The sequence below is a fragment of the Deltaproteobacteria bacterium genome, assembly GCA_016210005.1.
Taxonomy (GTDB): domain Bacteria; phylum Desulfobacterota; class Binatia; order HRBIN30; family JACQVA1; genus JACQVA1.
In genome coordinates, this window is sequence record JACQVA010000022.1 from 1 (window position 1) to 56585 (window position 56585).

53 protein-coding genes and 1 tRNA gene (1 of these 54 running past the window's edge) are annotated in these 56585 nt (G+C 65.8%); 14 read left to right on the forward strand and 40 right to left on the reverse strand.

Annotation, left to right across the window (positions count from 1 at the left end; all coding sequences use genetic code 11):
* Positions 1–233 precede the first annotated feature (233 nt).
* The 4 genes from HY699_03385 to HY699_03400 all read left to right on the forward strand — a co-directional run bounded on the left by HY699_03385 (position 234) and on the right by HY699_03400 (position 4998).
* The gene (locus HY699_03385) at positions 234–2342 is read left to right on the forward strand and encodes a glycosyltransferase family 39 protein (protein ID MBI4514844.1); all 2109 of its coding nucleotides are present in this window, start codon (positions 234–236) and stop codon (positions 2340–2342) included.
* A gap of 400 nt (positions 2343–2742) precedes the next feature.
* On the forward strand, positions 2743–3693 hold the full coding sequence (locus HY699_03390) for an ABC transporter ATP-binding protein (GenBank protein ID MBI4514845.1): 951 nt from the start codon (positions 2743–2745) through the stop codon (positions 3691–3693).
* Positions 3694–3710: 17 nt separating this feature from the next.
* Complete coding sequence (locus HY699_03395) at positions 3711–4472, forward strand: ABC transporter permease (protein MBI4514846.1); 762 nt, start codon at positions 3711–3713, stop codon at positions 4470–4472.
* Between the two features lie 148 nt (positions 4473–4620).
* Positions 4621–4998 (forward strand): prepilin-type N-terminal cleavage/methylation domain-containing protein, encoded by a 378-nt coding sequence (locus HY699_03400; protein ID MBI4514847.1) that lies wholly within the window; start codon positions 4621–4623, stop codon positions 4996–4998.
* Between the two features lie 26 nt (positions 4999–5024).
* On the opposite strand, the gene HY699_03405 is transcribed toward HY699_03400, so the two are convergent.
* The 14 genes from HY699_03405 to HY699_03470 form a co-directional block, all read right to left on the reverse strand.
* Positions 5025–5450, reverse strand: coding sequence for a DUF420 domain-containing protein (locus HY699_03405; protein ID MBI4514848.1), 426 nt, complete (start codon positions 5448–5450; stop codon positions 5025–5027).
* 28 nt (positions 5451–5478) lie between these two features.
* On the reverse strand, positions 5479–6093 hold the full coding sequence (locus HY699_03410) for an SCO family protein (protein MBI4514849.1): 615 nt from the start codon (positions 6091–6093) through the stop codon (positions 5479–5481).
* Between the two features lie 97 nt (positions 6094–6190).
* Entirely contained in the window at positions 6191–7090 is a 900-nt protein-coding gene (gene cyoE / locus HY699_03415; protein ID MBI4514850.1) for a protoheme IX farnesyltransferase, read from the reverse strand.
* 269 nt (positions 7091–7359) lie between these two features.
* Complete coding sequence (locus HY699_03420) at positions 7360–8073, reverse strand: hypothetical protein (GenBank protein ID MBI4514851.1); 714 nt, start codon at positions 8071–8073, stop codon at positions 7360–7362.
* 31 nt (positions 8074–8104) lie between these two features.
* The gene (locus HY699_03425) at positions 8105–10774 is read right to left on the reverse strand and encodes a c-type cytochrome (protein ID MBI4514852.1); all 2670 of its coding nucleotides are present in this window, start codon (positions 10772–10774) and stop codon (positions 8105–8107) included.
* Between the two features lie 11 nt (positions 10775–10785).
* Entirely contained in the window at positions 10786–10959 is a 174-nt protein-coding gene (locus HY699_03430) for a hypothetical protein (protein MBI4514853.1), read from the reverse strand.
* Between the two features lie 37 nt (positions 10960–10996).
* Positions 10997–11824 (reverse strand): cytochrome C, encoded by an 828-nt coding sequence (locus HY699_03435; GenBank protein MBI4514854.1) that lies wholly within the window; start codon positions 11822–11824, stop codon positions 10997–10999.
* 13 nt (positions 11825–11837) lie between these two features.
* A complete protein-coding gene (locus tag HY699_03440; protein ID MBI4514855.1) occupies positions 11838–11990 on the reverse strand; it encodes a hypothetical protein in 153 nt (50 codons plus the stop codon).
* 23 nt (positions 11991–12013) lie between these two features.
* Positions 12014–12778, reverse strand: a complete 765-nt coding sequence (locus HY699_03445) for a cytochrome b N-terminal domain-containing protein (protein ID MBI4514856.1) — start codon at positions 12776–12778, stop codon at positions 12014–12016.
* Positions 12779–12820: 42 nt separating this feature from the next.
* A complete protein-coding gene (locus HY699_03450) occupies positions 12821–13420 on the reverse strand; it encodes a Rieske (2Fe-2S) protein (protein ID MBI4514857.1) in 600 nt (199 codons plus the stop codon).
* A 5-nt stretch (positions 13421–13425) separates the two neighbouring features.
* Entirely contained in the window at positions 13426–13794 is a 369-nt protein-coding gene (locus HY699_03455) for a hypothetical protein (GenBank protein ID MBI4514858.1), read from the reverse strand.
* Between the two features lie 182 nt (positions 13795–13976).
* The gene (locus HY699_03460) at positions 13977–14771 is read right to left on the reverse strand and encodes a bifunctional nuclease family protein (GenBank protein MBI4514859.1); all 795 of its coding nucleotides are present in this window, start codon (positions 14769–14771) and stop codon (positions 13977–13979) included.
* A 43-nt stretch (positions 14772–14814) separates the two neighbouring features.
* On the reverse strand, positions 14815–17436 hold the full coding sequence (locus HY699_03465) for a 1-acyl-sn-glycerol-3-phosphate acyltransferase (GenBank protein MBI4514860.1): 2622 nt from the start codon (positions 17434–17436) through the stop codon (positions 14815–14817).
* Between the two features lie 43 nt (positions 17437–17479).
* Positions 17480–18550, reverse strand: coding sequence for a mannose-1-phosphate guanylyltransferase (locus HY699_03470; protein ID MBI4514861.1), 1071 nt, complete (start codon positions 18548–18550; stop codon positions 17480–17482).
* 47 nt (positions 18551–18597) lie between these two features.
* On the opposite strand from HY699_03470, the gene HY699_03475 reads away from it, so the two are divergent.
* From HY699_03475 to HY699_03485, 3 genes are read left to right on the forward strand one after another with little or no spacing between them, the layout of a single operon-like run.
* The gene (locus tag HY699_03475) at positions 18598–19539 is read left to right on the forward strand and encodes an alpha/beta fold hydrolase (protein ID MBI4514862.1); all 942 of its coding nucleotides are present in this window, start codon (positions 18598–18600) and stop codon (positions 19537–19539) included.
* The gene (locus HY699_03480) at positions 19496–20920 is read left to right on the forward strand and encodes an NAD(P)/FAD-dependent oxidoreductase (protein ID MBI4514863.1); all 1425 of its coding nucleotides are present in this window, start codon (positions 19496–19498) and stop codon (positions 20918–20920) included. Before HY699_03475 ends, HY699_03480 begins: the two co-directional genes overlap by 44 nt.
* A complete protein-coding gene (locus tag HY699_03485) occupies positions 20910–22331 on the forward strand; it encodes an MFS transporter (protein MBI4514864.1) in 1422 nt (473 codons plus the stop codon). The genes HY699_03480 and HY699_03485 overlap by 11 nt, the downstream gene beginning before the upstream one ends.
* Positions 22332–22380: 49 nt before the next feature.
* On the opposite strand, the gene HY699_03490 is transcribed toward HY699_03485, so the two are convergent.
* Together HY699_03490 and HY699_03495 are read right to left on the reverse strand one after the other, a co-directional pair.
* Complete coding sequence (locus HY699_03490; GenBank protein ID MBI4514865.1) at positions 22381–23538, reverse strand: D-alanyl-D-alanine carboxypeptidase; 1158 nt, start codon at positions 23536–23538, stop codon at positions 22381–22383.
* 176 nt (positions 23539–23714) lie between these two features.
* A complete protein-coding gene (locus HY699_03495; GenBank protein ID MBI4514866.1) occupies positions 23715–24701 on the reverse strand; it encodes a flippase-like domain-containing protein in 987 nt (328 codons plus the stop codon).
* A gap of 287 nt (positions 24702–24988) precedes the next feature.
* Here HY699_03495 and HY699_03500 point away from each other — a divergent pair, with 287 nt between their 5' ends.
* Positions 24989–25789, forward strand: coding sequence for a hypothetical protein (locus HY699_03500; protein ID MBI4514867.1), 801 nt, complete (start codon positions 24989–24991; stop codon positions 25787–25789).
* 37 nt (positions 25790–25826) lie between these two features.
* Here the strand turns inward: HY699_03500 and HY699_03505 are convergent, their stop codons facing one another.
* The 5 genes from HY699_03505 to tadA form a co-directional block, all read right to left on the reverse strand.
* Positions 25827–26381 carry a hypothetical protein gene (locus HY699_03505; GenBank protein MBI4514868.1) on the reverse strand — a complete coding sequence of 185 codons (555 nt, stop codon included), beginning with the start codon at positions 26379–26381 and terminating at the stop codon, positions 25827–25829.
* Between the two features lie 60 nt (positions 26382–26441).
* Entirely contained in the window at positions 26442–27665 is a 1224-nt protein-coding gene (locus HY699_03510; GenBank protein ID MBI4514869.1) for a CoA transferase, read from the reverse strand.
* A 120-nt stretch (positions 27666–27785) separates the two neighbouring features.
* Positions 27786–28964, reverse strand: a complete 1179-nt coding sequence (locus tag HY699_03515; GenBank protein ID MBI4514870.1) for an acetyl-CoA acetyltransferase — start codon at positions 28962–28964, stop codon at positions 27786–27788.
* Positions 28965–29293: 329 nt separating this feature from the next.
* Positions 29294–29381 (reverse strand) — tRNA-Ser (locus HY699_03520).
* 11 nt (positions 29382–29392) lie between these two features.
* A complete protein-coding gene (gene tadA, locus HY699_03525; protein MBI4514871.1) occupies positions 29393–29917 on the reverse strand; it encodes a tRNA adenosine(34) deaminase TadA in 525 nt (174 codons plus the stop codon).
* 103 nt (positions 29918–30020) lie between these two features.
* On the opposite strand from tadA, the gene HY699_03530 reads away from it, so the two are divergent.
* The gene (locus HY699_03530; protein MBI4514872.1) at positions 30021–30185 is read left to right on the forward strand and encodes a hypothetical protein; all 165 of its coding nucleotides are present in this window, start codon (positions 30021–30023) and stop codon (positions 30183–30185) included.
* 3 nt (positions 30186–30188) lie between these two features.
* Here the strand turns inward: HY699_03530 and yfcD are convergent, their stop codons facing one another.
* From yfcD to HY699_03550, 4 genes are all read right to left on the reverse strand, one after another.
* Complete coding sequence (yfcD, locus tag HY699_03535) at positions 30189–30716, reverse strand: NUDIX hydrolase YfcD (protein MBI4514873.1); 528 nt, start codon at positions 30714–30716, stop codon at positions 30189–30191.
* A gap of 12 nt (positions 30717–30728) precedes the next feature.
* Positions 30729–31343, reverse strand: a complete 615-nt coding sequence (locus tag HY699_03540) for a hypothetical protein (GenBank protein ID MBI4514874.1) — start codon at positions 31341–31343, stop codon at positions 30729–30731.
* Between the two features lie 210 nt (positions 31344–31553).
* Positions 31554–32204, reverse strand: a complete 651-nt coding sequence (locus HY699_03545) for a molybdenum cofactor guanylyltransferase (GenBank protein MBI4514875.1) — start codon at positions 32202–32204, stop codon at positions 31554–31556.
* 246 nt (positions 32205–32450) lie between these two features.
* Positions 32451–32759 (reverse strand): hypothetical protein, encoded by a 309-nt coding sequence (locus HY699_03550; GenBank protein MBI4514876.1) that lies wholly within the window; start codon positions 32757–32759, stop codon positions 32451–32453.
* 44 nt (positions 32760–32803) lie between these two features.
* Between HY699_03550 and HY699_03555 the strand changes: the two genes are divergently transcribed.
* On the forward strand, positions 32804–34018 hold the full coding sequence (locus HY699_03555; protein MBI4514877.1) for an MFS transporter: 1215 nt from the start codon (positions 32804–32806) through the stop codon (positions 34016–34018).
* Between the two features lie 6 nt (positions 34019–34024).
* On the opposite strand, the gene HY699_03560 is transcribed toward HY699_03555, so the two are convergent.
* The 4 genes from HY699_03560 to HY699_03575 form a co-directional block, all read right to left on the reverse strand.
* The gene (locus HY699_03560) at positions 34025–35782 is read right to left on the reverse strand and encodes a hypothetical protein (GenBank protein ID MBI4514878.1); all 1758 of its coding nucleotides are present in this window, start codon (positions 35780–35782) and stop codon (positions 34025–34027) included.
* Between the two features lie 23 nt (positions 35783–35805).
* A complete protein-coding gene (locus HY699_03565) occupies positions 35806–36570 on the reverse strand; it encodes an ABC transporter ATP-binding protein (protein ID MBI4514879.1) in 765 nt (254 codons plus the stop codon).
* Positions 36571–36718: 148 nt separating this feature from the next.
* Positions 36719–37108, reverse strand: a complete 390-nt coding sequence (locus HY699_03570) for an MGMT family protein (protein MBI4514880.1) — start codon at positions 37106–37108, stop codon at positions 36719–36721.
* On the reverse strand, positions 37105–37386 hold the full coding sequence (locus tag HY699_03575) for a hypothetical protein (GenBank protein ID MBI4514881.1): 282 nt from the start codon (positions 37384–37386) through the stop codon (positions 37105–37107). The genes HY699_03570 and HY699_03575 overlap by 4 nt, the downstream gene beginning before the upstream one ends.
* 66 nt (positions 37387–37452) lie before the next feature.
* Here HY699_03575 and HY699_03580 point away from each other — a divergent pair, with 66 nt between their 5' ends.
* Positions 37453–37818, forward strand: a complete 366-nt coding sequence (locus tag HY699_03580) for a hypothetical protein (protein MBI4514882.1) — start codon at positions 37453–37455, stop codon at positions 37816–37818.
* A 198-nt stretch (positions 37819–38016) separates the two neighbouring features.
* Here the strand turns inward: HY699_03580 and HY699_03585 are convergent, their stop codons facing one another.
* Genes HY699_03585 through HY699_03615 form a run of 7 tightly spaced genes read right to left on the reverse strand, consistent with a single transcriptional unit; the run spans position 38017 to position 45584 of the window.
* Complete coding sequence (locus HY699_03585; GenBank protein ID MBI4514883.1) at positions 38017–38514, reverse strand: hemerythrin domain-containing protein; 498 nt, start codon at positions 38512–38514, stop codon at positions 38017–38019.
* A gap of 45 nt (positions 38515–38559) precedes the next feature.
* The gene (locus HY699_03590; protein MBI4514884.1) at positions 38560–39729 is read right to left on the reverse strand and encodes a hypothetical protein; all 1170 of its coding nucleotides are present in this window, start codon (positions 39727–39729) and stop codon (positions 38560–38562) included.
* A complete protein-coding gene (locus HY699_03595) occupies positions 39726–40310 on the reverse strand; it encodes a cytochrome c (protein ID MBI4514885.1) in 585 nt (194 codons plus the stop codon). Before HY699_03595 ends, HY699_03590 begins: the two co-directional genes overlap by 4 nt.
* The gene (locus HY699_03600; protein MBI4514886.1) at positions 40310–40828 is read right to left on the reverse strand and encodes a DUF3341 domain-containing protein; all 519 of its coding nucleotides are present in this window, start codon (positions 40826–40828) and stop codon (positions 40310–40312) included. The genes HY699_03595 and HY699_03600 overlap by 1 nt, the downstream gene beginning before the upstream one ends.
* On the reverse strand, positions 40825–42219 hold the full coding sequence (gene nrfD / locus HY699_03605; GenBank protein ID MBI4514887.1) for a polysulfide reductase NrfD: 1395 nt from the start codon (positions 42217–42219) through the stop codon (positions 40825–40827). Before nrfD ends, HY699_03600 begins: the two co-directional genes overlap by 4 nt.
* Positions 42216–45014: a 4Fe-4S dicluster domain-containing protein gene (locus HY699_03610; GenBank protein MBI4514888.1), complete on the reverse strand. Its 2799-nt coding sequence runs from the start codon at positions 45012–45014 to the stop codon at positions 42216–42218. Before HY699_03610 ends, nrfD begins: the two co-directional genes overlap by 4 nt.
* A 12-nt stretch (positions 45015–45026) precedes the next feature.
* On the reverse strand, positions 45027–45584 hold the full coding sequence (locus tag HY699_03615) for a cytochrome c3 family protein (GenBank protein ID MBI4514889.1): 558 nt from the start codon (positions 45582–45584) through the stop codon (positions 45027–45029).
* 321 nt (positions 45585–45905) lie between these two features.
* On the opposite strand from HY699_03615, the gene HY699_03620 reads away from it, so the two are divergent.
* The gene (locus HY699_03620) at positions 45906–47915 is read left to right on the forward strand and encodes a hypothetical protein (protein ID MBI4514890.1); all 2010 of its coding nucleotides are present in this window, start codon (positions 45906–45908) and stop codon (positions 47913–47915) included.
* Positions 47912–49339 (forward strand): sigma-54-dependent Fis family transcriptional regulator, encoded by a 1428-nt coding sequence (locus tag HY699_03625; GenBank protein ID MBI4514891.1) that lies wholly within the window; start codon positions 47912–47914, stop codon positions 49337–49339. Before HY699_03620 ends, HY699_03625 begins: the two co-directional genes overlap by 4 nt.
* On the opposite strand, the gene HY699_03630 is transcribed toward HY699_03625, so the two are convergent.
* The 4 genes from HY699_03630 to HY699_03645 all read right to left on the reverse strand — a co-directional run bounded on the left by HY699_03630 (position 49340) and on the right by HY699_03645 (position 55842).
* Positions 49340–49534 (reverse strand): hypothetical protein, encoded by a 195-nt coding sequence (locus HY699_03630; protein ID MBI4514892.1) that lies wholly within the window; start codon positions 49532–49534, stop codon positions 49340–49342. It abuts the gene before it with no gap.
* Positions 49528–50613, reverse strand: coding sequence for a DUF2804 domain-containing protein (locus HY699_03635; protein MBI4514893.1), 1086 nt, complete (start codon positions 50611–50613; stop codon positions 49528–49530). Before HY699_03635 ends, HY699_03630 begins: the two co-directional genes overlap by 7 nt.
* Entirely contained in the window at positions 50610–55085 is a 4476-nt protein-coding gene (locus HY699_03640) for a CoA activase (GenBank protein MBI4514894.1), read from the reverse strand. The genes HY699_03635 and HY699_03640 overlap by 4 nt, the downstream gene beginning before the upstream one ends.
* Before the next feature lie 88 nt (positions 55086–55173).
* On the reverse strand, positions 55174–55842 hold the full coding sequence (locus HY699_03645; GenBank protein ID MBI4514895.1) for a TetR/AcrR family transcriptional regulator: 669 nt from the start codon (positions 55840–55842) through the stop codon (positions 55174–55176).
* A gap of 178 nt (positions 55843–56020) precedes the next feature.
* On the opposite strand from HY699_03645, the gene HY699_03650 reads away from it, so the two are divergent.
* A protein-coding gene (locus tag HY699_03650) for an LLM class F420-dependent oxidoreductase (GenBank protein MBI4514896.1) crosses the window boundary here: on the forward strand, positions 56021–56585 show its 5' portion. 317 nt of this gene lie beyond the right edge of the window; the window shows 565 of its 882 coding nt (coding positions 1–565); its start codon is at positions 56021–56023; the stop codon falls past the right edge of the window.

Sequence of the window (56585 nt, forward strand, 5' to 3'; positions counted from 1 at the left end):
AGGTCACCCCAATGTACAGCGTGCCGTTCCGTTTGCTGGCCAGGATGCAAACGCAGAACTGCTTGTCCATAGCGCCAAACGCCAAACTGGATTCCCGCTTTCGCGGGAATGACGGCCATAACACCGAACCACGTTACCCACGAATTTGTCGCGCACCCCTCTGCTCCAGCCTCCGCGATCGCGATTGGCGGTTGCTGGAACCGCTTCACTGTGGTTAGGTGCGCGGCCACGAAATGGAGCGCAAACGGGCACAGCAGGTCGCGCTTCTGGTGGTGGTGTTGGCCGCGGCCGCATTGCGGATCTACCAGCTCAGGGATGTTCCGGCCGGCTTGTTCTGCGACGAGGCCGGCAACGGCTACAACGCCCACGCGCTGGCAACGGCCGGCATGGACGAGAACGGCACGCGCTTCCCGCTCTTCATCTGGTCATTCGGTGTCAGTTACAAGAATCCGGTCTTCATCTATGCGGCAACACTGCCGGTGAAGCTGCTCGGGCTCGATGAGTTCAGTATCCGCCTGACCTCGGCGTTATTCGGGATCGGCACGGTCGTCGCCATCTTCTTCCTCGGGCGGGCACTGTTCAACGCCTGGGTGGGATTGTTCGCTGCGATCTTGCTCAGCCTCTGCCCATGGCACCTGCATTTCAGCCGGATCGCCTTCGAGCTGATCGCCTTCCCGTTCCTGTTCGTGATCGGCATGACGTTGCTGGTGCGCTTCACTCAGGGGCGCCGGACGCTGGCGGGGGCGATGTTCTTCTTCGGTCTGTGCGTTTACGCTTACGCGCCCGCGTATCTCTTCGTCCCGGTCTTCCTGCTCGGCTTTGGGCTGCTGTACCTGCGCGATCTCTGGCGCCGAGCGCGCGAGACGCTCCTGGCCGTCGTCGTGGCGGCGGCGACGGTGGCGCCGGCCGGGGTGTTTCTCTACCACCACCCGCAAACCGGGACGCAGTATTTCCGTGCCACCACCGGCTTCAGCGCCGGTTACGACTGGCGCCAGCAAGCCGAACGGTTTGTGTTCAACTACCAGCAGTTCTTCTCGCGCTCGTTTCTCTTCGAGCACGGTGATCCGCTGGTGCGGCATGCGGTGCGCGACTTCGGCGAGCTACTGCCGTTCTACGCGCCGTTTCTGCTCCTGGGCGTGGCGGTGATGCTGCTGCGGCGCGATCGGGTGAGCAAGTTGGTGCTGTGGTGGCTGGCGCTGTATCCGGTGGCGCCGAGCTTGATGACCGAGATTCCCAGCGCTTCGCGCGGATTCATCGGCGCGGCGGCCTTTTGCTTGCTGGCGGCGATCGGTCTGGCCGCGGGCTTACGCCTGCTCGGCTGGCTTGCCCGGCGGCGGCGGCTAGCTCTGGCGGTGCAAACCGCGGCACTGGCGGCCGCCGCGTACGTGCTCGGACCGCAAGTGCAGGCCTATCTGCGCGCCTATTTCATCGAGTATCCCAAGTACTCGGCACCGACCTACGGCGGCTTTCAGTACGGCTACCGCGAAGTCGTGCAGTACATGGAAAGCCAGCGGCCCAACTACGATCTGTTGATGCTCACCGCGGTTGAGGTCAACCAGCCGCAGATCTTTCCGCTCTTCTACAACCGCGTCGATCCGCGCGAGTGGCGCGCCCGTCAGAACCTCGGCTACATGGTGCTCGACCCCTCGGAGTACTCGCGTTACAGCATGGCCCAACGCATTCTCTACGCGCTGCGCCCGTCGGACCTCGACTTGTTCACCGACTACACCGAGCACCGCAAGGTGATCGCCCCCGGCGGCCAGGTGGAATTCGTGATTGCCGAGGTGCGCGCGCGCAAGCGCTTCTTGACCGATTGGGCTGGACTCGGCGTGTTCGACAACCAAGACAACCAAGGCGTCGGGCGCGACTTTATCGATCCGACGCACTTGCCGCGCGCGGCGATCGCCGGGGCGTTCGGTGAGATCACTTGGACGCGGATTCCGCAGCAGTTCATTCGCGTCGATTTGAATCAGTTCTTCTCGCGCAGTCACCCGCGCTATCAGGGCAACCCGGAGTGGTCGTGCGGTTATGCCGCCACCACCGTGCAGTCAGCGGCTGCAACGGCGGCGTTTCTGGAGCTCACCGGCTCGGACGATACGGTTCAGATCTGGCTCAACGGGGCGGCGCTGACGCCCAGCCCGATCGCACTCGGCGCTGCCGCTCAGCGCCGGCCGCTGGAGCTGCGCGCGGGCAGCAACGCGCTGTTGCTGAAGAGCTGCGAGAGCGTCGGCGGCTGGTCATTCACCGCACGGATTACCGATGCGCGGGGGCGTGATCTGCCGGAGATAAGCGCGGCCGCCACCCTCGCCGATGGAGCGCCCGCCGCGCCGCCGAGCAGTTAGCAGCCGGTTTACGGACCGGGCGCGATCTTGAAGACGCCGCAGTTGAGGTCACAAACATAGAGCTCGCCGCGCGCATCTTCGCCGAAAGATGAAATCGCGCCGATGGTGGCGCCGCCGGCCGGTGTCGCCGCTGGTGTCGGTGTAATTAACGAAGAACCTGCCGTTGGCGCCGCGCGCTCGCCGAGTCACCAGCGAAGCAGGATGCGGCATGGACTCAGGTTAGCACCGCCTCTTGCTGCACCCAAGAAGCTTTCTTTCATGCCCTCACGCACCGGGCGCGCAGCTTGTTGGGCAAGCGGGCTACCGCCGGCGCTGCCCTTGTGGCAGGATTGCGCCCCGTGAGCATCTTCGGAATCGAGGGGGCGGAACCCCGGCCCAGCCGCCGGCGCGAACACCGGCGATGACGGCGGAGGCTATTCGGGTCGAACGGCTCCGCCATGTCTACGGCAGCCGCGTTGCCCTCGACGATGTGACGTTCAGCGTAAGCCGCGGGGAGATTTTCGGGCTGTTGGGGCCGAACGGCGGCGGCAAGACCACCCTGTTCAGGATTCTGTCAACTCTCTTGGCGCCGAGTGGAGGCATGGCCACCGTGCTCGGCGATGAAGTTACGGCGGCAGCGGCGGCGGCGCGCCGGCATCTGGGGGTGGTGTTTCAGCATCCCAGCCTCGACGGCAAGCTCACTGTCAGTGAGAACTTGCAGCATCATGGCCATCTTTACGGTCTTTATGGCCGCGAGTTGCGCCGGCAGGTCACCGCCATGTTGCTACGTTTCGGCCTGGCTGAGCGTGCCGGCGATCGTGTCGAAACCCTCTCGGGCGGCCTGCAGCGGCGCACGGAGCTGGCCAAGGCGCTGCTCCACCGCCCGCCGGTGCTGCTGTTGGATGAGCCGAGCACTGGGCTGGACCCGGGGGCCCGCCGGGATTTCGTCCAGCATTTGCATCGGCTGCGGGATCAGGACGGCGTAACGGTGGTGCTGACGACGCACTTCATGGAGGAGGCGGAGCGCTGCGACCGCATCGCCATTTTGCATCAGGGGCAAGTGGTCGGCGCCGGGCCGCCGGCCGAGCTGAAGAGCCGAGTTGGCGGCGATGTCGTCGTCATGCACACCCGTGATGCTGCAGCTCTGCGGCTCAAGCTGCGCCAACGCTTCGGCTGCGAGGCCGCGCTGGTCGACGGCACGCTGCGCCTCGAACGGCCGCGCGGGCATGAATTCGTCCGTGATGTTGTCGAGGCATTTCCCGACGACGTGAGCATGGTGACGTTCGGGAAGCCGACGCTGGAGGATGTGTTCATTCATTTGACCGGCCACCGCTTCTGGGCCGAAGCGGCCGAAAGCCAGGGGGCACCATGAGGCATTTGGCTTTGCCGGTGTACACACTCTGGCGCCGAGAAGTGGTGCGCTTTGTGCGCCAGCGTAGCCGCGTCACCGGCGCATTGGCACAGCCGCTGGTCTTCTGGTTGCTGCTCGGCGGCGGGCTCAACGCTTCATTTCAGCCTGCGGGCGCCGTAGCCGGGACCAGTTACGTCGCCTACTTCTACCCGGGCACGCTCGCGCTCGTCCTGCTGTTCACGGCGATCTTCGCCACCATCTCGACCGTCGAGGATCGGCGTGAAGGCTTCTTGCAAGGTGTGCTGGTGGCCCCGGTGTCACGCGCGGCGATCGTACTCGGCCAGGCGCTCGGCGGCACCACGCTCGCGGTGCTACAGGGCGCGTTGCTCTTGCTGCTCGCGCCATTGGTGGGGATTCCGCTCTCGGTCACCTCCGTGGTCGCCACCGTTGCCGTCATGACCCTAGTGGCCCTCAGCCTGACCAGTCTCGGCCTGGTGATCGCCTGGCGGATGGATTCGACGCAAGGCTTTCACGCCATCATGAACCTGGTGTTAATTCCGATTTGGCTACTGTCTGGGGCATTTTTTCCGGCCGCAGGCTCGCCCGCCCCGTTGCGTTGGCTGATGATGATCAACCCTCTGACTTACGGCATGGCCGCGTTGCGCCGCTGTCTATACTTCGGCAACTCCGACGCGGCTGGGCCGGTTCCGGCGCTGCTGCCCTCGCTGGCGATAACCGCCGCATTCTGTGGTGCGGCATTATGGGCAGCAACGCGCACGGCGCACCGCACCGCCGCCTGACAGGGCACGGCTACGCCGGCAACCGCCACCCATACGCGACGCAACGATAGCGCCAAGTGACGTGGAACGGCATCACCGAATGGTGCTGCCGGCGTTATCGCTAAAAGCCGCCGTGGCTTGGCCCGCGGGTTGCTGAAGGCCAAGGGCAATGGCCAACAACCCGAATGGGTTTACCCTGCTGGAACTAATGGTCACGCTAGCCGTGGTAGGTATTCTGGCGGCTATCGCCATACCGGCCTTCGGGCAGTATCGCGTGCGTGCATACGACGGCACGGCGATTTCGGACTTGCGAAACGCCATGGTCGCCGTCGAGGCGGCAATAGATAGCGGCGACCCCCTTCCGGCATCACCCACCCAACTTCAGAAGTACGGTTATCGCCCGAGTAAGAGCGTAGGCTTTTCAAAGTATCTGTTGCAGACGGTCAACGGCATTCCGAGCGTGCACATGCACACCAAGCATTCCGGGTCGTCGCACGCATGGCATACGCGTTACCCGGCAGATGGCGGTCAGATAGAGATCAGATAGCTTCACTGCGCCGCAAGGAATCCCCGTCAGCTAGCACCCGCGAGGTGGTAGAGCATCCAGTACACCACCACACCGGTCAGTGAGACGTACAGCCAGATCGGCAGAGTCCACCGGGCGATTCGCCGGTGCTCAGCAAAACGCCCACGCAGCGCCCGGCTGAGAGTGACCAGCGCCAGCGGTGGAACGCAGGCAGCTAAGATGCTGTGGGTCGCCAATACCGCCAGGTAGACGACGCGAATACCTCCCGTCAGCGGAAAGCGCACCGATCCGACCTGCGCGTGATAGCTGAGGTACGAGGCGAGAAACAGCGCCGACATCGCCAGCGCCCCGATCATACACCAACGGTGAGAGGTCACGCGCCGGCGGCGGATAAAGCCGTATCCCAGCAGCAACAGGGCGGCACTGGCTGCGTTGAGGATGGCATTGAGAGTCGGTAAATCACGGAGCGACATCGCCGGGGGTGCGGCTAGCTTCAGCGTCTCAGTGCTCTCGTTGCAGCGTCCGGAGGTCGCGCAGAAGTTGCGCGAAGCCCTCGTCGTCGGTGCCACGGTAGTACCCGCGAATTCGGGAGGCTCGATCCACAAGCACAAAGCGGTCGCTATGGGTAATCAATTCATTGGGATCGCTGCTAGCGTCGCCCGGCCGCTGTGCCACGGCAACGCCGAGGCCGTCCCCGATCAGAGCGTAAAGCGCGGCTCGTTCACCGGTCAAGAACCACCAGCGTTCACGATCGGCACTGAAGCGCTCGGCGTATTCGGAGAGCACCGACGGCGTGTCGGCTTCCGGATCCACACTCAACGACACCAACCGCACCTCGGCTTCTCCTTGCTCGCGCAAGTGTGATTGTAAACGGCTCATCTGCGCGCTGAGCATGGGGCATAGGCTACTACAGCGGGTGAAGATGAAGTTGACTACCCAGACTTGTCCGCGCAGGTCTGCGTCAGTTACGCGGCGCCCACTGCGCTCGATCAGGCTGAATGCCGGCACGCTCGTCAGCACCGGCAGCGTCTCGGCCGCCTCGCGCGGCGCCCGCAGCGCGCGGATGCCGGCGGCGCCGACTACGGCCAGAGCGACCAGCAGGCCGGCCCAGATCAAGCGCTTAACCGTGGGCGGCGAGGGCGAAGGGTTTTGGCCAGCTATCGACACAGTTTGTTCCAGCAGCTGCGGCGGGCGCTTCACCGGGCACCAGGCCTCAGAGCGCCAGCTTATCCAAGGCCATCGTGATCAAGAGCAACGGCAAGTACACCAGCGTAGCGAACATCATCCGCCGGGCGGCTGTCGCCGAACGCACGCGAGCCAGGTACACGCCACAGGCGAGCAACCCGCTGCCGAGCACGAAGGCGACGGCGAAGTAGGCCGAGCCGGCGATACCCGCCAGCGTGGGCAGCAAGCCGACCACCAGCAGCGCAAAACTGTTGATCACCACTTGCCGCGCCGTGCTCTCCCCGTCCGGCTCGATCACCGGCAGCAGCTTCATGCCGGCTCGTGCGTAGTCCTCGCGGTACAGCCAAGCGATGGCGAGGGAGTGGGGCAGCTGCCACAGGAACATGATCGCGAATAGTATCCAGCCCTCGACGCTCAGATCGCCGCGCGCGGCGGCCCAGCCCGTGAGCGGCGGCAACGCTCCGGGCACTGCGCCCACAACCGTGCACAGCGACGATCTGCGCTTCATCGGCGTGTACACGAACAGGTAGGTAATCACAGTCGTTGCCGTAACCAGGCCGCTCAGCGCATTGACGCTGAGGGTCAGATAAAGGAGGCCGGCGGCCACCAGCAGTGCCCCGAACACGAGTGCCTCGAGCGGCTGCAAACGCCCGTCGGGCAACGGCCGGCGCCGCGTGCGCTTCATGCGAGCATCGAGGTCTCGTTCCAGGTACTGATTGAGCGCGAGTGTCCCCGCCGCGGCCAAACCCGTACCCAGAATCGTCGCCGCCATGCGGAAGTACTGAACCTCCCCCTTTGATCCCAAATAGAAGCCGATCAAGGTTGTCAGCAACACCATCACCACCACGCGCGGCTTGGTGAGGGCGAGAAAATCGGCCGTGCGGTGGTCACCGCCCGGCATGGCGAGCACACCGCTCTGCGGGCTCATGCACCCGCTCAGGAAGCAACCAACTCGGCAACGGCGGCCGCGAGGTGGTGAACCCACGGGGTAGGTCTGGAATCACGCGCCCTGCTCCCATGCCGTGCATGCTAGCATCGGGCGCACGCAGACCAAAGACCAGGGACGCGATCTCCGATGCGAAGTGACGAGAAGCCGCAATTCGGCGGCGGGCGGGGCGATACGCGCCCCGCCCGCACTCTCTGACGATGACGTGGAAACGGCCAGAGTTCCAAGACCTGGCCGCGGCGGGCTCGCGTCTACTTACCGGCCAACTCGAAACTGGCCTTGGCCTCGCCCTTGGCGGCCACGGTAACCTTCTGCGTCTTCTCGCCCAGCTTCTCGTGCCACACTTTGAGTTCGTACTCGCCCGCCGGCACGTCGGTGAGCTTGAAGGCGCCGCTGTCATCGGTAACCGCGTAGTAGGGATGGTCCTGAATGACGAACCAGCCGTTCATCCAGCCGTGCGCGTCGCAACGCACCTCGAAGATCTCGGGCTGATCGAACTTCTGCTGCATCACCTTCTTGAACTTCGGCTGCGCCAGATTCAGCGGTGGATTCTTCTTGCTGTAGGTGTGGATATTGTGGAGGATGCCGTCGTTGTTGGTGATGTCAACGCTGACACCGGCTGGGACGAGCAGAACATGGGGGGAGTACTGGCACCCCTTCTGATCCAGTACCGGCTTGGTCGCATCGAGCGCCTTGCCCTTGCTGATGCTGGCGATCGACACTACGGCGTTCTTCAGCCCGCCTCCTTTGCCGACCACCAGGGCCTCTTCCGTCTTCGGCGTGACGCCGCAGACGTCCTTGTCCTTGGTGATATCCAGGGGTTTGGCTGCCGGCGGCGCGCCTTGAAACTTGACCTCGCCGCTGATCGTGCCCCCGTCGGCCACTGGACCGGCGTCATACGCCCACGCCGGCGCGCCGCCCAGCACCACGACCAGCGCGCCAATTCCCAACGCTCTCGCTTTCATAATCCTACTCCTCCTTTTTCTTCTCCGACGCCTAGTTGACCGGCTGCGGGCTGACGCCATCAGCGGCCAGCAGCGTGTTCTGCTTTCCGAGCACCATCAGATAATCGCGCAGGGCGCGGATTTGTTGCTCCTCGTTGCCGCCGAAAATGTCCTCCGGGCCACCGGGATAGAATGACGGCATCTTAGTTCCGGGCTGCACCTTTTGCGGGTCTTGCAGCCAACGAATAATCCACTCGGGGTGGAGGCGTTCCCGCGCCATGCCCAGGTCCGGCGCCCATCCTTCCGGCGGGCCCTCGGGTTTCTTGTCCCCCTGCTGGTGACAGGAGAAGCAGTTGAAGTAGTCGACACTGGCGAGTTGCTGCCCGGCCTCGAGGTCTAGCGGCGCGATCGCCGTTTGATCGACGTAGACGAAGGGATTGTCCTGCGCCTCCTGCGCCAGGAAGTACTGCACCAACGTCTGCGCCTCTTCATCGGACAAGCCGAACGTAGGCATCCGCACCTTCAGCCACGGGCGGATCGGCACCGGCCGCTTGAGGAAGCCGAACAGCCACTCCGATTGCACCTTGGCGCCCTCGCCGTTGAGGACCGGCGGCGCCAGGGTGGGGCTGGCCTCATAGTGGGCGCGAATCGCGCCGCCGCGCTCTTCGATGACGTGGCAGCCAACGCAGTTGTACTTCTCGACGACGCGCCGGCCCTGGACCAAGGCGGTGGCACGGTTGAGGTTGGGGGCGCGGTACTTCACCGGCACCTTGTCTTCGGTCCGGCTGGCGAGGAAGACGCGCAGGGCCTTGATATCCTTGTCCGTCAGATCGAACTGCGGCATCACCTGCTCGATGCGATCAGTCTGGTAGGTACGCGGGTCCTTCAGCTTGTGATACGTCCAATCATCCCAGGTGTTCGGGATATCGGTGTGATTGCCGAAGAACAGCTCCTCCTTGGGTTTCGAGCCGAAAGTGGAGAGCTCGACCCCGATGCGCGATTCGTTCTCCATGCCGGGGATATCGTGACAGCCGAAGCAACCGTACTTGCGCACCAGCGCCTTGCCCTCGGCGATGACTTCGGGCCGTTGCAGCTTGGCTTCCAACTCAGCCTCGGCTTGCTGGCGGCCGAGCGTCAGCAGGAACGAAACCAGCGCGCTCACCTCTTCGTCACTCAGCCGCAGATTGGGCATCCGTGAGGTGGGCGAATAGGCGCGCGGGTTCTTCAGCCAATGGTAGAGCCAGCGCGCATCGGTCTTCTCGGCGATCCGGCTGAGGTTCGGAGCAATGTCTTTGTTATCGCCGACCAACGCCGGTGATTCCCCGTCGGCGAGGCCGTGACAGCCGCGGCAGCCCAGGCTGTCGGCGAGTTCTTTGCCGGCGGCCACCCGCTGCGGGTCGTTCGGATCGACACCGGGTGGTAGCGGGCGACTGCTCAGCCACTGCTCACTGTCCGCCTTCGAGGCGTCGAGCACATAGGCCGCCACGGCGGTAGCTTGATCGCGGCTGAAGAGGAAGTTGGGCATCTTGGTCTTAGCGCGGAACAGGTGCGGGTTCTCGACCCAGCGCACCAGCCAGCTGGGCTGGGCCTTGGCGGCGATCCGGCGCAGGAACGGGCCGACTTTATCGAGGCCGTCGTAGCCCTCCACCAAGTGGCAGCCGTGACAGCCGAGCTGCACGAAGAGATCCTCCGCGTGAGCGATAATCTCGGCGCCGGCCACCTGCACATCGATATGGCACTTGATGCAACTGGCCTGCACCTTGTCGCCGTGACGCAGCTCCGGCTCCCAGAATTTCACCTCTCCGTGTGCCTTCTCGACCGAATTGACTGCCGCACCCTGGCCCCCGTGACAGGGCGTGCAACCGAAGCGCTCGACCGGATGCTTCGCCAACAGGATATTGCGGTGCGGATGGGTCTTGAACGGGTTGGGATCACCATCGAACCCGGCTTTTTCGATGCCGGCGTGGCACGAGGTGCAGCGGTCGACGCGGGCGAGCGGGTTGTTGAAGTTGCTGCGGTCGAATTCCTCTAAGACGACTTGCTGGATCTTCGGGATCTTCGGCAATTCCAGCGGCCCCACCCGCAGGGCCACGCCTTCGAGCTTGCGCTCCAGGCGTTGCTTCTCGGCCTCCATCTCACTGAGCTTTTCCTCAAGCGCCTGCGGAGCGGAGTTGAGCTCAGCAATCTCCTTGTCGGCTTGGTCGAGCTGCTGCTGCCGCTTGGCTAGGCGCTCCTCGATGCCGGCCTTTTCCCGGTTCAACTCTTCGATGTGGGCACGGTAGGCCTCGGTTGGCCGCTGGGTTAGGATGGCGTGTTCGAGCTCGTACCAAGCCTCCTCGAGCTTGCTCTTGACCAAGCGCAGCTCGAATTCGGTTTCATCGTATGGCACTTGGACGCCGGCCCGCTCTTGTTGCAGCGCCGCTAAGCGCCGGGCGCTCTCGCCGCGGTGTAAGCTTTCGCGCGCCGCCGCCAGCTGTTTGGTGATCTCTTGGTACGCGGGCTCCGCCGCCAGGCGCTCGCTTTCCTTCTGCAAGGCTTCGCGTGCGCGCCGGATTTCCAGCAGAGAGAACTCCGTCTGGTAGCGCTTCCACGGCCGGCGGGTGATGTTATCGTCCCACACGGCCCATACCGCTCCCGCCAGCAGCAACCCGACTGCCAGCAGGAAGATGGCGCTGTACGACTTCTTCTCGAGGTCGTCGTTGACTACTCTTGCTCCCGCCACGAACTCACCCCTTATGCGATTACTCGGCGCTCAATCAGGCGCCCAAGATAGAATATGCCCACGCCGATCAGCAGCAGCCGGAGTTCGCGCCCCATGGCGTGCTCCTCGGTGAGCCCCACGAACAGGGCGTAGCCCACATCGGCAAAACCGATGGCCTGTACGACCTTGGCCAGGTAAAACAACATGCCTCAGCTGTACCCGCGCCGTGACGCCGCTTCCCCGTCACACATTGAACCACGGCGTCACCCAGACGTATTTCAGATTGAGAGCGTGCCGCAGCAACATCTTGATCATGACCGCCATCATGTTCAGGAACAGGAAGGAGGTCGTATAGAAACGCGGCATACCCCAACGCTGCATGAACTCCCGCCCCTTCAAGCGTACGATCCACCAATACATCGCCAGCGTGCCGACCACGAAGTACCCGGCGGTGACGGCGGCGCCGAAGGCAAACGACCACCAATAGTCACGAAAACCGAGGAGGTAGGGCAGGTCGACGTTGGTCATGGCCTCGACCTTGTGCGAGTCCCACTTCTCCCACGGCCAGAACCAATTCCACCCCGGGCCGCGCAGGAACGTGCCGATGACAATCAGTGAGATCCACAGAACATGGAAGCCGAAGAAGAAGGTGATCAATTCATACTTGCGCGGCTCGAAGCAGTAGTAGCCGTTGCCGTGCGGGTTGATGTCGATGTACGGGATTACCATCAAGCCGACGATGATGAGGCTGGGCAGCACCACGCCGGCGTGCCAGGGGTCGAAGAACACCAGCATCTCCTGCAAGCCCAGGAAGTACCAGGGCGCCTTCGATGGGTTCGGCGTGCGCGTCGGGTTCGCCGGTTCCTCCAGCGGGGCGTCAACGGTGAGCGACCACACGATCAGCAGCACCATGATGAACAGGGCCACCAGGAACTCCGCCCGCACCAGATGCGGCCAGGTGTGCACTTTGTCGTCACCCGGTCCGGCGGCCTTGCGGATTGTCATCTCGACCCGCTTGCCGGCCGGCTCGGCCACCGGCTTGACGGCCAGTTGGGTTTGCGCCTCAGCCATACGTCGCGCTCCTCTACTCCTCGGCCCGCGGTTTGGCGGCCCAATACAGCAATACCAGCATCACGATGAAGATCGCCGGCAGCACCAGCACGCGGCCGCCGGGAATCAACAACGTGATCAGCAACAAGATGAGTGATCCAATCGTGTAGCGCGCTTCCACCGACACTGCTGCACCTCTCTCTGCTCGATTTACAAGGGTGGCCCGGAGAAGCCGTCACGGCGGATGCGCCAGAAGTGCACCGCCATGAACAGGCTCGCCACCAGCGGAATGAAAATACAGTGCAGGATGTAGAAGCGCAGCAGGGTGTGGGGGCCGATCTCTCCGCCACCGAACAGGAAGGCGCGCGCGTCGTAAATCGGATTGGCCCCGGTCAGTTCCGCGAACGGGCCTTCGTTGCCGAGCAAGGGCGTCGCCCGGCCCATGTTGGAGCCTACGGTCACCGCCCAGATCGACAGCTGATCCCAGGGCAACAGGTAGCCGGTGAAGCTCAGCAGTAAGGTCAGCACCAGCAGCAGCACGCCCACTACCCAATTGAACTCCCGCGGCGGCTTGTACGAGCCGGTCAGGAACACCCGGAACATGTGGAGCCAGACCGCGATCACCATTCCGTGCGCCGCCCAACGGTGCATGTTGCGCATGATCATGCCGAAGGGCATGTCGAACTCGAGATACTTCATGTCCGCGTATGCGTACTCGGCCGTCGGCCGGTAGTAGAACATCAGGTAGATTCCCGTCACTACCGTGACCAGGTACATCAAAAATGTGATTCCGCCCATGCACCAGGTGAATCGCATCTTGACCCCGTGCTTGCGCACCTTGGAGGGATGGAGGTGGAGCCAGATGTTGCCGGAAACCATCAGGATCCGGTTACGCGGGGTATCCTCGTACCCGTGGCGGAAGATGGACTGCCAGACCTGTGATTCCACGATCTGGCGCTTCACTTCGTCCCACATGCTCATGACTGCTCGCTTTCTGTTGCCGTGAGGGAAGTGCGGCTAGGCTTTCAGGAAGGCGCCGGGCTTGTTCCAGTCACCCTTCTCGTAGCGGTACGTGACGCCCATATCGACCACGAGTTGGCCGTCCTCTGCCAGGGTAATGCGGTAGCGTTCGAGCGGGCGCGGCGCCGGCCCCTCGAAGTTAACGCCGCTGCGGCGGAACCCGCTGCCGTGGCAGGGGCACTTGAATTTCTCTTCGACCGGCAGCCACCGCGGCGTACAGCCGAGGTGCGTGCATTTCGCAAACAAGGCGTAGAAACCATCCGGCACCCGGACAATCCACACCCGGTGCTCCTTCTTGAAGCGCTCGCTCACTTCGCCGATGGCATAATCGCTGGGAAGGCCGGCCTTGAACGTGCTCGGGGGCGTGAACAACACGCGCGGAAACGCCGATCGCACGAACGCCAGCAGCGTAATCCCACTGAAGATCCCGAACCCGCCCCATCCCAGGCGGCCAAAGAAATCGCGCCGCGACCACAGCCCACCGAGTTCGGCATTCTGCCGCACGCGCTTGGCCCGCTCCCGCGCCTGTTCCTGGCGCCGCTGCTCCTCCAGCGCCGCCAGCGCTTCCGCAGATTGTGCTTTTTCCACCTTTGCCATCGTGCTTACACCTTATGTGCCTTGCGCCAGCGCGACACCACCACCGCACCCAGACCACCAATAACCATTACCCCCCCGGTCGCGAAGAACAGCAGCCCGATGGGCGGAAACAGAAACACCAGGACCGAGCCAATGAGAAACAGCGGAATGCCGATGCCGAAGAGATTGAGCGACCCCAGCGCCGGGGCGGCCCGGCGGTCGTCAGCCGGTGCGATCTCTACCTCTTCTCGTATCACAGCCACCGCGATCTCTCGCAGTATCTCTCGTCCCTCCTGCGGCCCGGCGTTGATCTCCCGGGCCACCTCCCGAGCTAAACGCTCAACCTTCTCCTCGACCGCGTCCTGCGGCCGTTCTGCATGTTCTTCGTCGTTCACGCTCCAAAACAACCGGAGCCCACGCCCTTAATACGAGTCTCCAGCCATAGTCAACCGGCTGGCTCACTCCTGCCGTTCTTCTTGCACCTGGTCATCCACCGGTCAACTCCGGTCCGCTGCGGCGCAAGGTATTTTCCTTATGGGCCAGTTCGCGCCGCTAATGTAACGTGCGCCGATCGGCTCTACTCGGCGCCCCAATCCACATGGATTTGCTCGGTGCCGCGGCGGATTGCCAGATCCGCCCGCGCACCGTCTGCTAACGCTTCCACCTTTGCTTGGAGCCCGGCAACTCCGTCGACATCGACGCCGTCGATTTCCAAGATGATGTCGCCCCGCTTCAGCTCGGTCCGGGCCGCTTCGTTGACATCGGAGACCAGCACCCCGCGGCCGGCCGGCAACCCGAAGTACTCGGCCAATTCCGCCGTCAGGTCTTGCATGGTAATGCCCGCCCGAGTCCAGGCCCCCGCGCTGAGCCCGGCCTGGCGCAAGTCAATCGCTAGGTCACGTTGCAACAGAGTCCGGGTCACGAAGATCGGCTTGTGAAAGCGTAGCGCCAAGGCGATCGCGTCGCTCGGGCGGCTGTCGAGTTCCATCGCCTTGCGGCCGCTGTGCAAATAGATGCGTGCGTAGTAAGTGCTGTCCTTGAGATCTTGGATCACCACCCGCTCGAACTCGACGCCGGCCTGTTCGAGCGCCAGCTTCATCAGATCGTGGGTCAGCGGCCGGGGCGGATCAATGCCCTCCATCTGCATCGCGATCGACTGCGCCTCGGCCGGCCCGATCCAGATCGGCAACCCGACCCGCTTCTCCTTGTCCTGCAACACCACTACTGGTGAGCGCGAAGCCTGGTCCAGCCCGATGCTGCGGATTTCCACCTCCACTTCCGGGCTCTCGGCGGTGCGGCACGCAGCTAGCCCGACACCAGCCGCAATAGCGACGGCGCTCAGCAGCAACGCGCGAGATCTGGTGAGCTTCATGCCGGTTCGAGTCTAGGGCCGGCCGCCGTGTTAAGCAACCATCTTAACGCGCGGCCGCGGCTTCGCCCAAGGCAACACGCATGCGCTCGATCAGCTGGGGCACGCGGCTGAAGTTCGGCCCGCGTTGCACCGATTGCTCCTTGCCGCTACCGGTTGTGGTCACCAGACCGAGCTCGGCGTAGCGGCTCAGGGCATTGCCCAGGGTTACGATGGAGTTGCCTTCGATCTTGCGCACTTCCCCGAGCAGCGTGCCGGTTTCAAACCGCTTGCGCATCGCCTGCACCATGGCTTTGCGCGACACCGGCTTGTCCGCCATCTCGCTGATCGTCGTCGCCGCCATCCAGTAGGCTTCGCGGAAGTTCTCCAGGATTCCGAGCAGATTGCACACCAGCACGTGGTCGGTGCGGACGGCTTCAGCGTCCGCGCTGGCCAGCGCGCCTTGCGCGCGTAGGTATTCCAGTAGCCGGCCGAGCTCTTCCGTCATAGCCTCACGCTCCGGCAGCGGGAATTCCCAGCGAAACAGGTCGAGCCACCAGCTCACCTCGTCCTTAACCGCGGCCGCCCGCCGGCCGCTGGCCAGACTGTGCACTAGCAGCGCCGGCAGCAGGAAGAAGTGGATCGAGTTGTTCTTGTAGAAGTCAAGGTTCATGCGCTTTTCGGCCGGCACGTGAATCACGCCGCCGCGCTCGCCGGGCAGGCGCTGCACCAGGCCGCCCGATTCCATGAACGCAATGCTCTCCTTGAAATCGTTTTGCAGGTTGCGTTCGAGCGACGCCGTCAGGCGCACGCCCAGGTGGCGCAGCAGCCCGGTGAGCGCATGCGCCCCCGCGACGAACTCGGGCCGGCGCATCGCCGCCTGCGGCGCGCTCAACAGCACGGTGGCCGACACCGAGGTGGCGCCTGCCACCTCCACCCGATTGACCTCGCGCAGCAAGCGGAAGCCGAGTTTCTGAATAAAGCGTCGCTTTTCTTCTTCGACCGCGGCTTGCCCGGTGCCCGCGTGCCACTGCTCCTTGCGCGGCCCGAGCAGCTCGTTGAGCGAGATCGGCGGGGCGAAGGTGACGTTGACCGTGCCGTACTTCTGCCGCAACACGGCGCGGGCCTTGATCAACGCCGAGAGCGACTCCTGCTCTTTTTCCGCCCCCACCAGCTCGCGCTTGTACGCCTCCTCTTCGACGATGCGCCCGTAGTGAATCGACACCGGCACCAGATAGAGATCGCGCCTCACCCCGGCGACAAACGCATTAACGATTGCCGAGAGCATGCCCAACTTCGGCGTAAGGATTTTGCCGGTGCGGCTGCGCCCGCCCTCGATGAAGAACTCCTGCGTGTAGCCGTCGCGAATCAGGTAGGCGAGGTAGCTGCGGAAGACGGCCTTGTAGAGCGGATTACCCTCGAAGCTGCGGCGAATGAAATAGGCACCAGCACCGCGAAAGAGCGCACCGAAGGGCCAGAACGCCATATTGATGCCGGCGGCGATATGCGGCGGGCTGAGGTAGTTGGCGTGAAACAGGTAGGAGAGAATCAGGTAATCGAAGTGGCTACGGTGGCACGGCACCAACACCACCGGGTGCTCCTTGACGCACTCGACCACCTTGTCGAGCCCCTCGTACTCGAAGCCCTGAAACACCCGCGGCCAGATGCGGTTGAACAGAAAAGCCAGAATGCCGAAGTAGGAGCCGTGGAAGTTGGCGGCAATCTCGTCGAAGTAGCGCTCGGCGGTGCGCCAGACCTCGGATTCCGGCAAACGGCGCTCACGCGCCACCGCGCGCACGCTCGCCGTCAGCTCCGGCCCTTGCAGCACCAACTCACGCACCTGCCGCTTGGGCAGCAACGGCGGGCCCCATACCATGCGTTCCTCGCGATAGAGGAATATCTGCAGCGCGCGTGCCAGCCGGCGCACAATCCGCTCTTCGCTCTCGCCGTGATATTCCTTGCTGAACTCGCGCAGCGCCACTGCCTTTCCAAAACCGACCGAGGTGTCGCGCGCGTTCCACAGCAGCGAGATCAGCCGCTTCACGTCGCCCGGGGCATCCTGCACGCTGTATACCAGCGTCGCCAAGCGCGATTCCTTGCGGCGGTAGCCGCGCCCGCGCAGCACCGCCACCGGCACCAGGAACACCTCTCCTTCCCGCTCCGGCAACATGTGTAAGATCTCGCGCAAGTAATCCGAGCCCGAGCGCTGACCGCCGCTGACCGCCAAGCGCCGCCCGGCGAAGATGCGCATGCCCGAGGCGCGCCGGCGCATGAAGATCAACGCCGGCCGGCCTTGCCGCACCAGCCGCTGGCAGCGGTCGCGATCATCGAGGTCGCGCCCGGCGCGGCCAAAGGCGCGCAGCGCCTTCACCCGCCGCCAGAGCGTACCGACAATCTCGCGCAACGGCCGCAACAGCAGCGCGGGAATGTCGTTGACGAACTGCGGTACCGGTAAGCCCTCGCGCAGCAAGATGAAGACAAGCAGTAGATAGTCCACCAGCGAGCGATAGCGCATGACGTAGACCACCGTGCCGCGCTCCGCCAACTCGCGCACGTGTGCGGCCACCTCGTGATCCACCCGCACCTCGGAGAGAAAACTGCGGCAAAAGAAGGCCGGTAGCTCCCCCAGCCGCATCGGCGTTTCGGGCTGCGCCCGCCCGCTCACTTCTCGCACCGCCGCGTTAGTCATGGCACCGCTCCCACTTGGGCGCCGAGCCTAGCACACCCAGCCGTCAGAGTAAGCGGCGCTGGCCTTGACGCTCCAACTTCGCAACCACCGCGCGCACTTCCTGCGCCCGCGCCGCTGGGCAGATCAAGAGCGCATCGGGCGTATCAACCACCACCAGATCGTGCACCCCCAGCAACGCCACCAGCCGCTTGTCGCCGTACACCGTCGTAGCAGTGGTGTCCACCAGCACGGCGTTGCCGCGCACGGCGTTGCCGGCGCCATCGTGGCCCCACAACTCGGCCAGCGCCGCCCAACTGCCTACGTCACTCCAACCGAAATCAGCGGCCACCACCGCCACCCGCGTCCCGTGGGCCGGAGCTGCCGCCGCCGGTTCCATCACCCCGACATCGATCGAGACCGACGGGAGTTGGCGGTACGCGGCCAACCGGATGCTCCCGCCACTTCGCGGCCAGCGCGCTGTCAGCTTGGCCACCGCGGCCGCTAGCGCGGGCAAGTGGCGCTCGAGGGCGGCGCGGATCACCGCCGTGCGCCAAACGAAAATCCCCGCGTTCCACAGGTAGCGGCCGGAGGCGACCAAGCGGCGGGCCCGGCGCGCATCGGGCTTCTCCCGGAACTCAGCCACCCACGACAGCTGCGGCCGGCCGCGGTCCGCCGCCACTCCGGTCTTGATGTAGCCATAACCCGTCTCCGGTCGCGTTGGCAGCACCCCGAGAGTGACCAAAGCGTTCGCCTGCTCGGCCACGGCAAAGGCCCGCCGCACTGTGCGCCGAAACCCGGCCGGATTCCTGATGGCGTGATCGGCCGGCAACACCGCCATCGCCGAGTCCGGCTCCTGGCGGTGAATCCACTCCGCGGCCAGCGCGATGCAAGGCGCGGTGTTACGGCCGATCGGCTCCACCAGGATGTTGCGCGCGGGTAGCAGCGGCAACTGCTGCCTCACCGCCGCGGCGTGTTCGTGCCCGGTCACCACCACGATCCGCGCCGGCGGCACCAGCGGGGCGATGCGGGCGACCGTGTCTTGCAGCATCGTGCGTTCGCTGGCAATCGGCAGCAACTGCTTGGGGCGGGCGCGGCGGCTCAGCGGCCAGAAGCGGGTGCCCGCACCCCCAGCCATGATCACTGCGAATCGCTTCGGGCTGCTCGCTCCCGGCATGGCGCCGCATGATTCGGGAAGCCGCGGCTGAATGCAAGAGCTTTTTGAATCCGCCGCCGAAGCCCGCTACACACTGCGGGGTGAGCTTGTTGTGCCCGGTCATTGCCACCATCAGCGCCGCCGCTGTGCTCATCAACACGCTGGCCTACGCCCAGCGCTGGCGGGTGAAGTGCGCCGCCGGTAGCAACGGCGAAGAGCGGATCGGACTGATAAATGCCGTGCTGGCCTTCGCCGCTGAGTGCGCCGCGCTGGCGCTCTTGCTGGCGACGCTTCCGCTCGGGTGGTGGCGAAGCCGCCATCAAACACCGCCGCCGGCAGGCAACCGCAGCACTATCATTCTGATCCACGGCTGGGGGTTGAACGCGGCCTCGTGCTGGTGGCTGCGCCGGCGCCTCCAGCAGCATGGCGGGCACGCGGTCTATTGCTTCGCCTATTCATCTTGGCGGGTGGACGTGGAAGCGGCCGCGGCACAACTGCACCAGCTCCTGGCGCAAATGCGCGCGCAGCCCGGTGACTCGTGCACGCTGATCGGCCACAGCCTCGGTGGCCTGGTGGCGCGCTACTGCCTGCGCCGCTACCCCGCCCGCGGCGTGCGCCGGCTGATCACGCTCGGTACCCCCCACGGCGGCACGCTCGCCGCGCCGGCGTGGGCGCCGTTCGTCAGCCGCCTGCGGCCCGAAGCCGCGTTCATGCGGCGCCTGAACGCGGGTGACCGCGTCCCCGAGCAGTTCGAGGTCATCGCCATTCACTCACGCTTCGATGCCCACATCCTGCCGCCGGAGAACGCCGAGTATCCCGGCGCCTGCAACATCGAAGTGGCCGGTGTGGGACACAACGCGTTACTGTTCTCCCGCCGCGCCGCCACCCTGATAGCGGAAAACCTCGGCCCGCCTTGCCAGGGGGCATATGGACAGGATGCCCGCCAACGGGATACTGATCGGCCGGGGTAAACGGATGTCGATTGATGCCAAAGCGCCTGCGCTACCGTACGATGTGATCGTGGCCGGGGCCGGTCCGGCCGGCGCCACCGCTGCCTACTATCTGGCCACTGGCGGCAAGCGTGTTGCGCTGCTGGAAAAAGCCTCCTTCCCCCGTGACAAGTTCTGCGGCGACGCCTGGTGTGCGCCGGCCCTCGACATCCTCGAAGACATGGGCGTGCTGCAACGGCTGGAAGCGGACGGGTTGATTCGCGACACCACCTCCGGCGGCTTCATCTCACCTTCGGGCGAGAGCTACATCAGCACCGGCCAGAACGGCGGTGCGCCCGGGACGCGCTGCTACGCTATCAAGCGGATCATTTGCGACGAGCGGATCGCGCGGCGCGCGGCGGAGGTGGGCGCGGAGCTGATCGAGAACGCGAACGTGGCCAGCGCGCAACTCGACGCGGACGGTCTGTGGACCGTGCGCTGTCACGACGGCCGCCGCTTCCGCGCGAAGATGCTGGTCGCGGCCGACGGCGCGAATAGCCGATTGGCGCGCGCCCTCGGCGTGGTGGCGACGGCACCACAGGCTGTCGCCAGTCGCCAATACATCAAGGGCGGCACGCACAACTTCAAGTCCGGCGGCGTGCTCTTCTACCCCAAGTACATCCTGCCCGGATACGTCGCCCTGTTTCGCCACTACAACGATGACCTCGACGTGGGCGCGTATGTCATCCCGGGCGGCGCGGTCACCAACGATCGGCTCGCGGAGGTGTACGAGAACGAGATCAAACACGATCCGTTCGTGCAGCGCGCACTCGGGCCGCGGGCCGAGCCCTTGGAGCGGGTCCGGATCGCGCCCATCCGCCTGGGCGGCGAGGCGCGCAGCTCGGCGCTGCAGTTCATGGCCGTGGGCGACGCGGCGGGGCAGACTGATCCGCTCACCGGCGAAGGCATTCACACCGGCATGATCGGCGGCAAGCTGGCCGCGCAAACCATCCACGAGTTGTTCACGCGCGGCGATTTCTCGGAAGCCGCGTGTGCGGTCTATCACCAGCGCTGGATGGCGGCCTTTGGGCGCGACTTCCGAGCTTCGGCGACGGGTGCGCGGATGGTCTATCGCGTCCCCCTGTTTTTGGATGCCGCCAACGTCGTGGCGCAACGCAAGGGCGACGCCTTCATGGCCGAGTTCGGCGCGGCGATGACCGGTGTGAAACCAAAGACCACCTTCTTGAAACCCAGCGTCGCGCTTGCAATGGGAGCCGAGGTCCTGCGTCAGTTCGTACGGCAGAAGCTGCTGCGCCCTTTTGCCTCGCAAGAGCAAGCGTACGCTGCTCACGCCGCCGAAGCCTCCGGGCGTGCGACGGCGTTCCCGAACGGTTGTCTCATCAGCAGTAGGGGTGCGGTGTAATCCGGCTTGTCGTTTCCCGCAGATCGGCAACGATAGCCTGCGCCAGAGCGCTCAGGTTGACCACCTGCCTCATCTACACCGGGGCCGTGCGGGGGAAGCCGAGCAAGTCCGCGCTGAGCTGTTCGATGCGCCGCGCGCCCGCCTGCACCTGATCGACGCAGTTCTCATGCTTGGAATCTTCTACGGTTGGTGGATTGTAGCGGTGGCGTTTCTCACCCACTGTGTGACCACCGGCATCGTCTTCTACAGCTTCGGCGTGTTTCTCACGGTGCTCACCGAGGCCTTCGGCTGGAGCCGGGCGGAAGTGTCGTGGGGTTTTTCGCTGGTGGCGGTGTGTGGCGCGGTCTACGCACCGTTTGTCGGCCGCATCGTAGATCGGCGCGGCCCGCGGCTGTCGCAGATCATTGGGGCGCTGGCGCTGGCCGGCGGCTTCGCGTTGTTGCGCGGCATCGAGAGCCGGCTCGCGTTCTACCTGGTGATGGGCGGCTTGGTGTCGCTCGGGGCGACCGCGCTGGGGCCGCTGCCCAGCAACACTGCCGTCGCCAACTGGTTCGTGCGCCGGCGCGGCCGGGCGCTCGGCCTGGCCACCGCCGGCATCTCTATGGGCGGGGTGATCTTCGTGCCGCTCACCCAATACCTGGTCGAGCATATCGGCTGGCGCAACGCCTTCGGCGCGCTGGCGCTGATAATCGTTGCCGTAGTGATTCCGCCGGTGGCTTGGCTGATGGTGCGACGCCCGGAAGATCTCGGGCTGTGCCCCGACGGCGGCGAGCGCGGCGGAGCCACCGGCCTCGATCTCGAGCTCGAGATCGAGCGCTCCCTGGCAGCGCCGGAGGCGATGCGGCAACGCAACTTCTGGCTGATTACGGTCTCGTTCGCGCTCACCGTGCTGGGGCTGTCGGCAACGCTCATCCACCAGGTTTCGTTCCTGCGCGACCGTGGCATTCCGGCCGGCGCTGCCGCCTGGACGCTGGGTGCCACTGCCGGCGTCGGCGTGGTCGGTAAGCTCGGTTTTGGATACCTGCTCGACAACTTCGATCAGCGCCACGTGATCGTCTGGTGCTTCGGCTTGCAAGCCCTCGGGCTCGCCTTGCTCATGGCCACGTTCAATGTCTGGACCCTGGCGCTGTTCGTGGTCGTCTACGGCTTCGCGATGGGCGGCAACGCTACGCTGCAAGCGACCATTCTGGGCGACTGCTTCGGGCGCCTGTACTACGGCGCGATCGCCGGACGGATGCAGCCATTCATCGTCATCGGCCAAGCCATCGGTACGCCGCTGGTGGGTGCGATTCGGGATTCGGGCGGCAGCTACATACCGGCGTTCGCGATGATTCTGGTGCTCAATGTGGTGGCCATGGCGTGCATCGCACGCCTGCGACTGCCGGGCAAGACGAAGGGCCCGCCCGGTTGATCGAACGGCAGTGGCCGCGATCGATGAAAAGACGGACGAAGGCGCGGTTTCAGGTGCCGGTCTTCTGAACGATCGCCTTCACACCGTGTGATCGGGTGAGTTTGCGGGCGGCCAGTTTTGCCTGCGGCTCGCTGCTGAAATCGCCCACCCGCACCTGGTAGTGGGTTCGCTTGCCTTTGCCGAGGCGCACGACGCTTGCCCGGTAGCCGTCGTTCACTACGGCGTTGCGCAAGCGATTGGCATTGCCCGCGCTGCGAAACGAGGCCAAGCGCACCTGATAGCGTACGCCGCGGGGTGCTTCCTCGTCATCGTCCCCGGCCGCAGGCGCCGTCTCGTTGGCCGCCGCAGCCCAATCGACCTCGCTGGCCGCGATAGTCAGGGTGGCCGGATCACTCTGCACGCTGCCCTCGACCAGCCGCTTGAGATCGCCCCACAGATCACGCGAGCCGAGCACGGCAACTAACAACTCGCGGTCTCCCACGGTCGCCGAGCCGACGAAACATTTCTTGGCAGCAATGGTCCAGCCGGTCTTGCCGATGACCTGGATTGGGGAATCCGACATCAGGAAGCGGTTGTGGCTGCGCAGTGCGATCTTGCGCGTGCCGCCAGCGGTGGGGGCGATGACCAAACGTTTGGTTTTCAGTACTTCACGAAACAGCGGGTAGCGCAGCCCATCATTGAAGATCGTGGTGAGGTCGCGGGCGGTGGAATAGTGGTTGTCGGCCGGCAGGCCGTGAGGGTTGACGAAATGCGTATTCATTGCGCCCAGCGCGCGGGCCTCGGCGTTCATGCGGCCGGAGAAACCATCCACCGAGCCGGCCAACCCCTCGGCGGCGACCACCGAGGCATCGTTCGCCGAGTTGAGCAGTATGGCGTAAAGCAGATCGTGCAAGCGTAGTCGCCAGCCCGGGCGAACGCTGATCTTCGAGGGCGAGGCTTGGGCGGCTTCGGCGCTGACCGGGAACGACTCGTTCAGCCGCCCGCTCTTGATGGCCAGCAGCGCGGTGAGAACCTTAGTGGTGCTGGCGTTGGGCAGCCTCAGATCCGGGTTGCGCTGCCAGAGGACCTGTCCGCTCTGGCGGTCAATCAGGATACCGGCTGTGGCCGTGATCGAGCCGCCGCGAGCCGCTTGGGCCGCGAGGGGAGAAGAGGCCAGCACGCAGAGGGCCGCCACTACCCAAGACCGTATGCGTTGTCCGCCCCTCATGACCTCCCCATGTAATGCCCCTCCTCGAGGCAAGCTGCCGTACTTTCTAATAAAATCGCATTGTTGTCAATAAATAAAACGCCGGCCCAGGTGCTTGTTCGCGACCGGCGGCGCTTGCCGTCCCTGGGCGAATGCAGCGGCAGACTGGCCGTGGCCTGCCTGCCGTCTTGCCGCTGCTATTCCCCTAGCTCCACTTCACGCAGATCGGGGCGGATGTGGGCGCCTTGGAGGAACATCCCGTGGAAGAAGAAGAGACTGATAACCAGCGGCAGTAGATAGTAGGCCAGGCGAAAGATGAGCACGGCCACAACGGCGGTCTCGAGCGGAACGGCGAGGCTGACGAAGACTGCGGCCATCGAGCCCTCCATTACGCCGAGGCCCCCGGGGATAAACGAGACCAGTGCGAGGATGGTGCCGAGTGCAAAGCCGACCACCACAAAGGTGAATGGGATAGGGTAGTGCAAGGCGAGAAAGGCCCCGTAAAGTATGCCGAGGGTCACGATCCAGTCGAGGAAGATCCACAACGCCGGCAGGGCCATGTGGGCCTTGCGCGCGAGCATGAACTCGATGCCGCGGTTCAAATTGCGTTGAAAGCGCCAGATGTGCATGCGAGCGGGTTTGCGGTGCGGTACGAAGCGGTGCAGCAACCAGTGCGCGCTATTGGCGAGCACGAACAGCGTACGCCGACGCAGGGCGCGGTGAAACAACAGCAGCAAAGCGATCACCGCGGCGCCACTGAATCCGATCAGTAGCACCACCATGGTGGCAAGGGCCCAGCCGTGGAGGTTGTGCCCGAGCACGAGGTAGCCGAACCCGAACAGCACAAATAGCAAGAGCGTGACGTTGGTGAGAAATGTCTGCGCCAGCGAGATCACCACGGCGGTGCCCGAAGGGATCGCCCGGCGGGTGAAGAAGTAGAGCCGCAGCGCAAAGCCGCTCAGCCCGCCGCTGGAAACCAGATAGTTCGCAGTGTTGGCCACAAAGGTTATCTTCAGCATCTCGCCGAACGGCACCGCCGCGCCGGCAGCATGGGCGATCCCCTGATACGACAAAGCCATCACCAAGTAACTGAGCACGGTGCAGCCCAACGGCAGCAGCAACAGCCATGGGTCGGCCTGCTGCACCACCCGCGCCATTTCGCGCAGATCAGTAAGGGCGAGCATCACCGCTAGCGCAACGACCCCCAAGGTAACGGCGAGCGGCAGGTACCACCGCGATGAAGCTACGGTTGCCGTGGTTCGAGCTGAAGTCTCCGCGGATTGCATCTTTCGCGCCGGGCTACTCACGACAGCCCCGCATTAGTCACTACCCTTGCCAGGGTCAACCCCGACGAAGGCTCGATCGTCTTCGCCGCTCATCATGATGATGAGCGCGACGCAACGGAGGCCGCAAGCAACCTGGCCGAGATGCAACTTGCGCCGCCGCGGCTGGTGCGACACAGTGCCCAGCCATGACAGACGAGCTTTCCGACCTACCGTTGTTCAGCGGCCCGCACATTCCGCGCGTGCGTTTCGAGAACGCGCTCGCTCGGCTCGACGTGCGGGCGGCGGTGGCGGACACCCCAGCGCAGTGGCGCGAGGCGGTGACCGCGATGGCCATGGCGCTGGGCACTGGCGGGCCGGCGCGCGCCGATCTCGAGGGCTTACGGCGTGCTTGGCGGCCGGGCTGGCCGCTGGTGATCGAGCGCACCTGGCAGCGGCTGGTGGGCTTGCGGCTCGACGCGCACAAGATTCCGCGCAGCCTGGACGGTGAACCGGCCGCCGCCTTCTTGCTGCGCGGCGGGGACGTTGCGCGTGCCGAGCTGTCGCTTCGTCGCCACCTCGCGCATCAACCGCACGACGCGCGCGCCTGGGAGTTGTTCGCCGACTTCGAGCCCGTACGCGGCGCCGCCCGCTGTGCCTTCCATGGCGGCCCGGTGCTGGAGGCGGCGGTGGCGGCGCTGCTCGATGCGATTGCCGAGGACGAGTTGCCAACGCCACCGGGTCCATGGCTGCTCGCTTATGGCTGGTTCGCGCACAAACTCGATCTCGACGACATCGCTCGGGCCGTGAGCGCCGAGGGCGAAATCGCTGCCGTGCCACTGCCGGTGATCGGTGACGCCAAGGCGTTTGCCTGGTACCTACTCGACGCCGGCGGCCGCCCGCTCGGACACCAGTCGGTCGGTGTGATCGAGGCCCGCGCGCGCTTGCAACGCATCAGCCCCGCCGCCTTCCGCCGCTATTTGGCGAGAGTCGAGCGCAAGGGGCTGTAGTGATCCGGTCAGCGCGCGGCGACCGGCTGCGCTTATCTCAGGGACGAGAGAACGAACGGACAAAAAGCTGCTCGATCGCCGCCCTGCCGTTGTCGCGCAGGTAGCGCGTTCCGGTGCCGGCGAAGTGGGTCTGGCGAACCACCGGCGCCGGCGCCGCTTGCCACGCCGAACCGGTCCACTGCGACCAGGCATCTTGGTCTTGATCGAAAACCAGCAACGACTTGTTGCACAGCTTGGCGAACTCGGCGCCCCAACCGGTGCCGCCCATCACCGTGCCGTCGTCCATGATCCGGCCCACGACAAAGATCTCCTGGGCGTTATTGACCTGGTGCCAGATGGTGCGCAGCACCTGCTTGATGTAGTCGGTGTCGGGGTAGTGGCGGTGCAGCAGCTTCGAGACGTACGCCAGGCTGACGTCCCCCTGGCGTAGCTCGGCGTGACTCAACGTGCGCACTCCGCGGGTGCGCTCGATCTGGTGCCCATCGAAGGTGAAATTCACTTCCTCGATGCCATAACGTTCGGCAGCCAAGCCAAAGGCCGCTTCCGCGCCCTTGAGGCCACCGCTGTACAACACGCAGTCGTTCGGATTCATTGGTTTGACGTCCTTCCTTATCAGCGTCCGCTCTTGCCTGCTGGTGAACGGGCGCGGCTGCTAGCCGATCGCGCCTTTCTCTTTGAGGCGGGCGATATCGTCCCAATTGTAGCCGTGCTCAAGCAGCACGTCTTCGGTGTGTTCGCCCAGCTCCGGCGCGGTGCGGCGGATGGTTGGGGGAGTGGCGCTGAACTCGATCGGACTACGCACCAGCTCGATCTCGTCACCGCTGCGGTGCGGGAGTTTCTCGAACGCCCCGATGGCGCGCGCCTGCGGATCACGCACGACCTCGGCGATGGTTTGCACCGGCCCCCACACTAGCTCGTAGCGGTCGAAACGATCGGCCCACTGCGCCAGCGGGCGGGTGGCGAAAACCTCGTCGAGCAAGGCAATCAACTCCAGGCAGTGCTGCACCCGGCTCATGATGTCGGCAAAACGCGCGTCGGTGAGCAGATCGGTGCGCTCGATGGCTTGGCAAAAGCGCGGCCAGTAGCGATCGGGCTGCAGCATGACCAGGTGAAACCATTTACCGTCTTTGGCCTTGTAGTGATTCCAGAGCGGGTTCGGCACGGCCCGGCCCAGCGGCGGGTTTGGGCCGACGCCGGTCACCAGACAGGTCTCTATGTCGGTGGCCATCATCCACAAACCGGCATGAAACAGCGAGAGCTGGATCTCCTGCCCCTCGCCGGTACGCTCGCGGTGGTAAAGCGCGGCGCAGACGGCGCCCGCCAACGACAGCGCGGCCAAGTGATCACCCATGGCCGGCCGCTGCGACGGTGGCGGCCCTTCGGGCTCGCCGAGGCACGCCATCGCGCCCGCGCGCGCCCAGAAGGCGGCGTAGTCGAAGGCGGCGCGGTCCTTCTCCGGGCCGGTGGTGCCGTAACCCGTCAGCAATGCATAGATCAGGCGTGGGTTGTCGGCGCGCACCTCAGCGGCCCCCAGCCCCGCACGCTGCAGCGCCGCGGGCCGCATGTTGGTGACGAAAACATCGGCGCGGTGCAGCAGCCGGCGCGCAACGGCACAGCCTTCGGGGGTATGAAGGTCGACGCTCACGCTGCGTTTGTTGCGATTGTCCAACTCGAAGGCCGGGTGCACCGGCAGGGCGAGAGCGATGCCCATCGCCATCAAGCCGCGCACCGGATCGCCGCCCACGGGGTTCTCGAGCTTGATCACGTCCGCACCCCAATCGCCCAGCACGGCAGCCGTGGCCGGGCCGGCCACCCACATGCCGAGCTCGACGACCTTGATGCCCTTCAACATCCCTGGATTGTGGTTCGCCTGCATCGGCCGATCCTGACCCAAGACGCGAGCAATAGTCAACGGCTACTGCCTTGCTGCGTCTCCGAGCGCGTTCCGGTGAACTCGGCCGTGCCTTCCGCTGGTGCAGAAGGACACTGAGGCGCGCTACTTGACGCCGACAACCGAGACGAAGCTGACGCAGCGACCCGGGGCACCGCCGAGGTTGTGCGTCATGCCTAGCTGCGGGCTCTTGATCTGGCGCGCGCCGGCTTCACCGCGCAGCTGCAGCCACATTTCGTACATCATGCGCAGTCCGCTGGCGCCAATCGGGTGCCCGAAGCTCTTCAGACCGCCGTCGGGATTGACCGGCTGCGGCCCATCACCGTCGAAGCGTCCGTCGAGCACGTCGCGCCAAGCCTGACCACGCGGCGAGAACCCCATGTCCTCCATCAGCACCAGCTCGGTGGGGGTGAAGCAGTCATGGACCTCGGCCATGCTAATCTCCTCGCGCGGGTCGCTTACGCCGGCCTGTTTGTAAGCGTCTTGCGCGCTGGCGACCACCTCGGGGAAGGTGGTGAAATCGTAGTCCTGGCTGTAGTAGCCGTGGGCCGGGCCAGCGGCGAAGGAGAGCGCTTTGATGAAGATCGGGTTCTGCGAGTACTTGTGAGCATCCTCGGCGCGACAGAGAACGGCTGCGGCCGCGCCGTCGCTGACACCCGAGCAGTCGAAAATACCGAGCATGCCGGCAACCGCCGGCGACTTGCAGATGGTCTCGATCGGCACTTCCTTGCGGAACTGCGCCTTCGGGTTCTTCGCCCCGTTCTTGTGGTTCTTCCAGGCAATGCGGGCCAGCACCTGCTTCAACTGATCCTCATCGACACCGAACTTCTTGGCGTAAGCCGGGGCGAGCAGCGCGAACGTGGCCGGTGCCGTCATGTTCGAGCGCGTGCCGTCGTTCGGCGGACTGCTCGAAACCAGCCCGGAGTAGCCGGAGTCTTTCAGCTTCTCGACCCCGATGGCCATCACCAGATCGTACGCGCCGCTGGCAACGGCGTAGGCGGCGTTACGAATCGCTTCGCTGCCGGTCGCGCACATGTTCTCCAGCCGGGTTACCGGCTTGTACGGAATCTTGAGTGCTTCGGAGAGCATGAGGCCCGAGACGCCGCTGCCCATCGTGCCGAGCCAGTAAGCGTCCACCTGCGCGGCCTCGACGCCGGCAGAGCGGTAAGCCTCTTGGGCGGCGTCGATCAGCAAGTCCTCGGGACCCTTGTCCCAGTGCTCGCCGAACGCGGTGCACCCCATACCAACGATAGCGACGCGATCCTTAATACCGTTGCTAGCCATGGTGGTCTCCTACTTGCGCAGCAAGCCGGAGTCAATTCGCGTAGCGGTCGATTCCCGTGGCGCCGGCGCGATGCGGTGACAATAATGGCCCTGCGGGGCGCGCTCTCGGGCGTTTTGTCTTGGCCCCCCGGTGAGCTGAGTCCGACGTTGTCCGACATTGCCGAGGCGGCGATTGCGGTGGGTCTTGCCGATCGCACCGAGATCGACGGGCTGCGGCTCGCTGGACTCACCGCGGGCACGAGAGAGAGCGGCGCCAGCGGCTGGGATCTTGGGCGCTTTGGGGCAGCAGCAGGAAGATGCGGAAGTGGGCTATTTGCCTGAAAACAAAGCGGAGAGGGGGGGATTCGAACCCCCGGACCCACAAGGGGTCACACGATTTCGAGTCGTGCCGTTTCAACCGGGCTCACGCACCTCTCCAACTCAGGCTTTCAGCCGCCAAGCTCAGGCGCAGCGAAGGCGCTGCCCGCCCGAGCCGAGCTGGCTCGGCGGGCGCGAAAGAACTCTTGCAGCAAAGCTGCGCTCTCGTCGGCGAGCACGCCGCCACGGACCTCGAAGCGATGGTTCAACACGCCGGTGTTCAGATCAAACACCGAACCGAGCGCACCCGCCTTGGTGTCCGCAGCGCCAAACACCACACGCGCCACCCGAGCCTGCATCAACGCCCCGACGCACATCGCGCATGGCTCCAGGGTCACGTACAGGCTGGCACCCGCCAGCCGATAATTGCCGCTCGCAATGGCCGCCCGCCGCAGCGCGGCGATTTCCGCGTGCGCGGTCGGGTCGCAACTGCCGATCGGCGCGTTGCGGCCCCAACCGATGACGACATCGTCTCGCACCACGATCGCTCCCACCGGCACCTCGCCGCTGCCGCCCGCGCGCGCCGCTTCCGCCAGCGCTCGGCGCATCCAAGCAATATCAGCGGCAATCTCGTCGCGCGCCAGTCCCGCGTGCATGATCGGCGACGCTACCACACGAGCTCCGCAGCGGCAACGCGCTTGCCGCCTTTGCGCTGGGGCCGCGGGCACGCTATACACGGCGGCCACCGCCGGAGGTTTAATGTTGCGAATCGGTGACAGCGTTGTCGTCATGTCAGCACCGGGCATTTTCACGGTCGTCGCCCTGAACGGGAACGTTGCCACAATTGAAAACGCCGCGGGCATTCAGAAGGTGGTGCTGATCCAAGCCGTGCGGCGGATCGAGCGACCGGCCGCGGCCCCCTAGTTCCTAACCGGGTTGCTGGCGGCCGCGCAGCCGGTTGAGGCGGTCGAGGTAGAGGCGCAGCGCCTCGATGCCGTCCGGACAAAACGCTTCACGTTGTGTGAGTTCGATGACCGCGTCGAGATCCATCCATTCCCCGTGTTCGACCTCGCTCGCCTGCAGGCACAGTGGGCCATCGTACATTGCGGTGTAGACGGCGCCGTTAACGTGGTTGCCGCTGTCGTTGAACTGGAAGGTCAGCACGCGGCGCAGCGACACGCCACGTACTCCCGCCTCCTCGCTCAGCTCGCGCTGCGCCGCACCATCGTAGTCCTCGCCGGCGGCGACCACGCCCCCGAAGGCCACGTCGAAGCAGCCGGGATAAATGTCCTTGCCGGCCGTTCGCCGGTGTACGAACAGCTGGCTCTGCTGATTGAACAGGAGGATGTAACAGCTGCGATGGCGCAACTGCTGCGCCCGCATCTGCCTGCGGGTGGCTTGGCCGATGACCTGGTCGTGCTCGTCGACGACGTCGACAACCTCCTCCGCAGCCATCGCGACGCCGGCTCAACCCGCTTCGCCTTCGCGGCGCATCTCCGCCGTCAACTCCTGCAACCAGCCGCTGAGTGATTCCAGGAATTGCTTGCGCAGCTGCCGCTGCCGCGGCGTCAGCTTGGAGAGCATTTCCTCTTTGGCGCGACCGGGGTCGCCTTCGACAACGAATTCCTCGTCCACCACCACGCTCAGCAGCATCGGCCGGCGGCCGTCCCACTGCTCGGTGACCGGGAAGCCGAAGTCGCGCAAGCCGCGTTCCCAGGTGGCATCGATTTCCACCCACTGGCCATCCACCTGAATCTGAAGATAGTCGTGCAGATCAACGATCTCGTTCTTCAACAACAGCGCCTGCATTGGTTCCGGGAACGGCAGCGGCGACTCGTTGAAGCGATGGCGGCAGATCATGTTGCGCACCCGCAGGCCCAGCAGGCGCAGGAGCTCGCCGAGCAGGTAGTGCTTACCGGAGCAGGAGCCGGCGCGCCGGCGCAACACTTCGGCGGGGTCGCGGCTGGCGGGATAGACGTAGGGGATGTCGCGCACGGTCTCGAACAACGCGATGCGCGCCGCCAGCGGATCGCGCCCGGCGGTCCACTCAGCGAAGGCCGCGCGTATGATCTCCTGATTCATCAGTAATGTGCTCCACAGACCTGAGCTGTCTTGGCAAACTCTCAGCGAACTCTCGACACGATGCCGTTGCTTGGGAGGGGGTTAGATCAACCTGGTTTCCGGCGAGATCAATTTCTTACCTGGCTTTACCTGCGGAAGCCACTGCCGCCATCTCGGGCTGCGATCGAGCCGTACCTTACTGCCAGAGCCCGGCCGCCGTCAAATTGCATCTCATGCCCGCGCGCCATCCGCCCGCCGGCGAACGGCGAAGCGCGCGGCTTCCTCCGGCGTGTTGACGTTGCGGAACGACTCCGCCGCGCCCGCCACCGCGCGCATCTCGGCCTCGGCGATAAACTCGACTCGCAGCTGAGGCAAGAACTCGCGGATAGCCCTGGCGCCCCGTTCAATCGCCCGCGCAATCGCGGCTCGCAAGCGGGTCGCGTACAACGCATGCAAGGGCTCGATGTCACCCTCCCACTCGGGAATCACCGCATCTTGACCGTGCAGTCGCGAGACCAGATACACCATCGGCTCCACCCGCAGGAAGGGCATGTCACAGGCAACCACGAAGGCGTAGGGATAGCGGATGCGGCCCAACCCCGCATGCAGACCGCCTAAGGGACCGAGCCCCGGAAGCTCGTCGCTAGTCACTTCGACGGCGAACTCGCGATAGCGCTCGGGGTGATTGCTGACCACCACCACCTGAGGAAAGCAGCGTTGCAGCAACCCCAATGTCCGCTCGAATACGAACTGGCCGTCGACAGTGAGAAAGGCTTTGTCTTCGCCGCCCATGCGACTGTTCTTGCCGCCGGCGAGGATGATCGCCCCAACCTCCTCGCTCAGATAGCTGGGGCCGGCAACGCCACGCCGGCCGCTCGGCACTGCGGCTTCTGACTCGGATCTCTGGATAGACACGCCGGGTACCGCTAGTCGGGCGGAGGATAAGAGCCGCACGCGAGTCAGTCAACCCTCGACAACTGGCGCCAAGCGACCGGCGACCTTGACGTTCGCGGGCGAGATCTTGTACGGTCCGAAAGCGCGCGCCAACCGCAGCCTCAACCGATGAGCCAGACTCGACTGCGCCCTGCCCGCCCCGCGTGCGCCAAGGCCACGGCCATGATCGCCGGCCTAGTGCTCCGCCAGTTGACTCATTTGCCCCATCGCCGCCGCGTTCGGTGGCGGTGGGCAGCTCAGCAACAACTGCGGCGACAGCTGCTTGCGAATACGGCCGGCCGACCACCCGAAGTGCCGGCAGATCGACTCGAAACTGAACGGGTGATCGTCGCCTTCGGCCAGGAAGTAGCGCTGCGCCCGATCACGTTCCATCGGGTCGCGATGCTCGAGATCCCAGAAGGCGGATTGCATAACCGCCAGTAGCAAGCGTTCTTCCGGGGTGGTCACGTGATGCTTGGTTTCAACATCCGTTCCGAAGCGCATGGTCCGACGCCTTACCACCAAAAATTAGCCGGAGCAATAAAATAATGAAGCCATCTGCGCGGCCTTCCGCCCCGGCTTCCTCCCGCCCCTTGGGCCTCGAACCAACGGTCGTCGTTCTGGGGCTGGCGAGCCTGCTCAATGATACCAGCAGCGAGATCATCTACCCGTTGCTACCGGCCTTCCTCAGTTCGGTGCTGGGGGCGGGGCCGGCCTTTATCGGGCTCATCGAAGGCGTAGCCGAGTCCACCGCCAGCCTACTCAAGCTGTTCTCCGGTTGGCTGTCGGACCGCTGGCAGCGGCGCAAGCCTTTGGTGGTCAGCGGCTACGGGGTGGCGGCCGCGGTGCGGCCGCTGATCGCGTTGAGCACGCATCCCTGGCACGTACTGGTGATCCGCTTTCTCGATCGTACCGGCAAGGGTATTCGCACGGCCCCGCGCGATGCCCTGCTGGCCGACGCCAGCTCGCCGGCCGATCTCGGCCGCTCGTTCGGTTTCCATCGCGGCATGGACCACGCCGGGGCGGTTCTCGGCCCGCTGCTGGCATGGGCGCTGTTGTGGTTCTTGGGTGGCAATTACCGCGCGGTGTTCGCGCTGGCAGCCCTTCCGGCACTGGCTGCCGTAGTCGTCTTGGCGGTAGCGGTGAGCGAGCCGAGATCACACGCACCCCGTGCACCGGTGACGCTGCGGTTCACCGACCTGGGGCCGGAATTTCTGCGCTATCTGGGCGTCGTCCTCATCTTCACTTTGGGTAACTCCAGTGATGCTTTCCTACTCCTGCGCGCGCAGCAACTGGGCGTACCGCTAGGGCAGCTGCCGCTGCTGTGGGCCGCCTTGCACGCGGTTAAGACCGCCAGCAGTGTTCCGGGCGGTACGTTGTCGGACCGTATCGGTCGCCGCCGCGTGATCGGGCTGGGGTGGCTGCTGTATGCCGGCGTCTATGCCGGCTTCAGCGCCGCCGAGGGACCAGTGGCGGCATGGCTGCTGTTTTGCGTCTACGGGTTATTCTTCGGTCTGACGGAAGGAGCCGAGCGCGCCTTGGTAGCCGATTTCGTCGCCCCTGAGCATCGCGGCGCCGCCTACGGCCTCTACAACCTCGCCGTCGGCATCGCGGCTCTGCCCGCGAGTTTGCTCATGGGTGGGCTGTGGTCGTTGGCGGGCGCCCCGGCCGCCTTTGGCTTCGGTGCGCTGATGGCGTTGCTCGCCGCCGTCTTGCTGCGGGGCGCGCCGCTCCCGGTCGGCGAGCAGCGCCGCTCGCGTTAGCACCACCTATCCTTCGATCATCTGCAGACGCCGCAGGCCGTACCTGGTCGAGACCACGAACACCAGCACACTGATCGCCAGTGCCGCCGCCAACGAGGCAGCTATGCTCACCCAGGTTGCCGTGCTCACGGCGCTGGCGCGCAGCCAGCTCATGAATAGTACGTACACCGGCCAGGCTTCGAGCACCACAACCAAGCCGATGAACGACATGCACAGGATCATGTAGACCAAGCCACCGGTGCTGGCTGCGACTCGCGCGGCGTTATCCGCCTCGAAGTTCGGGTAGGTCACGCCTACCGCCAGGCCGAGGCTGACGATGCCGAAGCTGATCGCGAACAGGGTCACCGACGACAGCCACATCATGAACGGCATCACTCGCAGATAGGAGTTGGTCGCCAGCACCAACACCTCGCCCAACACCAGCAGCGGCAGCAGCCCGGACCAGAACTTCGCCCACCACACCCGGCGCAGCTCGAGCGGCGCGGTTCGCAGCACCCACAAGGCCTTGCCCTCCAGGCTGATGGACGGGTAGATGAAGCGCACCGCCACCGCGGCCACCACGAATCCGGCCAAGGCCAGATTTAGGAAGGCAATCACGTTCTTGAAGTAGAAGGTCACCAGCGGGCTGCCTTGCAGCGGCAGCACGCTGAAATTGTAAACGTACACCACCACCAGCGCGAGCAGGAGGATCAGCTGCGACCACTGGCTGGTATCGCGAAAGAACGCCTTCACGTCCTTGATCAAGATCAGCCGCGTTTGCATCGCGAACGGCGCACTCACCAGTCGCAGCGCGCTTTCCCACGCCGGCCGTCGTGTCAGCCGCGCTTGGCGCCCCTCCTGCGCCTTCGTCCAGCCGGGCAAGAACAGCCGCCGCAACGCCCACTCGCTGCCCATCGCCGTCACCGCTGCCGTGCTCAGCAGCAGCAGGTAATAGAAGCCGGGTGACCCGGGGCGCAGGCCGAGTAGCGGAAACACTGCTTCTGTGGCCCAGGTGCTGGGCAACAACGGCGAACTCGGTGCCTGCATCGCCCCGAGGAAGTCCATGAAGTCGGCGAAGGCCTCGGGGTTGACCAGTCGTTCCGGCTGCAACATGCGGATGAACAGGTACAGCACCGCCACCGCCACGATCGAGAGCAGCAACAAGATGTCCTTGGTGCGCCTGGCCGGAAACACGTTGACCAGCACCGCGGTCAAGGTGGTCCCGATGGCCGCGGGGATGACCAGGAACGGCGGCAAGGTCAGCGCCACCGCCAGGTAAAACATCGGGCCGGTGTGATGCACCACCCCGTACGCCAGGAAGGCGGGGACTGCGAACAGCAGCACCATCCACGACGAGTCGATGATCGTTTCCGCGAAGCGGTTGTAGAAGAAGCGCGCCGGCGGAATCGGCGCCGCCACCAGGCGGTCGAGCTCGCGCGACAGGAAGAACGTCGACAGCGAGGTGACGATGTTCGAGAACAGCAGCACGGAGAAGAAGGTCATGAACACCATGCCCAGCAGCTTGTAGGTGAGCACGGGGCCGAAATCGGGGATCGACAGGAAGTAGCGCAGCGCGCGCGCAAAGCCGATGAAGACCGCCACTCCGAAGCCGAGTGCGACCACGCTCAGCACGCCCGCCTGCAGGCGGCCCGCACGGGTCAGCCGCCGCCGCCGGTTGCGCGCTGCCAGCCACCGCGGCTGCAACAGGAAGGCAAGCGCCCGCAGTTCACTCGGCGCCGGCCACCGCAGCGGGCGCACGCCGCTCCCCGGCGCTGCTATCGCCAAGCCCTCGCCTTCAGGTACCATTGTCACTCTCGCACGCCGCCGATGCCGCCGTGATCGCCATCGAGTCCGCCGGTGAGGCTGAGGAAGACCGCTTCCAGCCGCAGCTGCTCGCCGCTGCCGACCTGGGCACGCAACTCGTCCACCGTCCCCAGCGCAATCATGCGGCCTTGGTTGATGATGCCGATGCGATCACAGGTCTCCTCAGCCACCTCCAGGCTGTGAGTCGACATGAAGACACTGACGCCGTCATCCGCTAGCTGGCGGAAGGTGCGTTTCAACAAGCGCGCCCCGCGGGGATCGAGCCCGACCATCGGCTCGTCGACGATGAGCAGGCGCGGGGCATGAATGAGCGCCGCCGCCATCGTCAGCCGCTGCTTCATCCCGTGCGAGTAAGACTCCACCAGCTCGTCAGCCCACGCCGCCAGATCGAACAGGTCGAGCCATTCTGCCCGCCGCCGCTCCATGGTCCCATCCGGCACACCGTACAGCCCGGCCACAAAAGCCAGGAACTCATTGGCAGTCAGCTTCTCATAGATGTACGGCCGGTCGGGCACGAAGCCACAGAGCCGCTTGGCTTCGAGCGGATGCGTGCGCAGGTCGAACCCATTGAGGAACACGCCACCAGCGGTCGGCTGGAGCAAGCCCATCATCATGCGAATCGTGGTGGTCTTGCCGGCCCCGTTGGGACCCAAGAACCCGAAGATCTCGCCCGGCGGCACCGACAGCGTTACGTGATCGACCGCCAGCACCTGGCCGTAGCGTTTAGTGAGGTCACGCAGTTCGATCATGGTCGGGTCATGCTGGCGTGCAATGGCGAGGATTGCAATATCGGTGCCCCGTCCTTCCGGCTTTGGCGGGATAGCCGCAGCCCTCTGCCGACGCCTCGCGGCCCGACAACGAGGCGTCACTTGCGACACCAGCAACTATAGCGAGCGCTCAGTTCTGGCTGCGCAGGCGCACGGGACGCTCGTGCCGCGGCCCGATCCAGCGGAACCGGCGCAGGTTCACGATCCCGTTGCGGTCGAATACCACCCCCTCGTCTTCCAGGAGCTGGCGCTGTAAGTCGGGGCGGTAGAGGTCGCCGCGGTAGCTGATGCGCCCAGCGGCGTTGATGACACGCTGCCATGGGACGCGGTCGAGTTCTGCGCGCGGCAACCAATGCAGCGCGCTGCCCACTGCCCGTGCCGCGCGCGGGTGTCCCAAGATCGCCGCCACCTGGCCGTAGGTCGCCACGCGTCCCGCAGGGATGAGCCGCACGGTACGATAAACGGCGCGAGCGAAGGGCGAGGCCGCACCGGCGCTTGGGTGCTTGATCGCAGCGCTCATGCTTCGGGCTTGGGAAACACTTGCATGAAGGGCTTCAGCTCGACGCGATTGAAGACGCCGTTCGCCAGGTAAGGATCGCGGCTGGCGATCTCCCAGGCTGCGGCGCGCGAGTCGGCCTCGATAACGATCAGGCTGCCGCTGCCATCGGTGAATGGGCCGGCGAGCAGCACACGCCCGGCCTGCGACAGCGGCTCGAGGTGCGCCAGGTGTGCCGGCCGCTGCTGCGGCCGCTTTTCTTTGGCGTCGGGCGCGTCGTGCCCAATGATTACAAACAGCATAACTGCCTCCAGCGTTGCGGTTGCGCTGGCGAGCACGTAAGCTCTCGCCGCGAAGCCGCTGCCACAATGTCCGAGGAACATCAACCCACCACGCCGACAGCGATCGAACAAGTGGTCGCCACTCTGGAGGAGCTGGCGGTCGTTTTCGGCGAACCTGCGCGCGCGGTGATTCCAGTCGTGCGCGCCCGGCTGATTGAGGCGATGGCAGCGCGCGACCGCGGCGATCGCGCCACCGCCATCGCCCGCATCAGCGAGGCGATGCACCAGTTGGCCGGACTGGCCGATCGCCTTGATCCCGCCGAGGCGGTGCTGATGCGCGCGCTGGCACAGAGCTTCCGTAGTGCAATGACCTGTGGTGATCAGGCGAGCGCGGAGCAAGCCGCCGCCGTCATGTTCGAGCAGTCAGGCGCACGCCCGCGCAAGCGCTCCTAGCCCCGGCCAGAGAAATGACTGCCAGCGCCCCGCGCTGAGCACCCGCCGCTCCCGGCGCGACGGCCGTAGTGCACTCGCTCACTCGGCGACGATGTCGGCCGTAGTCACTAGCCCGGCACCGGCGTGCCTCATTTCGTCCAGGGCGCGCGCGCTGTCGTTCGGGACGCCGCCGGCTCAAGCGGCTCAAGCCGTGTGCCTCTAAGCCTGCGCTTCGCAGGCGGCGAAGTAGCCGATCGCATCCATCGCCGCGCGCACCCGCGTGGCTTCGCGCGGAGACAACGTCCGCTCCACCAACGGGAACAGCAGCGTGTCTTCACGCCGGATGTGATCGCGCATCAGCGCCGTCAACCGCTGCACCCCAGCACGCAGCGGTCCGCCGACACTCTGCCCACCCACCGCGGCATCGACGGCATCCTGCACCAGTTCGATCAGCCGGCGTTCTTCCTCGTGCTCGGCGCGCAGCGAGCGGGTGGCACCGGCAGCCAACGCCGGGTCGCGCTCAAGCGCCGGAAACAGCACTTCCTCCTCTTTGCGCTGGTGTTGGCGGGCGTTGTGAGACAAGAAGCGTACGGCCTGCAGTATCCGCCTCAGATCACCCTGGTGCGCCGCTTGCTCACAGCGCTCGATCTCCTCCAGCAGGGCGCGATGCTCGCGTGCCAGACCGCCGGTGATCTCCCGCGGCAGTGTCAAAACCATGAGTGCAAACAGCTCGACGGTAACGCGAAACGAACTCGCGGCGCTTCACGCCCGCCCGTGGTGCAGCCCTTCGACGAGGTAGGGATCGTTCTTCGCCAACAGCGGGACCGCCACCAGGGCGCGATCCACCACCAGTACAAACAGCGCACCCAGAGCCAAGAACACCGCGACGTCCAGAATACCCGGACCACCGTAGCCTTGCCGCACCGCCGGCGCCACCATCAGAAAGATGTCGAGCCAACGCCCGGCGAGCACCAGCAGGCTGACGCGCAGCATCGCCCGCTCCGAACACTTGGTGGCGCGCGGCAGCAGCACGACAAACGGGATGACCCAGTTGATCACCACGTTGAGGTAGAACAGCACGGCCCAGCCGCCGCTGGTGCGGGCCAGATAGTAAGGTGTTTCCTCGGCCATGTTGGTGTACCAGATCAGCAGATACTGCGAGAACCACAGATACATCCACACGGTGCAGAAGCCGAACAGCAACTTACCGAGGTCGTGGAAATGACCGCCGTTGAGGTACGCCAGTTCACCGCGGCGGCGCAGCAAAACAATGGTGACCGCCGTCACCGCCACCGCTGCGCTGAGCAGGCCGGAGATGTTGTAGAAGCCGAAGAGCGTGCTGGCCCAATGCGGCTCGAGACTCATCAGCCAGTCGATGCTGGCGAGCGAGAACGAGAACGGGAACACCACCAGCAGCAGCGCCGACAGCACGACGCTGCGCTGCGTGCGCTGGGGCTTGCCGTCGCCATCCTGTTGCACCGAGTTGCGCCGCAGCGCGACCGCGAAGGCGATCCAAATCGCCAGTATCACGATCATGCGTAGGGCGAAGAACGGCACGTTGAGGTAGCCGGTCTTGGCCTGCAGTACGGCATCGTGCGCCACCGCCTCGGCCTGGGCCCAATGATAAAGCTGCGGTGCGCCGGCCAGCATCACCACGGTGGTGAGCGCACCCACCGGCAGGTAGGCTGCCAGGGCTTCGGGCACACGCTTGAGTGCGCTGTGCCATCCGGCGTTGGCCACCGACAAGATCGCCAGGAATACCAACGCTCCCAGGGCCAGAGTGAGGAAGAAGAAGCTCGAAGTCAGCATGGTTGACCACGCCACTACCGGTGACACGACAGTGCCGGCAAGGAAGGCCGGCAGGCCGCAGCCGGCTGCTGCCAGCAACCAGGGCCGCAGTTGCGGGGATAAGTACGAAGCCGGTTTCCTCACGGCTGCTCTCCTGGCGCACTCGGCGCTTGCGCCGTCTGCACCGCTGCGGCTTGCAGCGCGCGCAAGTAGTGAATCACCTGCCAGCGATCGTGGGGTTGCACCTGCGCGCCGTGCGACGGCATCAGATTCTGCCCGCGCGTGATGATGTGAAAAATGTGGCCGTCGGGAATCGTGCGGGCACGCTCGGCGAGCAGCGACGGGGGCTTGGAGAACTTCGGGATCATCGGACCGTCGCCCGCGCCAGCGGCGCCGTGACAGGGGAGGCAGAAGGTCTCGAAGACCTTCTGCCCACGGGCGAGCACTGCCGGCGATGGCGCCAGCGGATTGTGCAGCTGGCGGCCGGCATCGGCGGCCTCGCCCGGACCGACGCCGTAGCGAAACGGCACCGCGCCGCGCGCGATGGTGTTGGGGGCCGGAGCCAGCATGGTCTTGCCGTCGCGCGTGATCGGGTTGGGCGAGTACGCTTCGTAGGCCACCGCGCTGACCATATCGGGGAAATACTCCCACCGCGGCGTCGTCGGATCGGTGCTGCAGCCGGCAGCGCCGAGGACCACGACGACGAGCAGCCAGGCTGGCTTCATCAGCAGGCCTCCGCGAAGGCCGTCTCTACCGCGCCGGCGCGGCGGCACAGCCCGCGCGCTCCGGTCTCATCGAAGCGGCCATCGGCGGCCAGTGCCAGCGCAAAGCGATCGTTGGTGACGCGCTCGGGCACGAAACGCTGCGGCCGCCGCGGATACAACCCGGCCCGCACCAACAGCGCCGCCACCGTTCCCAACCCGGCCAACAACACCGTCAACTCGAAGGTCACCGGAATAAACGCCGGCAGGGAATTGAGCGGCTTGCCGCCGACGTTGAGCGGCCACGACACCACCGAGGCCCAATACTGAAAGCCGAGCGCAAAGCCGAGGCCGACCAGCGCAAAGCCCAGACACACCGCCGTCAGGCGCGATGGGCGCAAGCCCATCGCCTCGTCCAGCCCGTGCACCGCGTAGGGCGTGTAGATGTCGTAAATGTTGAAGCCCGCCTCGCGCGCCGCGGTGGTCGCCGCGCGGATGTCGTCCTCCTCTTCAAACCAGGCCACGAACAGACGTGCACTCATGCCACAGCCCTCTCCGGCTCCACCGGACGCAGGCGCACACGGCTCTCGCCCAGCACGCCCTTCACCTCGCCGATCGACACCATCGGTAGCACCCGCGTGAACAGCAGGAAGAAGGTGAAGAACATGCCGAAGGAGCCGAGCAAAGTTCCGATTTCCACCCAGCTGGGGTGGTACATCACCCAGCTCGAGGGGATCAGGTCGCGATGTAACGAGGTGACGATGATGACGAAGCGCTCGAACCACATGCCGACGTTGATCACCAGCGAGAGCGCGAACAGCGCCACCGGGCTGGTGCGCAGCCGCTTGAACCACATCAGTTGCGGCGCCAGCACGTTGCAGCTCACCATCGTCCAGTACGACCAGGCGTAGGGACCGCCGATGCGGTTCATGAAGGCGAAGCGCTCGTTGGGGTTGCCGGAGTACCAGGCGGTGAAGAACTCGGTGGCGTAGGCGACGCCGACGATGCCGCCGGTCACGATGATGATCTTGGCCATGTTTTCCAGGTGCTTGATGGTGATGAGGTGCTCCCAGGCGAGCACCCGTCGCACGATGATCATCAGCGTCAGCACCATGGCGAAGCCGGAAAACACCGCGCCGGCGACGAAGTACGGCGGGAAGATGGTCGCGTGCCAGCCCGGCAGCACCGCGGTGGCGAAGTCCATCGAGACGATGCTGTGAACTGACAGCACCAGTGGTGTCGCCAGCGCCGCCAGCAGCATGTAGACGGTCTCGTAGCGCGACCAGGTACGGTGTGAGCCGTTCCAACCGAGAGCGAGCACGCCGTAGACCCCGCGCTGCACCCGGTTAGTCGCCCGGTCGCGCGCCGTGGCCAAGTCGGGGAGCAGGCCGATGTACCAGAACACCGCCGAGATGATCAGGTAGGTGCTGATGGCGAACACGTCCCACAGCAGCGGCGAGCGGAAGTTGACCCACAGGCTGCCGCGCGTGTTCGGGTACGGCAGCGCCCAGAACGCCAACCACGGCCGCCCCATGTGCAGAATCGGAAACAGCCCGGCGGTACAGACGGCGAAGATGGTCATCGCTTCGGCCGCGCGATTGACTGCCGTACGCCACTTCTGCCGGAACAAGAACAGGATCGCGGAGATCAACGTGCCGGCGTGACCGATGCCGATCCAGAACACGAAGTTGGTGATGTCGAAACCCCAGCCGACGGTCTTGTTGAGGCCCCAGACCCCGACGCCCTTGCTCAGCAACAGATAGATGCAGTAAGCGCCCAGCATGAAGGCGCTGAACGCAACCACAAACGCCGACCACCAGGCCAGGCCCGGGCGGCGGTCAAGCGGTGCACAGATCTCCTCGGTGATCTCGGCCAAAGTGCGCTCCGCCGTCACCAGCGGCGGCCGCAATGAACTCCGATGTGCGTGGCTCATACTGCCCTCCCATGGTCTCGCACGCGCGCCAAGTAACGCACTGCCGGCTCGACGTTGAGCTCGGTCAGCAAGCGATAGGCGCGGCCGCTGCCCGCCAGTTGTGCCACCCGGCTGTTGCGGTCATTGAGATCACCGAAGACGATCGCTCCGGCCGGGCAGCTCTGCTGGCACGCGCTCTGAACCTCACCGTCTTGCAGCGGGCGGCCGTCCAGCCGCGCCCGCGTCTTGCCTTCCTCGATGCGCTGAATGCAGAAAGTGCACTTTTCCATCACCCCGCGGCTGCGCACCACCACCTCGGGGTTGAGCACCATGCGCTCGGTGGCGTTGCGTTCGTAGTCGAACCAATTGAAACGCCGCACCTTGAAGGGGCAGTTGTTGGCGCAGTAACGAGTACCGATGCAGCGATTGTAAACTTGCGCGTTGAGCCCCTCGGAAGTATGCGTCGTCGCCAGCACCGGGCACACCGTTTCGCACGGGGCATTCTCGCATTGCTGGCAGGTCATCGGCTGAAACAGCACGCGCGGCTCCTCTGCACTGCCGGCGTAGTAGCGGTCGATCCGCAGCCAGTGCAGCTCGCGCCCGCGCCGGACTTCATCGACGCCGACGATCGGGATGTTGTTTTCCGCCTGGCAACTCACCACGCAGGCAGAACAGCCGGTGCAGGCCGACAAATCGATCGCCATCGCCCAGCGGTGGCCCGGGTATTCGTACTTCGACCACATCGAGTGACCACCGGCGTCACCGCCGTGACCGGTCTGGGCCGCCCCGGGGAGCTCGCGTACGTCGAACTCGCGCACCAGGTCGCGCTCGCCGAGGGAGTCCTGGGTCTGTGTGCGCGCCAGCTCGATACGCTCCCCGGTGCGAGCGATGGTCGCAGCGGCGCCCGGGCGACCGGCGCTACCGGCGAGCGTGAAGGCGTTGCTGCCGACGCCGCTGCCGAGCGGGCCGGCGTGAGTACGGCCGTAGCCGACGGCCACCGCCACCACCCGCGGATGGGTGCCGGGCTGAATCGCCGCCGGCACCTTGAGGCTGGCCCCGCCGACCGCCAGGGTGACCAGCTCGCCGTCCTCCACCCCGAGTTCCTTGGCGGTGGCCGGCGCTAGGCACGCGGTGTTAGTCCACGTCACTTTAGTCAAGGGATCGGGGAGTTCCTGCAGCCAGCCGTTGTTGGCGAGGCTGCCGTCGAGCAGCGCCACCGGCGAATACAGCACCACCTCCAAGCCGGCCGGCGCCGGGGCCGGTGCGCGGCTAGCCAAGAGCGCGCTAACCGCTTCGGGCTGATACACGGCCGGCAGCGGCTCAGGCGCGTAACGCGCTACCCCGTCACGGACCGAGCGCTCCCAGAACTCATCGAAGTCGGCGGGCTTATCGGCGGCGCGCTTGAACACCTCCGAGCGCCAGCGATCGCGCACGAAGTCGTACGCTGCCTTGTTGCCGCCCGCCCACACCAGCAGCGACTCGAACGCCGGCCGCGTATCGTACAGCGGGGCCACCGCCGGCTGGGACAGGCTCAACACCCCGCGCTCGGCCTCGTGATCGGCCCACGACTCGAGGAAGTGGTTGGTCACGGCTAGATGTTGGCAGTGGCTGGCGGTCTCGTCGGGCCGGTCGCTGGCAGCTACCGTCAGCTCGACTTTGGCCAGCAACTCGCCGAACTCCGCGCCGCTGGGGTGGGAGTAGACCGGGTTGACGCCGGCGATGATCACGGCCGCCACCTCGCCCGCACGCAGTTCCGCGAGGAATTCCTCGAAGCTTTGCGACTCGGGCAGCAGCACGCCATCACTGACGGCAACGGTGTTACCGATGTTGCCGAGCGCTTCGTTGATGCTGTTGACCAGCACCTGCGCCGCCACCTCGCCGCTGCCGCACAGCACCAGGCTGGCGCCGCGTGCCCGCTCCAATTCGCCGGCAATCCGCTCGACCACCGCAGTGTCCACCCCATTTGAGACCGCCGGCACCGCTACTCCCAGCCGCGCCGCTAGCGCCTGCAAGGTCGCCAACTGCTGCGACGGCGCCAGCGTCAGCCGCACGTCCGCATTCGACCCGGTCAGAGTCAGATGCGACTCGATCTGGAGGTGGCGCAGCATGCCGCCGGCGCGGCTCGGATCGCGCGCGTTCACATACTGGCGGGTAAACGCCACCGGCTGCAGCCAGGTGCCGAGGAAGTCGGCGCCGAAGCTCACCACCGGCTGCGCGCTTTCGAGCCGGTAGGCCGGCAACGCCGACACGCCGTGGGTCTGGCGATGGGCCTCGGCGATGGCATCGAGCCCGAATGGATCATGACGCACCCGGCGCGCGGTCGGATACTTGGCGACAAAGCGTGCGATCGCCGCTTCTGCCGACGGCCCGACGTAGGCCGGCACCACCACCCGAAGGGCGCGGCCAGCAGCGGCCAACTCGCGCAGCTTGTCGCGCACGGCCTTGTCTAGGTCCTTCCAAGTAGTGGGCTTGCCCGCTGTGCCGGGCGCGATGGCACGGCTGGCGTCGTAAAGCGAGAGCACCGCCGCCTGCCCGACCGCGCACACGCCGCCGCGTGAGACCGGATGCAGACCGTTGCCTTCAACCTTGATCGGCCGGCCCTCGCGCGTCTTGAGCAAGATGCCGCATGCCGCGGGGCAGGCAGCACAGGTCGAGGCGTACCAACTGGCCACGCCGGGGGTAAGATCGTCGGGCTGCTGAACGTAGGGAATGACCTTCTCGACGGGCGCGCGGCTGCATGCAGCTGCCGCGGCCGAGGCCGACAGCCCCATGATCTTGAAGAAGTCGCGCCGACTCCAGGTGGTAACGTCCGACATGCGCTCCGCCTACTAGTAGTGACAGGCCGTACAATCGGTCGACGGCGCCGGCGCGGTAGCAACCCGTTGCGCGGTTTGGCGGTGGCAATCGAGGCAAAAGCCCATCGTCATGTCGTGCTCCTGGCGAACCCGATCCATCGTCTCGATCGGACCGTGGCAGGTCTGACACTTCAGTTCGCCGCCGGCGACGTGACGGGCATGGTTGAAATGCGAATGGGCCGGGAAGCGATGTACCCGCACCCACTGGATCGGCGTATCCGACTCGACCGCCGCCGCGAGTTTCTGGACCTCGGGCGAGTCCTTCTTCACTTGGGTGTGGCAATTCATGCACAGGCTGGCGGCAGGCACGCCGGCGTGGCGCCCGCGCTCGGCGGCGTAGTGGCAATAGAGGCACGCCATCTTGTAGTCGCCGGCGTGCACCTTGTGGGAATAGGCAATCGGTTGGACCGGCTCATAACCCCGCTGGGTGCCTCCGAGGTCCCCGATCTCACAGCCGGCGGTGACCAGCAGGATCAACGGCAGCCAGACCACTAGCCGCACCAACCGATACAACTGGTCAGTGGTATCCATTACCCGCACCGCCGGCTCCCTTGAGCAACGGGTGTGCCGGCATGGCTCGGCCGTCGATTGGTGCTCGGTCGTGACCATCCAGGGCCCGTGACCCGGGTCGTGGATAGCTCCGGTTGCGCGGCGTATAGGGCGGTATACAGGCCGGCGACCGATCCGCTATATTGCGGGGGTGTCGCGTAGCAGACTGGCAACGTTTTTCTGCGGTCCCGCGACGGCGGTGCCCGCCGGCACCGTGTCTGCATGGTCATACCGCCTGAGCACACTGGCAATGGGCTATCGCACGAGGATGGACACGGTAGCTTCGCGCCCGGGCTCGGAGAAATGAATCGAAAGCCGGAGCCGGCCGTGCCATCCCATACCGCAAGCCTGCTGGACCACTCGGTCTTTCGCCACGCGGCCTATGCCCTCTTGATCTGGCTGGGCGCCTGCGCGCTGGTGTTCATCCCTTACGAGATGATCGAGCGGCTCTGGCTCGATGAACTCACGGGCCAGTCACGCGGCCTGGCCCACATCGTGCGTGGCGCGCTGGCCTCGCTGCTAGCCACGCTGGCCACGGCGATGTACCTGTTGCGCCGCGCCGTTCCTCGCCTGGAGAGCAGCTTAGGACTTGCCGTCCCGATCACCGAAGCGGAAAGCGCAACGGTGCGCGAAGGGCTGGCGGCGTGGATGTTGGGGCTGCGCTGGGTGGCGGTTTTCGCCTCGAGCGCAGTGGTGGCCTTCGCCACGCAGGCCAGCCGGCGCCTCGATCCGGAAGCAGTCGCGCTGCTATGGACGGGGGTGGGCCTGTTGCTCTTGTTCAACGCGAGCTTGACCACCTTGGGCCCACGCCGCCTGGCTTCGCAGCGAGCGCTTGGCCTGCAAGTGGCGGGAGATGTGCTGATTCTGGGCTGGCTGGTTCACCACGCCGGCGGCCTGGGCAACCGCTTTGCGGGGTTCTTTGTCTTCCATGCCGTGATTGCGGCGGTGATCCTGCATTCGCGCCAAGCCCGCGCAGTGGCGGCGGCGATCGCTGCCTTTGTGCTCGGACTGGCGCTACTGGAGGCCACGCGGGTGATCCCCCCCGGCTGCTTGCGCGACGCCTCGGGCAGCTGCGCTGCGACGGCCGACCCGCTGCTGCATCTCGGCGCCGGCATCGCGGTCGCCACCATGGTCGTGGTCTGCGGATTGATCGTTTCCGCCCTGGTGCTGGTGCTGCGCAGTGAGCGTGATCGCCTGGCGCGCGCTAGCGCCAAGCTCTCGGCTCACGCCGAGCACTTGGCCGCCGCGCAGTCACAGCTGCAACGCGAACGGCAGAATCTGCAAACCATCATCGACTGCATGGCGGACGCGGTCCTCTACGTCACGCCCGACGGCATCGTGCGCTTACGCAACCGCGCCGCCGAGTGCTTCTGGCCCCAAGGCACGCCGGCCGATGACGGCTTGCGCGCCTGCCATCCGCCCGAGCGCTGGAAGGACCTCATCGACAAAATCAGCGACCCGGCTCCGGTCGAGCTGCACCCGATCTTCGAGGTCGATGGCCGCTCTTACGAAGGCAGTTACGCACGCGTCTGGGATAGCGACGGCTCGCTGCGCGGCGTGGTGATGGTGGCGCGCGACATCACCGAGCGCATCGAGACGCAAGCGTGGCGCATGCAGCAAGAGCGCATGGCAGTGGTCGGTAAGCTGGCCGCCGGCTTGGCCCACGAGCTGAACAACCCGCTCGGCGCCATCGCCCTGTTCGCCCAGCACGCGCTCGGCAAGCTCGACGCCGGCCATCCGCTGGCGGAGCATCTCGGCACCGTGCTGCGCAACGCCAACCTGTGCAAGAAGATCGTCCGCGACTTGTTGGAGTATGCGCGCCAGCGTCCGCCCGAGCGCCGGCAGGCATCGCTGGCCGAGTTGATGGGCGACGTCGGGCGCACACTCGAGCCGCAAGCGCAGGCATCAAAGGTGCTGGTACAGCACCAAGGCAGCAGCAGCGCAGCGGGTAGCGTCTACGGCGATGTCGACCAGCTGCGCCAGGTGCTGGTGAACCTCGGCCTCAACGCCATCGAAGCCATGCCTGAAGGCGGCACGCTCACTTTCAACGTCGCCCCCGCTCCCGGCGGCCGCGTCCGCATTGACGTTCGCGACACCGGCCAGGGCATCGCCCCCGAAGAACACGAGCGCATCTTCGCTGCCTTCCACACCACCAAGCCGGAAGGCACCGGGCTCGGCCTGACCGTCGCCCGCGATCTCGTCACCGCTCACGGGGGTACGATCACCGTCGCCAGCCAGCCGGGCCGGGGTAGCATCTTCACCGTCATCCTTCCCTCCCACAGCGATGAGCGCGCGGCCGAGGCCGCAGCATGACCGCCCCGCGCCTACTGGTGGTGGACGACAAGCGCGACCTCGCCCGCGGGGTGGCGCTGGTGCTCTCCGGCCTGTCGGATGACATCGTCGTCGCCCACTCGGCGGAAGAAGCCCTCGAACTGCTCGAACAGCGGCCTGCCGATCTCGTGCTCTCGGACATCAAGATGCCCGGACGTGACGGGTTGTCGCTACTTGATTGCATCCGCGAGCGCTGGCCGGAAACCCGGGTGATCTTGTTCACGGCCTACGGCACCATCGAGTCGGCGGTGGACGCGATGAAGCGCGGCGCCTTCGATTATCTCACCAAGCCGTTCAACAACGATGAGCTGCTAGTGGTGGCGCGCCGCGCACTCAAGGAGCTGCACGACGAAGAAGAAATTGCCCGGTTGCGGGCCGAACTCAAGGACACTTACGGCTTTCACGGCATCTACAGCCGCGACCGCCACATGTTGCCGGTGCTGGACGGTATCAGGCGGGTGGCGCCGACCGCTGCCACGGTGTTGATCTGGGGCGAGAGCGGCACCGGCAAGGAGTTGGTGGCGCGGGCCATCCACGCCGAGAGCCCGCGTGCCGCCAACCCCTTCGTCGCCTTCAACGCCGCGGCGTTGCCCGAGAACCTGGCCGACGCCGAGTTGTTCGGCGCCAAGAAGGGCGCCTACACCGGCGCGGACCGCGACCGTAAGGGGCTGTTCGTCGAGGCCCACGGCGGTACGCTACTGATCGATGAGGTCTCCAGCATGCCCGCCGGCTTGCAGAGCAAGCTGCTGCGCGCCTTGCAAGAGCGCGAGGTCTTGCCGCTGGGCTCGGCCCAGCCCGTGCGGGTCGACGTGCGCATCATCGCCGCCACCAACGTCGATCCGCGCCGCTTGTTGCGCGAGGCTACGCTGCGCCGCGATCTTTACTACCGGCTTTCGGTCATGCGCATCGCCGTGCCGCCACTACGCGAGCGCATCGAGGACATCCCGCTGCTGGCCAACTTGTTTCTCGAACGCGCCGCCGCCCCGGGCAAGACCCCGAGGCGGCTGTCGCCCCGGGCATTGCGCTTGCTGATCTCGCACGATTGGCCCGGCAACGTGCGCGAGCTGCAAAACGTCATCGAGCGGGCGGCGGTCATGGCCCACGGCAACGAAATCGGCCCGGGCGACATTATGATCGAGGACGACGATCTTGACTGGCAGCCCGAGGGCGACGACAGCCTCGCCTACGAGGAGGCCAAGCGTCTGGCCATCGAGCGCTTTCAGCGCCGCTACGTCGAGCGGCTACTCGAAGACAGCGGCGGCAAGATCAGCGCCGCCGCGCGTAAAGCTGGAATAACCCGCGCCGCGCTGCACCGTATCCTCAAACGCCTCGGCCTCGCCGGTGACAGCGACATCGAACCCGAGAACGAAGCCCCGCCCAACGACGAAGCCGGCGGCGAGCCCTAGCTAGGCACTACAGATCCGCGAGCCGCAGTAGGAGGGGCACCTCAACGCCGCCTGGGCGGCGCCTTGGATGACGTTGCCGGCGCTTTCGCTCTGCGAGCCGATGAACCACAGGCCGCGCACCGGTGTGCGGTGCGGCACGCCGGGTTTGCCCGAGAGCCGGAGCGAGACCGCCAGCCAGGACGACGCCGCTACCACCGGTGGGCGAACTCCTCGGCCCAGCCGATCAGATCGGTGATGGCGATGGCCGCCCCCTCGACGCGGATCGTTCCCCGCCAGCGGCCGAACACGCAGATGCCACCGGTGGCAATCAGGCCAAGGTTGAGGTTGGAGGAGTGGGCGGCGATCGGCTGCAAGCTCAGGTCGATCACGTCTGAATGGGTCGAGTACACCCGCCACGAGCGCATCGCCGCGCCGGAGTCGTACTCCCAGGTGAGATCCTCCATGATCTTGTATAGCCGCCCGTCGATGCAAAACGCGTTCTCGTTGGCGCCGGTGCCGGTGGTCCACTTCGCGCCCACGTTGACACCGATGCGGCGGCCGTCTTGCACTCCGGTGCACACCGCCCAGTTCCAAAACGAGCGGTACGGCCACAGGCCGCGGCCGAAGTCCTGCACCGCGTGGCAGTCGGCCGGGTCCATGAGGTAGCGGCGGTCACCGACTGTTACTGAGCCCTCGCACGGGCGCGTGTTCTCCTTGCAGTTCAGCTGGAAGCGCTCGGCGCTCCACGGCACCACTACGCTCAAGCTCTCGTGCGCCGGTGGCTTGCGGACAACGAAATCCGCGGCCAGGCTGGTACCGTCCTTTGCCTGCCCATTGAAGCGCACCGGGATATCGCCGCCGTCGTTGCCGTTGCTGTACCCGAGGTTGCGACCGTGGAAGCTGACCGGCGACTCGACCCGCTCGGGCAGGGCGAGGGACCGCGGGCGCGTGAACTCCTGGCGCGAAACGCTCTTGCCGGTCTCGAAGTCGGTGAACGAGACGGCGCAGAAGGCAGCGTAGTCGATGTCGGCCAGCGTCACCGAGAAGACGAAACGCGGGCAGATCCAGTTCCAGAAATTCCATTTCTTCTTGCGCGGCCAATGTCCCGAGAGGTTACCGCGGATGATCGGCTGCCGCGCCCAACCACAAGCGGCGCGGTTGAGCCGGCCGCTGTCGTCGCACAAAGCCACCGGCTCGCTGAGCTCACGCTCGCTGTAAGATAACGGATAGCCGCCTCCCGCCATGCGCTGATCCACAGTCGGCAGCCACTCGGGCAAACGCCGGCGCGCCGTCATGTGCGCGCGCTCCCGGCTGGCGTGCCCGTCGCCGCCCGCGCAGCGCCGAGGGCGCTCCGGCGGCGGCGATAGCCGTTGTGGACCTCGAAGGCGAAGTTATCCAGGAGCTGCCCATCCAAGGGGTCGCCGTTGAACGGCAGGCTCAGCGACGGCAAGCCTTCACGCTCGCCGGCGTGAAAGAGCTGGGCCTCGGCCAGCTTACCGGGCATACACTCGAGCGGGCCGACGTTGACGACACCGTCCACCGCGCCGCTGCGCCACTCGTGCACCGCGCTGCCCACGGTAAGCACCGCCTCGCCAAACAAGGAGGTGCGCAGGTAGGGCGCAGCCGCCGACAGTGAATCCCGGACGCTGGTGCGCGCGTGCCAACCGAGTCGGCGCGCCAGCGTGGCATGCAGCACCTGCTGGGTCCGCAGCAGCAGTGCGCTGCTCAGGCGGGCGCCGACACCGCCGGTTCGGCCCTCCTGCGTATGGCACCAGTCGGCGTACTCGAGCCACTCGTTGAAGGGTGCCAAAAGCGCCCGCAGGCCGCGGCGCTCGAGCTTGTCGATAACGAAGTCGTTGGCAAACGGATCGCAGCGCACGTAGATCTCACCGACGACCGCCACCGTCGGCAGCTGCCGCTCGGTCTTAGCTGCGGCGTAGTCGCGGGCCGCGCGCCGCAGGATGGCAGTGCAGCCAAACAGACGCCCGGTTAATGCCTGGATCAGGCTGTGACGAATGGTGGGCTGCTTGCCGGCCTCGGCCCGGACACGCTCGACCAGCTGCGTGGCGTAGCGGCGGAACACCGCCTCGGCCGCACCGGCGGCGTTCTCCACCGGCCGCACATCGTGTAGCCCTTGGAGCAGAACGTCGGTGGCGATCCAGCCGGCGACGCATAAGGGCAGGAGTCCGGAGGGCATGCCTTCACTGTAATCTATGTCCATCGGCGCCCACACGCGCACGCGCTCGTGCCAGCCCAGGCGCTCGAGCACGATCTTGTGCAGCAGGTTATAGACGCCGAAGCGGCACGGACCGTTGGTGCGCGGCATCAAGAAGACGAAGCGCGAAGCCGTATGCCGCTCGCGCTCGAGGCGTTGCAGCAGGCTGCCCAGGGTGATGCACATGGGTACGCACTCTTTGCCCGAGGTGTAGCGGCGGCCGAGCTGCAGCGCGGCGCGATCGGGCAGCGGCAGGCTCTGCGCCGGTATGCCGGCGCCGCTGAGGGCGGCCGCCAGGATGTCGGCACCCGGTCCCATGCGCGGAATGAGCACCGTTTCACCGCGCGCCCGGACGTCGGCCGGACGCGGGCGCTGGCGCTCGATGTTGCCGAAGTCATTAACGGTGTTGGCGCGCGCCGCCCCCGACCGATCTTGCTGCACGCAGTGCAAGAAGGCCTCGACGCGGGTTTTGGTGCCGGCATCGCCGGCGTGGCCGTCGGTCTCGATCACCGCGAAGGGCCGGCCCTGCATGATGTAGCTATAAAAGTGCAAGCAGAAGCTGTCTGGACCGCAGGAGTAGTTACTGCACCACAGGCTGTAGATACCCGGGCGGCGGCGGAGCTGGTGCGCGGCGCGCAGACTGCGCTGGCCGTAGCCCCAGTACATGTCCTCGAAGACGGGTACGTCCGCCGCCACCGGATAGCAATCGACCGGAATCGCCAGCGCGCCCTGCTCGCGGATGATAGCGGGCACGTTGGAATTGAGCACCTTGTTGTAGATCGTGTAGGCGCGGCCGAGCACGACGATCGGCACGACCTCATGCGCCGCGCAGAATGCCAACGCGCGCTGGCCCAGCTCCAGGCAAGCTTCCTCGAAGCGTTGCTGAACCGCGCAGGCGCTGCGGTAAGCTGCCAGCCAAGCACTGCCGCCGTTGGCGCCGAAGGCGTGCGCCAGGCGCTGGCAGCTGTCTCTGAACCGGCGCGAGTCGAGGTTGCCGCCGCCGAAGTCGATCACCGGCGAGATCACGTTGGCCGCGGCGGTTCCGGCCGGAAGCCAAGCGCAGGGATCGTTGCCCGATGGCAACTGCCGGCGAGCGTCACGTGCGGGCATCGCCGCCGCGGCGGTTGCGGTGGGCCGCGGCGGCGGGCACTTGCCGTTGCCGCCGCCGTTGCGACACGCGCCCAAGTCCCAGCGCAACACGTCGGGGCTGCCCTGCACGATTGGGCATACGGCCGCCCGGCCTGCTTCTGCCACGTGCGGCACGCCGCGCAGCATCGGCAGGAACAGGAAGTCAGGTTTGTCCTCGACCATGGTGCTGACCAAGCCGTGGAACTGCTGCATGGGCGCGCAGAAGGGCACGTTGGCGCGCTCGATGCCGCGCTTGAGCGCCGCCTGATCCGCGCCACGGCGCACGATCAGGTCGAAGCCGAGTTGGTGCAAGAAGGTGGCGAAGAACGGGAAAAGCCCCTTGAGCACGAACTCGTCGGTGATGGCGATGGTCGGCCGCCCGCGCAGGCGCGTCGTCTGCGCGATGACCTCCTCCACCAGTTCCTCGCGCTCACGGAAAGGGTTAGGGGCGAGATCGGGCAGCTTGCGCTTGCCGGTGCCCTTATCCCACAGCGAGCAGGCCCCGCCCCAGGTGAAGCGCTGGGTGGTGGCGTTGGTCGAAGTCGCCAGGCGCTCGATGCGGCAGCGGTTGCCGCTGCCGCCGCAACCCCGGGCCGATCTACAGATGAACGTGTCTTTGCGCACGACCTGAGCTTCGAGGAAGCGCCGCGGGTCGAGCGCGCTGCGCTCTGCCAAAGCGATCTCCTTGCTCGCCAACAGTGCGATGCCGAGAGCCCCCACAGTTCCCGGATTCGGCGGCACGATCACTTCACTGCCGGTTTGGCGGGCGACGGCGGCGGCCAGCGCGTCGGCCGAGAACGGCATGCCTTGGCAGAAGATGACGTCGCCGACCGAGCGGCTGCCTTTAACTCGATTGAGGTAGTTCTGCACGATCGAGTCGTACAAGCCGGCGATGATGGCGCGCTTCTCGACACCGGCGGCCACCGCCTCGTCGATGACTTCGGCCATGAACACGGAGCAATGCTGGCCGAGCGAAACACCGCAGCCGCTGGCTATGGCCTCCTGGCCGAGCTGGGCGACGCCGTCGATGCCGGCGAACTTGCGGCCTTGCTCCTCGATGAACGAGCCGGTGCCCGCGCTGCACGCCTCATTCATGGCGGCGTCGATCACGCGACCCTCGGCCAGGCGAATGTACTTGGCGTCCTGCCCGCCGATCTCGAAGATGGTGTCCACGCGCGGATCGTAGTGGCGCGCGCCCTCGGCGTGGGCGGCGATTTCGTTGAGTACGTAGACCGCTGCCACCCCGTAGCAGGTGGCCAGCAGCGAGCCGACAATCTCACGGCCACTGCCGGTGACGGCGCAAGCCAGCACCGGCCAGCGCCCCGCCGCACTCTCGACGAAGCGGCGCATCAGTGCCTGCGCGGCCGCGACCGGGTTGCCGTTGGTATTGACGTAGTCTTCCCATAGCGGCTGCCGGCCGGCGCCGTCGAGAGCGACGATCTTCGAGCCGGTCGAGCCGATGTCGAAGCCGAGAATGAGCCCACCCGGTGCTGCGTCGGCGGCCGGCGGCTGTGGCCGCGGCAGGCGCCGCACGCGGGCCAATGAACCGGCCAGCGCCGGAACCGAGTCGAACTCCGCAACCGCGGCGGGCACGAACAGCGCTGCCAACGCGGGCACTGCCTGCGACCGTTCCGAGGCCAGCGCAGCCGCACCGAGCGCTTCCAGAAAAAGCGCCTCGTCTTCGCTCGCCTCGAGCAACACCATGCCGCGAGCGGCCAGGAAGCGCGCGAAGTTGCTCCGAATGCGGGCCGAGCGGCTGATGCCGCCGATCAGCATGGCCTTGGCCGGGCTCACCTGCGGCTTGATCAGCACCTGCACGTTTTCGCATACGGCGTCGTACAGGCCCGCCAGAATGCGGGCGCGATCCTCGCCCTTGTTGGCCAGGTGGGTCATGTCGGTCTTGAGGATGACCGGACAGCGCCCCGACAGCGCCGCCGGATTCTCCACCCGCTCGCACAGCGCACTGGCAGCTTCGATGCTGAGATCGAAGCGCTGGACCAGCTGGCGCAAGAAGTTGCCCGTGCCCTGAGAGCAGCGCGAGTTCTCGCGAAAGACCTCGGCACCGCTGTCGCGTAGCTCTAGTACCGAGAATCCATGTCCGCCGATAGAGATGATGGTGGCCGACGTCGCTTTGCCGAGGAAGCGAAAGCCGGCGGCCTGAGCTTGCTTGGTCGGAACCCGCGGCAGGGCGAGCTGACAACTGAAGCGCCCGCTCACCGCGGCGCCGCTGACGCCATCCCAGCCGATGTTGTCCAGCACCGATCGCAGCGCGGCCGCGGGCTGCTTGTCATGCTCCGCAAGCCAGTGACCGGCCCACTCGAGGCCTGGGCCGTGGCGGCGCAGCTCGGCGACTTTGATGGTCTCGGCACCGAGATCGATTCCGAGATACCGCTCCCTCCGTGGCGGCTCCGTCGTTGGGCTCATCGCGGTGGCCCAAAAAAGCACTTTGCGACCGCAGGATCAAACGACGGGCACGGCCCACGGGCAAGCGCCGTGGCGCCGGCCGCGTTCTTCACCTTTTCAACGGGCGGGCACTTGAGCGGCCCCGCCGGTGACCGGCAGCGCTGTCGAGCACCGTAGCGATCACCAAGTCGATGAAGGCAGCGCCGACCGGGCGGCGGGAGAAGAGCAAGCGATTAACGATCGGGCCGACGAGAAGATCGACCAGCATGTCGGCATCACAGCCGGCGGGTAGTTCGCCGCGGCTGAGGCCGCGGCGCGCGATCTCGACCAGCGGCGCCCGCCGCCGCTCCAGGTAACGGCCAACCACGTGATCAAGGTCACGGTCGCCGCCGTGCTCCGCGACCAGCTGCGGCAGGACCCGGCCGAGCGGCGACGATCGCAGGATCGTGACCAGGTTGCCCAGCGCCTGGCGGAAATCGCCCCGCAGCGTACCGCTGTCGGGCAGCTGCAGCTCGGGCAACGTCGTGATCGCGTCAACCACCAGCGGCAGCTTCGACGACCAGCGCCGATAGATCGTGGCTTTGCCGACACCGGCACGCGTGGCGACCGCTTCGACCGAGAAGCCGGAGATGCCGTTTTGCGCCAGCAGTTCAAGCGTGGCCTCCAGGATGGCCCGCTCCGCCACCATGCTGCGCGGCCGCCCCCGCCCGGCCGCGGCGCCCGCCGCTAGCGGCCGCGCTTTCGCGCCGAGGTTTCGCCTTCGCAACCGAGATGCCATTGCCTGATCCTGCTCCGCGCCGCCCGACCACTGGGGCTGCTGGCGCCACAGTGCATGAGACCCGAAGTGGCCCCGTCCGGCGATGACTTTCGTCACCGGGCTGGCTGCGGCCTGACATATTCGATACGATTCGTATCGTACTAGAAATACCCCGCGCGAGCAGGGACGGAGGCAGGTGATGAAGTTCTGGCAGTCGATTGCGTTTGCCGAAGCCGATCAACTCATTGAAGTAGCCAAGATCTGCGAGGATGTCGGCTTCGATGGCGTGATGATCTCCGAGCACCTGCTTCATGTCGAGCAGTTGCAGTCACGCTATCCGTATTCCGCCGACGGCAAGCCGCCCTCGTTCACTGCCGCGACCCCGTGGCCGGAGTGCTGGTCGCTGATTGCGACTTTGGCCGCGGTGACCAAGCGGCTGCGCTTCGTCACCAATGTCTTCATCCTGCCGTTGCACCATCCGATTGAGGTGGCCAAGGCGGTCGCCAGTGTCGCCTCGTTTTTCGACGGCCGAGTCATCCTCGGCGCGGGCTCGGGCTGGATGAAGGAGGAGTTCGATATTCTCGGCGTCGACTTCAGTACTCGCGGCAAGCGCTTCGACGAGTCGATCGAGGTGCTGCGCAAGCTCTGGAGCGGCGCGGTGGTTGAGCATCACGGCCGGTTCTTCGACTTTCCGCCCGTCAAGATGTGCCCGGTGCCGCGGACGCCGGTGCCGATATACATCGGCGGCATGAGCGCCGCGGCCC

What these genes read in the sequence shown, in the direction of transcription:
- HY699_03600 (MBI4514886.1), bottom strand. Translation starts at nt 40,828, where the DNA reads ATGAGTGCACGTCTGTTCGTGGCCTGGTTTGAAGAGGAGGACGACATC.
- HY699_03645 (MBI4514895.1), bottom strand. Translation starts at nt 55,842, where the DNA reads ATGGCATCTCGGTTGCGAAGGCGAAACCTCGGCGCGAAAGCGCGGCCG.
- HY699_03500 (MBI4514867.1), top strand. Translation starts at nt 24,989, where the DNA reads ATGACAGACGAGCTTTCCGACCTACCGTTGTTCAGCGGCCCGCACATT.
- HY699_03390 (MBI4514845.1), top strand. Translation starts at nt 2,743, where the DNA reads ATGACGGCGGAGGCTATTCGGGTCGAACGGCTCCGCCATGTCTACGGC.
- HY699_03465 (MBI4514860.1), bottom strand. Translation starts at nt 17,436, where the DNA reads ATGACTAACGCGGCGGTGCGAGAAGTGAGCGGGCGGGCGCAGCCCGAA.
- HY699_03490 (MBI4514865.1), bottom strand. Translation starts at nt 23,538, where the DNA reads ATGAGGGGCGGACAACGCATACGGTCTTGGGTAGTGGCGGCCCTCTGC.
- HY699_03580 (MBI4514882.1), top strand. Translation starts at nt 37,453, where the DNA reads ATGTCCGAGGAACATCAACCCACCACGCCGACAGCGATCGAACAAGTG.
- HY699_03450 (MBI4514857.1), bottom strand. Translation starts at nt 13,420, where the DNA reads ATGGCAAAGGTGGAAAAAGCACAATCTGCGGAAGCGCTGGCGGCGCTG.
- HY699_03595 (MBI4514885.1), bottom strand. Translation starts at nt 40,310, where the DNA reads ATGAAGCCAGCCTGGCTGCTCGTCGTCGTGGTCCTCGGCGCTGCCGGC.
- HY699_03575 (MBI4514881.1), bottom strand. Translation starts at nt 37,386, where the DNA reads ATGCTGTTTGTAATCATTGGGCACGACGCGCCCGACGCCAAAGAAAAG.
- HY699_03405 (MBI4514848.1), bottom strand. Translation starts at nt 5,450, where the DNA reads ATGTCGCTCCGTGATTTACCGACTCTCAATGCCATCCTCAACGCAGCC.
- yfcD (MBI4514873.1), bottom strand. Translation starts at nt 30,716, where the DNA reads ATGGCTGCGGAGGAGGTTGTCGACGTCGTCGACGAGCACGACCAGGTC.
- HY699_03480 (MBI4514863.1), top strand. Translation starts at nt 19,496, where the DNA reads ATGGACAGGATGCCCGCCAACGGGATACTGATCGGCCGGGGTAAACGG.
- HY699_03505 (MBI4514868.1), bottom strand. Translation starts at nt 26,381, where the DNA reads ATGAATCCGAACGACTGCGTGTTGTACAGCGGTGGCCTCAAGGGCGCG.
- HY699_03385 (MBI4514844.1), top strand. Translation starts at nt 234, where the DNA reads ATGGAGCGCAAACGGGCACAGCAGGTCGCGCTTCTGGTGGTGGTGTTG.
- HY699_03515 (MBI4514870.1), bottom strand. Translation starts at nt 28,964, where the DNA reads ATGGCTAGCAACGGTATTAAGGATCGCGTCGCTATCGTTGGTATGGGG.
- HY699_03635 (MBI4514893.1), bottom strand. Translation starts at nt 50,613, where the DNA reads ATGACGGCGCGCCGGCGTTTGCCCGAGTGGCTGCCGACTGTGGATCAG.
- HY699_03625 (MBI4514891.1), top strand. Translation starts at nt 47,912, where the DNA reads ATGACCGCCCCGCGCCTACTGGTGGTGGACGACAAGCGCGACCTCGCC.
- HY699_03475 (MBI4514862.1), top strand. Translation starts at nt 18,598, where the DNA reads ATGATTCGGGAAGCCGCGGCTGAATGCAAGAGCTTTTTGAATCCGCCG.
- HY699_03470 (MBI4514861.1), bottom strand. Translation starts at nt 18,550, where the DNA reads ATGGCTGGGGGTGCGGGCACCCGCTTCTGGCCGCTGAGCCGCCGCGCC.
- HY699_03510 (MBI4514869.1), bottom strand. Translation starts at nt 27,665, where the DNA reads ATGCAGGCGAACCACAATCCAGGGATGTTGAAGGGCATCAAGGTCGTC.
- nrfD (MBI4514887.1), bottom strand. Translation starts at nt 42,219, where the DNA reads ATGAGCCACGCACATCGGAGTTCATTGCGGCCGCCGCTGGTGACGGCG.
- HY699_03460 (MBI4514859.1), bottom strand. Translation starts at nt 14,771, where the DNA reads ATGAAGCTCACCAGATCTCGCGCGTTGCTGCTGAGCGCCGTCGCTATT.
- HY699_03420 (MBI4514851.1), bottom strand. Translation starts at nt 8,073, where the DNA reads ATGAAAGCGAGAGCGTTGGGAATTGGCGCGCTGGTCGTGGTGCTGGGC.
- HY699_03640 (MBI4514894.1), bottom strand. Translation starts at nt 55,085, where the DNA reads ATGAGCCCAACGACGGAGCCGCCACGGAGGGAGCGGTATCTCGGAATC.
- HY699_03400 (MBI4514847.1), top strand. Translation starts at nt 4,621, where the DNA reads ATGGCCAACAACCCGAATGGGTTTACCCTGCTGGAACTAATGGTCACG.
- HY699_03435 (MBI4514854.1), bottom strand. Translation starts at nt 11,824, where the DNA reads ATGGCTGAGGCGCAAACCCAACTGGCCGTCAAGCCGGTGGCCGAGCCG.
- HY699_03430 (MBI4514853.1), bottom strand. Translation starts at nt 10,959, where the DNA reads ATGTTGTTTTACCTGGCCAAGGTCGTACAGGCCATCGGTTTTGCCGAT.
- tadA (MBI4514871.1), bottom strand. Translation starts at nt 29,917, where the DNA reads ATGCACGCGGGACTGGCGCGCGACGAGATTGCCGCTGATATTGCTTGG.
- HY699_03570 (MBI4514880.1), bottom strand. Translation starts at nt 37,108, where the DNA reads ATGAGCGCTGCGATCAAGCACCCAAGCGCCGGTGCGGCCTCGCCCTTC.
- HY699_03615 (MBI4514889.1), bottom strand. Translation starts at nt 45,584, where the DNA reads ATGGATACCACTGACCAGTTGTATCGGTTGGTGCGGCTAGTGGTCTGG.
- HY699_03565 (MBI4514879.1), bottom strand. Translation starts at nt 36,570, where the DNA reads ATGATCGAACTGCGTGACCTCACTAAACGCTACGGCCAGGTGCTGGCG.
- HY699_03445 (MBI4514856.1), bottom strand. Translation starts at nt 12,778, where the DNA reads ATGTGGGACGAAGTGAAGCGCCAGATCGTGGAATCACAGGTCTGGCAG.
- HY699_03530 (MBI4514872.1), top strand. Translation starts at nt 30,021, where the DNA reads ATGTTGCGAATCGGTGACAGCGTTGTCGTCATGTCAGCACCGGGCATT.
- HY699_03585 (MBI4514883.1), bottom strand. Translation starts at nt 38,514, where the DNA reads ATGGTTTTGACACTGCCGCGGGAGATCACCGGCGGTCTGGCACGCGAG.
- HY699_03550 (MBI4514876.1), bottom strand. Translation starts at nt 32,759, where the DNA reads ATGCGCTTCGGAACGGATGTTGAAACCAAGCATCACGTGACCACCCCG.
- HY699_03540 (MBI4514874.1), bottom strand. Translation starts at nt 31,343, where the DNA reads ATGAATCAGGAGATCATACGCGCGGCCTTCGCTGAGTGGACCGCCGGG.
- HY699_03620 (MBI4514890.1), top strand. Translation starts at nt 45,906, where the DNA reads ATGAATCGAAAGCCGGAGCCGGCCGTGCCATCCCATACCGCAAGCCTG.
- HY699_03555 (MBI4514877.1), top strand. Translation starts at nt 32,804, where the DNA reads ATGAAGCCATCTGCGCGGCCTTCCGCCCCGGCTTCCTCCCGCCCCTTG.
- HY699_03495 (MBI4514866.1), bottom strand. Translation starts at nt 24,701, where the DNA reads ATGCTCGCCCTTACTGATCTGCGCGAAATGGCGCGGGTGGTGCAGCAG.
- HY699_03610 (MBI4514888.1), bottom strand. Translation starts at nt 45,014, where the DNA reads ATGTCGGACGTTACCACCTGGAGTCGGCGCGACTTCTTCAAGATCATG.
- cyoE (MBI4514850.1), bottom strand. Translation starts at nt 7,090, where the DNA reads ATGAGCCCGCAGAGCGGTGTGCTCGCCATGCCGGGCGGTGACCACCGC.